Origin of the sequence: Candidatus Nitrosotenuis chungbukensis, assembly GCF_000685395.1 — an archaeon.
Classification (GTDB): domain Archaea; phylum Thermoproteota; class Nitrososphaeria; order Nitrososphaerales; family Nitrosopumilaceae; genus Nitrosotenuis; species Nitrosotenuis chungbukensis.
Genome location: NZ_AVSQ01000023.1, coordinates 1 through 46,991 on the forward strand (window position 1 = coordinate 1; position 46,991 = coordinate 46,991).

Annotated in this window: 62 protein-coding genes and 2 tRNA genes; 29 read left to right on the forward strand and 35 right to left on the reverse strand. The window is 45.6% G+C overall.

The window, feature by feature from the left end; all coding sequences use genetic code 11:
- Positions 1-306: 306 nt before the first annotated feature.
- Complete coding sequence (locus NKMY2_RS10420) at positions 307-1,782, forward strand: sensor histidine kinase (RefSeq protein WP_052347791.1); 1,476 nt, start codon at positions 307-309, stop codon at positions 1,780-1,782.
- A 152-nt stretch (positions 1,783-1,934) separates the two neighbouring features.
- On the forward strand, positions 1,935-3,077 hold the full coding sequence (locus NKMY2_RS09730) for a tRNA (guanine-N1)-methyltransferase (protein ID WP_042687851.1): 1,143 nt from the start codon (positions 1,935-1,937) through the stop codon (positions 3,075-3,077).
- Here the strand turns inward: NKMY2_RS09730 and NKMY2_RS09735 are convergent.
- The 3 genes from NKMY2_RS09735 to NKMY2_RS09745 form a co-directional block, all read right to left on the reverse strand.
- A complete protein-coding gene (locus NKMY2_RS09735; RefSeq protein ID WP_042687854.1) occupies positions 3,074-3,667 on the reverse strand; it encodes an RlmE family RNA methyltransferase in 594 nt (197 codons plus the stop codon). The genes NKMY2_RS09730 and NKMY2_RS09735 overlap by 4 nt on opposite strands.
- Positions 3,667-4,341, reverse strand: a complete 675-nt coding sequence (locus tag NKMY2_RS10975; RefSeq protein ID WP_238549826.1) for a transcriptional regulator — start codon at positions 4,339-4,341, stop codon at positions 3,667-3,669. Before NKMY2_RS10975 ends, NKMY2_RS09735 begins: the two co-directional genes overlap by 1 nt.
- A gap of 68 nt (positions 4,342-4,409) precedes the next feature.
- Positions 4,410-4,862, reverse strand: a complete 453-nt coding sequence (locus NKMY2_RS09745) for a hypothetical protein (protein ID WP_052347794.1) — start codon at positions 4,860-4,862, stop codon at positions 4,410-4,412.
- A gap of 164 nt (positions 4,863-5,026) precedes the next feature.
- On the opposite strand from NKMY2_RS09745, the gene NKMY2_RS09750 reads away from it, so the two are divergent.
- From NKMY2_RS09750 to NKMY2_RS09765, 4 genes are all read left to right on the forward strand, one after another.
- Positions 5,027-7,117 (forward strand): AAA family ATPase, encoded by a 2,091-nt coding sequence (locus NKMY2_RS09750; RefSeq protein ID WP_042687855.1) that lies wholly within the window; start codon positions 5,027-5,029, stop codon positions 7,115-7,117.
- An 88-nt stretch (positions 7,118-7,205) separates the two neighbouring features.
- Positions 7,206-9,335, forward strand: coding sequence for an alpha-2-macroglobulin family protein (locus NKMY2_RS09755; RefSeq protein ID WP_052347796.1), 2,130 nt, complete (start codon positions 7,206-7,208; stop codon positions 9,333-9,335).
- A 42-nt stretch (positions 9,336-9,377) separates the two neighbouring features.
- Positions 9,378-9,890 (forward strand): adenine phosphoribosyltransferase, encoded by a 513-nt coding sequence (locus NKMY2_RS09760; protein WP_042687858.1) that lies wholly within the window; start codon positions 9,378-9,380, stop codon positions 9,888-9,890.
- On the forward strand, positions 9,866-10,678 hold the full coding sequence (locus tag NKMY2_RS09765) for an S-methyl-5'-thioadenosine phosphorylase (protein ID WP_042687860.1): 813 nt from the start codon (positions 9,866-9,868) through the stop codon (positions 10,676-10,678). The genes NKMY2_RS09760 and NKMY2_RS09765 overlap by 25 nt, the downstream gene beginning before the upstream one ends.
- On the opposite strand, the gene NKMY2_RS09770 is transcribed toward NKMY2_RS09765, so the two are convergent.
- The 4 genes from NKMY2_RS09770 to NKMY2_RS09785 are packed head-to-tail and all read right to left on the reverse strand — an operon-like array spanning position 10,675 to position 11,994.
- A complete protein-coding gene (locus tag NKMY2_RS09770) occupies positions 10,675-10,959 on the reverse strand; it encodes a hypothetical protein (RefSeq protein ID WP_042687863.1) in 285 nt (94 codons plus the stop codon). The two genes, NKMY2_RS09765 and NKMY2_RS09770, sit on opposite strands and share 4 nt — an antisense overlap.
- Before the next feature lies 1 nt (position 10,960).
- The gene (locus tag NKMY2_RS09775; protein ID WP_042687865.1) at positions 10,961-11,359 is read right to left on the reverse strand and encodes a hypothetical protein; all 399 of its coding nucleotides are present in this window, start codon (positions 11,357-11,359) and stop codon (positions 10,961-10,963) included.
- A 22-nt stretch (positions 11,360-11,381) separates the two neighbouring features.
- Positions 11,382-11,741 (reverse strand): helix-turn-helix domain-containing protein, encoded by a 360-nt coding sequence (locus tag NKMY2_RS09780; RefSeq protein ID WP_042687866.1) that lies wholly within the window; start codon positions 11,739-11,741, stop codon positions 11,382-11,384.
- A gap of 31 nt (positions 11,742-11,772) precedes the next feature.
- Positions 11,773-11,994 (reverse strand): hypothetical protein, encoded by a 222-nt coding sequence (locus NKMY2_RS09785; protein WP_042687869.1) that lies wholly within the window; start codon positions 11,992-11,994, stop codon positions 11,773-11,775.
- Positions 11,995-12,096: 102 nt separating this feature from the next.
- Between NKMY2_RS09785 and NKMY2_RS09790 the strand changes: the two genes are divergently transcribed.
- The gene (locus NKMY2_RS09790; protein WP_042687870.1) at positions 12,097-12,567 is read left to right on the forward strand and encodes an Hsp20/alpha crystallin family protein; all 471 of its coding nucleotides are present in this window, start codon (positions 12,097-12,099) and stop codon (positions 12,565-12,567) included.
- Here the strand turns inward: NKMY2_RS09790 and NKMY2_RS09795 are convergent.
- From NKMY2_RS09795 to NKMY2_RS10980, 8 genes are all read right to left on the reverse strand, one after another.
- On the reverse strand, positions 12,554-13,606 hold the full coding sequence (locus NKMY2_RS09795; RefSeq protein ID WP_420887356.1) for a DNA topoisomerase IV subunit A: 1,053 nt from the start codon (positions 13,604-13,606) through the stop codon (positions 12,554-12,556). The two genes, NKMY2_RS09790 and NKMY2_RS09795, sit on opposite strands and share 14 nt — an antisense overlap.
- 31 nt (positions 13,607-13,637) lie before the next feature.
- Positions 13,638-15,476 (reverse strand): DNA topoisomerase VI subunit B, encoded by a 1,839-nt coding sequence (locus NKMY2_RS09800; protein WP_042687876.1) that lies wholly within the window; start codon positions 15,474-15,476, stop codon positions 13,638-13,640.
- Positions 15,469-16,038 (reverse strand): KH domain-containing protein, encoded by a 570-nt coding sequence (locus tag NKMY2_RS09805; protein WP_042687877.1) that lies wholly within the window; start codon positions 16,036-16,038, stop codon positions 15,469-15,471. The genes NKMY2_RS09800 and NKMY2_RS09805 overlap by 8 nt, the downstream gene beginning before the upstream one ends.
- Positions 16,035-16,862: a serine protein kinase RIO gene (locus NKMY2_RS09810; protein WP_081781916.1), complete on the reverse strand. Its 828-nt coding sequence runs from the start codon at positions 16,860-16,862 to the stop codon at positions 16,035-16,037. Before NKMY2_RS09810 ends, NKMY2_RS09805 begins: the two co-directional genes overlap by 4 nt.
- A gap of 28 nt (positions 16,863-16,890) precedes the next feature.
- Positions 16,891-17,202 carry a translation initiation factor eIF-1A gene (gene eif1A / locus NKMY2_RS09815; protein WP_042687880.1) on the reverse strand — a complete coding sequence of 104 codons (312 nt, stop codon included), beginning with the start codon at positions 17,200-17,202 and terminating at the stop codon, positions 16,891-16,893.
- A 42-nt stretch (positions 17,203-17,244) separates the two neighbouring features.
- On the reverse strand, positions 17,245-17,541 hold the full coding sequence (locus NKMY2_RS09820; protein ID WP_042687881.1) for a DUF424 domain-containing protein: 297 nt from the start codon (positions 17,539-17,541) through the stop codon (positions 17,245-17,247).
- Positions 17,542-17,964, reverse strand: a complete 423-nt coding sequence (locus tag NKMY2_RS09825; RefSeq protein WP_042687883.1) for a translation initiation factor IF-2 subunit beta — start codon at positions 17,962-17,964, stop codon at positions 17,542-17,544.
- 63 nt (positions 17,965-18,027) lie between these two features.
- Positions 18,028-18,174, reverse strand: a complete 147-nt coding sequence (locus NKMY2_RS10980; RefSeq protein WP_042687972.1) for a DUF5679 domain-containing protein — start codon at positions 18,172-18,174, stop codon at positions 18,028-18,030.
- Between the two features lie 233 nt (positions 18,175-18,407).
- Here NKMY2_RS10980 and NKMY2_RS09835 point away from each other — a divergent pair, with 233 nt between their 5' ends.
- From NKMY2_RS09835 to NKMY2_RS09850, 4 genes are all read left to right on the forward strand, one after another.
- The gene (locus NKMY2_RS09835; RefSeq protein ID WP_042687885.1) at positions 18,408-18,902 is read left to right on the forward strand and encodes a hypothetical protein; all 495 of its coding nucleotides are present in this window, start codon (positions 18,408-18,410) and stop codon (positions 18,900-18,902) included.
- Positions 18,903-18,980: 78 nt separating this feature from the next.
- Positions 18,981-20,135, forward strand: coding sequence for a DUF373 family protein (locus NKMY2_RS09840; RefSeq protein ID WP_042687887.1), 1,155 nt, complete (start codon positions 18,981-18,983; stop codon positions 20,133-20,135).
- Positions 20,136-20,204: 69 nt separating this feature from the next.
- Positions 20,205-20,996: a polyprenyl diphosphate synthase gene (gene uppS, locus NKMY2_RS09845; protein WP_177316550.1), complete on the forward strand. Its 792-nt coding sequence runs from the start codon at positions 20,205-20,207 to the stop codon at positions 20,994-20,996.
- A 4-nt stretch (positions 20,997-21,000) separates the two neighbouring features.
- The gene (locus tag NKMY2_RS09850; protein WP_042687889.1) at positions 21,001-21,411 is read left to right on the forward strand and encodes a bis(5'-nucleosyl)-tetraphosphatase; all 411 of its coding nucleotides are present in this window, start codon (positions 21,001-21,003) and stop codon (positions 21,409-21,411) included.
- Here the strand turns inward: NKMY2_RS09850 and NKMY2_RS09855 are convergent.
- From NKMY2_RS09855 to NKMY2_RS09865, 3 genes are read right to left on the reverse strand one after another with little or no spacing between them, the layout of a single operon-like run.
- Complete coding sequence (locus NKMY2_RS09855) at positions 21,400-22,137, reverse strand: orotidine 5'-phosphate decarboxylase (RefSeq protein ID WP_042687890.1); 738 nt, start codon at positions 22,135-22,137, stop codon at positions 21,400-21,402. The two genes, NKMY2_RS09850 and NKMY2_RS09855, sit on opposite strands and share 12 nt — an antisense overlap.
- A complete protein-coding gene (locus NKMY2_RS09860; protein WP_238549827.1) occupies positions 22,130-22,789 on the reverse strand; it encodes a hypothetical protein in 660 nt (219 codons plus the stop codon). Before NKMY2_RS09860 ends, NKMY2_RS09855 begins: the two co-directional genes overlap by 8 nt.
- Before the next feature lie 50 nt (positions 22,790-22,839).
- Positions 22,840-23,841: an adenylosuccinate synthetase gene (locus tag NKMY2_RS09865; protein WP_042687894.1), complete on the reverse strand. Its 1,002-nt coding sequence runs from the start codon at positions 23,839-23,841 to the stop codon at positions 22,840-22,842.
- 87 nt (positions 23,842-23,928) lie between these two features.
- On the opposite strand from NKMY2_RS09865, the gene NKMY2_RS09870 reads away from it, so the two are divergent.
- Complete coding sequence (locus tag NKMY2_RS09870) at positions 23,929-24,390, forward strand: hypothetical protein (RefSeq protein ID WP_177316551.1); 462 nt, start codon at positions 23,929-23,931, stop codon at positions 24,388-24,390.
- Here the strand turns inward: NKMY2_RS09870 and NKMY2_RS09875 are convergent.
- A complete protein-coding gene (locus NKMY2_RS09875) occupies positions 24,387-24,665 on the reverse strand; it encodes a Fe(2+)-trafficking protein (protein ID WP_042687899.1) in 279 nt (92 codons plus the stop codon). The genes NKMY2_RS09870 and NKMY2_RS09875 overlap by 4 nt on opposite strands.
- Positions 24,666-24,734: 69 nt before the next feature.
- On the opposite strand from NKMY2_RS09875, the gene NKMY2_RS09880 reads away from it, so the two are divergent.
- The 3 genes from NKMY2_RS09880 to NKMY2_RS09890 all read left to right on the forward strand — a co-directional run bounded on the left by NKMY2_RS09880 (position 24,735) and on the right by NKMY2_RS09890 (position 25,995).
- Entirely contained in the window at positions 24,735-24,944 is a 210-nt protein-coding gene (locus tag NKMY2_RS09880) for a hypothetical protein (protein WP_042687901.1), read from the forward strand.
- Between the two features lie 36 nt (positions 24,945-24,980).
- Positions 24,981-25,619, forward strand: coding sequence for a hypothetical protein (locus tag NKMY2_RS09885; RefSeq protein ID WP_042687904.1), 639 nt, complete (start codon positions 24,981-24,983; stop codon positions 25,617-25,619).
- A 70-nt stretch (positions 25,620-25,689) separates the two neighbouring features.
- Positions 25,690-25,995: a winged helix-turn-helix domain-containing protein gene (locus tag NKMY2_RS09890; RefSeq protein WP_420887355.1), complete on the forward strand. Its 306-nt coding sequence runs from the start codon at positions 25,690-25,692 to the stop codon at positions 25,993-25,995.
- Positions 25,996-26,149: 154 nt separating this feature from the next.
- On the opposite strand, the gene NKMY2_RS09895 is transcribed toward NKMY2_RS09890, so the two are convergent.
- On the reverse strand, positions 26,150-26,500 hold the full coding sequence (locus tag NKMY2_RS09895; protein ID WP_042687910.1) for a hypothetical protein: 351 nt from the start codon (positions 26,498-26,500) through the stop codon (positions 26,150-26,152).
- 314 nt (positions 26,501-26,814) lie between these two features.
- Here NKMY2_RS09895 and NKMY2_RS09900 point away from each other — a divergent pair, with 314 nt between their 5' ends.
- Positions 26,815-27,321, forward strand: a complete 507-nt coding sequence (locus NKMY2_RS09900; protein ID WP_320408968.1) for a THUMP domain-containing protein — start codon at positions 26,815-26,817, stop codon at positions 27,319-27,321.
- Here NKMY2_RS09900 and cgi121 read toward each other — a convergent pair.
- The 3 genes from cgi121 to NKMY2_RS09915 are packed head-to-tail and all read right to left on the reverse strand — an operon-like array spanning position 27,314 to position 29,239.
- Entirely contained in the window at positions 27,314-28,087 is a 774-nt protein-coding gene (gene cgi121, locus NKMY2_RS09905) for a KEOPS complex subunit Cgi121 (RefSeq protein WP_042687916.1), read from the reverse strand. The two genes, NKMY2_RS09900 and cgi121, sit on opposite strands and share 8 nt — an antisense overlap.
- A 28-nt stretch (positions 28,088-28,115) precedes the next feature.
- Entirely contained in the window at positions 28,116-28,433 is a 318-nt protein-coding gene (locus NKMY2_RS09910) for a hypothetical protein (protein ID WP_042687976.1), read from the reverse strand.
- A gap of 29 nt (positions 28,434-28,462) precedes the next feature.
- Positions 28,463-29,239, reverse strand: coding sequence for a TatD family hydrolase (locus tag NKMY2_RS09915; protein ID WP_238549828.1), 777 nt, complete (start codon positions 29,237-29,239; stop codon positions 28,463-28,465).
- Between the two features lie 80 nt (positions 29,240-29,319).
- On the opposite strand from NKMY2_RS09915, the gene NKMY2_RS09920 reads away from it, so the two are divergent.
- From NKMY2_RS09920 to NKMY2_RS09940, 5 genes are all read left to right on the forward strand, one after another.
- Complete coding sequence (locus NKMY2_RS09920; RefSeq protein WP_042687918.1) at positions 29,320-29,541, forward strand: histone family protein; 222 nt, start codon at positions 29,320-29,322, stop codon at positions 29,539-29,541.
- Between the two features lie 281 nt (positions 29,542-29,822).
- Positions 29,823-29,895, forward strand: a tRNA-Cys gene (locus tag NKMY2_RS09925).
- 147 nt (positions 29,896-30,042) lie between these two features.
- On the forward strand, positions 30,043-30,204 hold the full coding sequence (locus tag NKMY2_RS09930) for a type II toxin-antitoxin system HicB family antitoxin (RefSeq protein WP_102007778.1): 162 nt from the start codon (positions 30,043-30,045) through the stop codon (positions 30,202-30,204).
- 164 nt (positions 30,205-30,368) lie between these two features.
- Entirely contained in the window at positions 30,369-30,581 is a 213-nt protein-coding gene (locus tag NKMY2_RS09935) for a type II toxin-antitoxin system HicB family antitoxin (RefSeq protein WP_042687921.1), read from the forward strand.
- The gene (locus tag NKMY2_RS09940) at positions 30,578-30,793 is read left to right on the forward strand and encodes a type II toxin-antitoxin system HicA family toxin (RefSeq protein WP_042687924.1); all 216 of its coding nucleotides are present in this window, start codon (positions 30,578-30,580) and stop codon (positions 30,791-30,793) included. The genes NKMY2_RS09935 and NKMY2_RS09940 overlap by 4 nt, the downstream gene beginning before the upstream one ends.
- Positions 30,794-30,825: 32 nt before the next feature.
- Here NKMY2_RS09940 and NKMY2_RS09945 read toward each other — a convergent pair whose 3' ends face one another.
- Both NKMY2_RS09945 and NKMY2_RS09950 read right to left on the reverse strand, forming a co-directional pair.
- The gene (locus NKMY2_RS09945) at positions 30,826-31,233 is read right to left on the reverse strand and encodes a cupredoxin domain-containing protein (protein WP_042687927.1); all 408 of its coding nucleotides are present in this window, start codon (positions 31,231-31,233) and stop codon (positions 30,826-30,828) included.
- Between the two features lie 16 nt (positions 31,234-31,249).
- Complete coding sequence (locus NKMY2_RS09950; RefSeq protein ID WP_042687930.1) at positions 31,250-31,495, reverse strand: hypothetical protein; 246 nt, start codon at positions 31,493-31,495, stop codon at positions 31,250-31,252.
- Positions 31,496-31,589: 94 nt separating this feature from the next.
- Between NKMY2_RS09950 and NKMY2_RS09955 the strand changes: the two genes are divergently transcribed.
- A complete protein-coding gene (locus NKMY2_RS09955; protein WP_042687933.1) occupies positions 31,590-33,341 on the forward strand; it encodes an AIPR family protein in 1,752 nt (583 codons plus the stop codon).
- Between the two features lie 155 nt (positions 33,342-33,496).
- Complete coding sequence (locus NKMY2_RS10930) at positions 33,497-33,667, forward strand: hypothetical protein (protein WP_177316552.1); 171 nt, start codon at positions 33,497-33,499, stop codon at positions 33,665-33,667.
- On the opposite strand, the gene NKMY2_RS09960 is transcribed toward NKMY2_RS10930, so the two are convergent.
- Positions 33,668-34,234, reverse strand: a complete 567-nt coding sequence (locus NKMY2_RS09960) for a hypothetical protein (RefSeq protein WP_042687936.1) — start codon at positions 34,232-34,234, stop codon at positions 33,668-33,670.
- A gap of 167 nt (positions 34,235-34,401) precedes the next feature.
- Between NKMY2_RS09960 and NKMY2_RS09965 the strand changes: the two genes are divergently transcribed.
- On the forward strand, positions 34,402-34,662 hold the full coding sequence (locus tag NKMY2_RS09965) for a winged helix-turn-helix domain-containing protein (RefSeq protein ID WP_042687982.1): 261 nt from the start codon (positions 34,402-34,404) through the stop codon (positions 34,660-34,662).
- On the opposite strand, the gene NKMY2_RS10825 is transcribed toward NKMY2_RS09965, so the two are convergent.
- Complete coding sequence (locus tag NKMY2_RS10825; RefSeq protein ID WP_157832533.1) at positions 34,663-34,839, reverse strand: hypothetical protein; 177 nt, start codon at positions 34,837-34,839, stop codon at positions 34,663-34,665.
- Positions 34,840-34,889: 50 nt separating this feature from the next.
- On the opposite strand from NKMY2_RS10825, the gene NKMY2_RS10935 reads away from it, so the two are divergent.
- Positions 34,890-35,060: a hypothetical protein gene (locus NKMY2_RS10935; protein ID WP_177316553.1), complete on the forward strand. Its 171-nt coding sequence runs from the start codon at positions 34,890-34,892 to the stop codon at positions 35,058-35,060.
- A 218-nt stretch (positions 35,061-35,278) separates the two neighbouring features.
- Here NKMY2_RS10935 and NKMY2_RS09970 read toward each other — a convergent pair.
- Positions 35,279-35,352 (reverse strand) — tRNA-Thr (locus tag NKMY2_RS09970).
- 53 nt (positions 35,353-35,405) lie between these two features.
- Between NKMY2_RS09970 and NKMY2_RS09975 the strand changes: the two genes are divergently transcribed.
- The 3 genes from NKMY2_RS09975 (at position 35,406) to NKMY2_RS09985 (ending at position 38,181) form a co-directional block, all read left to right on the forward strand.
- Positions 35,406-36,683, forward strand: a complete 1,278-nt coding sequence (locus NKMY2_RS09975) for a phosphomannomutase (protein WP_042687985.1) — start codon at positions 35,406-35,408, stop codon at positions 36,681-36,683.
- On the forward strand, positions 36,667-37,599 hold the full coding sequence (gene thiL, locus NKMY2_RS09980) for a thiamine-phosphate kinase (protein ID WP_042687940.1): 933 nt from the start codon (positions 36,667-36,669) through the stop codon (positions 37,597-37,599). The genes NKMY2_RS09975 and thiL overlap by 17 nt, the downstream gene beginning before the upstream one ends.
- Before the next feature lie 183 nt (positions 37,600-37,782).
- Positions 37,783-38,181, forward strand: coding sequence for a 30S ribosomal protein S11 (locus tag NKMY2_RS09985; RefSeq protein WP_042687943.1), 399 nt, complete (start codon positions 37,783-37,785; stop codon positions 38,179-38,181).
- Here the strand turns inward: NKMY2_RS09985 and NKMY2_RS09990 are convergent.
- The 6 genes from NKMY2_RS09990 to NKMY2_RS10015 form a co-directional block, all read right to left on the reverse strand.
- On the reverse strand, positions 38,178-38,495 hold the full coding sequence (locus NKMY2_RS09990; RefSeq protein ID WP_052347805.1) for a hypothetical protein: 318 nt from the start codon (positions 38,493-38,495) through the stop codon (positions 38,178-38,180). The two genes, NKMY2_RS09985 and NKMY2_RS09990, sit on opposite strands and share 4 nt — an antisense overlap.
- Entirely contained in the window at positions 38,488-38,889 is a 402-nt protein-coding gene (locus NKMY2_RS09995) for a DNA-binding protein (RefSeq protein ID WP_042687946.1), read from the reverse strand. Before NKMY2_RS09995 ends, NKMY2_RS09990 begins: the two co-directional genes overlap by 8 nt.
- Positions 38,886-40,334, reverse strand: a complete 1,449-nt coding sequence (locus NKMY2_RS10000; protein WP_042687949.1) for an RtcB family protein — start codon at positions 40,332-40,334, stop codon at positions 38,886-38,888. Before NKMY2_RS10000 ends, NKMY2_RS09995 begins: the two co-directional genes overlap by 4 nt.
- Before the next feature lie 86 nt (positions 40,335-40,420).
- Positions 40,421-42,496 (reverse strand): CFI-box-CTERM domain-containing protein, encoded by a 2,076-nt coding sequence (locus NKMY2_RS11070; protein ID WP_177316554.1) that lies wholly within the window; start codon positions 42,494-42,496, stop codon positions 40,421-40,423.
- Positions 42,493-43,935, reverse strand: a complete 1,443-nt coding sequence (locus tag NKMY2_RS10010; protein ID WP_042687952.1) for a PsbP-related protein — start codon at positions 43,933-43,935, stop codon at positions 42,493-42,495. The genes NKMY2_RS11070 and NKMY2_RS10010 overlap by 4 nt, the downstream gene beginning before the upstream one ends.
- 93 nt (positions 43,936-44,028) lie before the next feature.
- On the reverse strand, positions 44,029-44,829 hold the full coding sequence (locus NKMY2_RS10015; protein WP_042687955.1) for a helix-turn-helix transcriptional regulator: 801 nt from the start codon (positions 44,827-44,829) through the stop codon (positions 44,029-44,031).
- Positions 44,830-44,916: 87 nt separating this feature from the next.
- On the opposite strand from NKMY2_RS10015, the gene purB reads away from it, so the two are divergent.
- Complete coding sequence (gene purB / locus NKMY2_RS10020; RefSeq protein ID WP_042687991.1) at positions 44,917-46,278, forward strand: adenylosuccinate lyase; 1,362 nt, start codon at positions 44,917-44,919, stop codon at positions 46,276-46,278.
- Here purB and NKMY2_RS10025 read toward each other — a convergent pair.
- Positions 46,271-46,981 (reverse strand): asparagine synthase C-terminal domain-containing protein, encoded by a 711-nt coding sequence (locus NKMY2_RS10025; RefSeq protein WP_052347813.1) that lies wholly within the window; start codon positions 46,979-46,981, stop codon positions 46,271-46,273. The two genes, purB and NKMY2_RS10025, sit on opposite strands and share 8 nt — an antisense overlap.
- Positions 46,982-46,991: the final 10 nt, after the last annotated feature.

The window sequence follows — 46,991 nt, forward strand, 5'->3', positions numbered from 1 at the left end:
GAATTGGAATTGGAATTGGAATTGGAATTGGAATTGGAATTGGAATTGGAATTGGAATTGGAATTGGAATTGGAATTCCCAGATGCGGCATATATTTCTGATTGGACGTTAAAACCAAATAGGGAAATCAGAGTTATGATAATTACAAGTCGGAGAGCTTTTTGCCCAATAGACACTCACGATTCAACACTTGATCGTATTTTAACATATATCAAAAATTTTATTATGTAGCAAAAATTTTACGTGTTATTACTTGCGTTATCAATTTAAACTATAATTTGTAATCAAGTAATCGAGTATCAATAAATGGAAATTAGAAAAAAAATCATTTTCGAGACAATCATCCTGTCGATAATTTTGGCATTGTTGTCTTTTGTGATCATAAATAACATACTGATTATTCAAAACAATTTTTCCTATTTAGACAACGAATTAATTCCATCCATGACGATCTTAAAAGACATAAGATCAATTGCATCAAACATCCTAGTATCAACGCTAGAATTTTCAATAGTTGAAGAAGAGATAACACCGTCAGGCAATGACGAGGCTTCAAAATCAAACCAAAAATTAACAGAGGTTATCACAGACATAGATCTATCAAAGAGCCAATTTGACGAAATGTCTTCATTATACAAAAAGCAAGCTGCCAGCATCAACATGTTATCAATTGAAAAAATTGAACAAAGGTGGCAAGAATTCGAATTACTTTCAGACAAGTTTATCGAATATAAAAAAAGGGGAATTTCAGGCGATGAACTGATTAAAATAAAAGACGAGTTCAGAGATTCAAAAGATTCTTTATTCAAAGAAATAGATTTGGCCATAATTTTCAATGAGGAAAAAATTCAAGAAAAAAGAAACGCAGTAGAAGAACTAGTAAGAAATACAACAATACTCATTTTTACCATTTTGATCATATGCATCTCAACTATTGTGATAATACGATACCACATTCTAAAATCAATACTAATTCCAATTTTGAAACTTCGTAAAACAGTTCAAGAGATTGCAAAAGGCGATTTTAGGGCAAGAATCGACGTTTCTCAAAATGATGAGATGGGAGAATTGCTGACAGACATCAACCAAATGGCGCAGGATCTTGAATCGGCCCAGAAGGAATTGCTAAAACATGAAAAGATATCCAACATAGGAATGCTAGCGGCAAGAATGGCGCACGATATACTAAATCCACTATCCAACATAAAGATAGGCGCCGAATACCTAAGAAGCAGGATAAAACGGGAAGAAAAGGAAATCAAAACGCTAGACATCATAGACAGGGCAGTAGACAGGATTTCATTTCAGGTTCAGGACGTACTCAATTTCGTTAAAACCGATTCGTTAGAGATTACAAAAGCGTCATTATTAGAATTGTTAAAGCAAGTAATTAAGAATCAAACGATTCCAGAGACCGTCAATTACACGCTGCCTGAAAACGACATCAAAGTCTTTTGTGACTATAAGAAAATCGAAGTGGTGTTCATAAACTTGCTAAGAAATTCAATCGATGCGATAAATGCACAGGGAACGATAAAAGTCAGGTTTATCGATTTGGGAGACAAGGTAAGGATCGAGTTTGAAGACTCAGGCAAAGGAGTTTCAGAAGAACACAAGACGAGAATCTTTGAGCCATTGTTTACAACAAAACAGAAAGGTACAGGGCTGGGACTGACCAGTGTGAAAACAATCATCGAGCAGCATGGTGGTAGCATTACATTCTCAAATAACCCCACTGTTTTTTCAATAATCTTACCAAAGAACCAACACGAAAAACAATAAAACAAAATTATTTTTTGTTCGTGCTCCTTAGGCGCGCTGCTTAAACAATACAACTCGTTGCATCAAGGCAGTTTTGAATAACAGTGTGCCATGTAAGAGACCCATCCAAACAATACTAGAACTTTATAGGAGTGAAAACCACAACCACTCAGTTGCAGCTAGACCAAGACATAACGACCATAACAGAGGGAAAGACGAAAATTCTCGTCCCAAAGGCAGCCATAGAAAGCAAGGTTCCGCCAATGGATGTTGCGTTCTTCAATCCTCGGGCAAAGCTAAGCCGCGACTTTTCAATCATAGCATATTCGGCGTTTATAAAAAAATTCCATGGGCCAAAAACTTTTCTTGACTCAATGTCAGGTGTGGGCGCTCGCGGCCTGCGCGTTGCAAACGAAATAAAGGAAATAGAGCACGTCTATGTCAACGACCTAAACCCAACCGCACTGGAGTTGGGCAAAAAGTCAGCAGAGATCAACAATTTACAAAACTATACCGCGTCAGAGGAGGAGACGTGCAGGTTTCTCAGCTCATTTTCAAGAAAGGGAATGCGTGCCGCGATTGTAGATATCGATCCGTTCGGATCCCCCACGAGGCATCTTGACTGCGGGATCAGGGCGACGGTTCATGGAGGCATACTTTCTGTCACCGCAACAGACCTGCAGGTGCTGCACGGATTGTTCAATGACGCGTGCAGGAAAAAGTACTATGGCACCCCAATCAAGACGCATTATGCAGATGAGATTGCCATAAGGCTGATACTTGGGTGCATCCATTTGATAGCGGCAAGACTCGACGTAGAGGCGACGCCTGTTTTTGTCGAGAACAACATGCACTACTACCGAGTCTATGTCAGGATCCTAAACAAGTCAGACACCCGCGACATGATGGGATTCATCTCTCACTGCAGGTCCTGCGGAAACAGGGAGATTGGAAAGGAGAGAAAAGAACTCTGCGATATATGCAGTGGAACGATGATAGCGGCAGGCCCTCTCTGGATTGGCAGCTTGTTTGAAAAAGAGTTTCTCAAAGACATGCTAGAAGACATACCAAATCACACAGTCGATAAAAAATGCGCAAAGACGATTCAGCGGTGCATCCTAGAGTCAGAAATGCCAGGATGCTACTACACGCTAGACGAGCTGGCAGAGATGAGAAAGAAATCCCCTGCGTCACTTGAAAAATCAATCACAATCCTGCAGAAAAACGGATACGCGTCCAGTCCCACCTCGTTTAATCCGACAGGATTCAGAACAGACTGCAAAATAAACAAGATACTGGAACTGTTTTCCAGCTAGATTCCGTATCCTAGGCAAATGTAATACATTTCGCTGCTAGGCTTTCTGCTTGCGTTTGGCTTTCTGAGCTGGACTTTGGCAAACTTTTTTTTCAGATAGTCACGAAACTCCAGCGAGTATTCCCCGTCAAAGACCTTGAACAGCGCGTTTCCCTTGTGGGTCAGGACCCTGTCCATTATTTTTGAGCATGAATAGTTTAGCGAGATTTGCTTGGCGTGATCCACAGACCAGTGTCCTGACACATGGGGCGCAATGTCACAGATCACGGCGTTTGCCTTTGAGCCAAGATATTCTAGCACTTCGTCTGCGACGGACTCGTCCTCAACTGAGCCTCGAATAAAATATGCTCCTGGCAGTTCTTCCATATAGTCCATGTCCACTCCGACCACCTTGCCCTTGTTTCCTGCAAGTTTTACTGCGACCTGAGACCAGCCCCCAGGTGCGCACCCAAGGTCCACAACGTAGAACCCAGGTCCGATTATTCGATAAGAATTATTCAGCTCAAGCAGCTTGTATGTAGCCCTGCTTCGGAATCCTTGCTCACGGGCTAGTTTTCTATAATGGTCTCGCTTTGCATCGATTGGTTTCATTATTCTTTCTTTTTCTTTGGTTTTGACAGTTCCGCAATTGTCCAGTCCTCAATCCAGCTGCAGGTTTTTGGGCTAACCTCGCCTTCCAAGCTGCATTTTTGCTCAACTGGGCACACGAGGCACGGGGCGTTCTCAATTGATTCGGTGCTGACTGGAGTCTTTTTTATCTTGAGCACATAGGTCCATCTTTTATTTTCAAGAATTTTTTCTCTTGTGATGATCCCCATTCTTTCCAGCTTTAGCGCAAGCCTTGATCCGTCCCTGCTTGTCAGTTTGAATTTTTTCCAAAGCTCGCTTTGGATTATACCGTTATCATAATTTGTTAAAAACAGGCAAACTCTGTTTGTCAACTTTTCCATGTCGACTTTTTCAATTTGGAAATTCTCAATCTCTTCGTCTGTGAGCTGCTCCTCTAGCTCTTCGTCAAGCGTTTTTTCTGACTCTTCTTCCTCTTCCTTTTTTGATTTCTTGTCTTTTTTCTTGTCTTCTTTTGGAACGGCCTTTTCGTCCTTGGATTTTTTCTCGTCTTTTTTCTTTTCCTCTTTTGTTGCAGTCTTTTTTGATTTCTTGTCTTCCTTTGCCGGGGATTTCTTGTCTTCCTTTTTCTTGTCCACCTTAGCTGGCAAGTTCTTGTCTTTTTTTGCAGGTTTGTCAGAGGGTTTTGTTTTTGCCATTTTTTATCACGAAACTATAATGAATATTAGTGATTTTCTTTCAAATATATAATATCGCTTCTAAAAATCTAATTCACAGTAATCTGCTTTTCGGCAGTTAGGAATTTGTTTCCGTCCGAGTCAAAGAGCTGCGCGACAAGCGAGTATTTCCCCGGTTTGTCGATTTTTTCTGAAAACTCTTCATTTAGAGGAAGTGTGCCGCTTGTTCCATAGCATTGATCAAAGAAGGCGTTTTGGCTTACCGCTTTTTTCTCAGATGATATGTCGTATATGGTCAGATACAGGTCGCCGCACTCGTACGCAGGATCAGTTACCGAGACCTGTGCAGATATGTTTTCAGATACGGCGTAATCGCCTTTGAGCCCGATTATGGATATAGAGCCAGCGTCGCTCGTACTTTGAGAAACCAATCCGGTTCCGGACTGGTCACTTAGTCCCAAGGATAGAACGCTCCCCCCGTAAACGAAAGAAAACACAATTGGAATTACAAATGCCGCAATTGCAGTACCTCGAAGTGCCAACGTTTTGTTGAAGGCACCTTTTGGCTTTATATCTATTTAGAAAATCAGACATTGGCAAACCAAGCCGCGTCACCTCCGCTGACAATGAAAAACAGTAACAACAACCAAAGAGACGACAGAGTCTGACGAATGAGTTAAATCGTTGCAAAGTCGATAGTCGCTAGATGAGGCTGCGAAAATTCAGAGTGCGCGCATACAGATGCATACACGATTCTGGAGAAATCAAAGTGGGAGACCTGGCGGCATTTGTCGGCAGAAACGAGAGCGGCAAGACTACAATTCTTCAAGCACTCACCTTACTGAACAAGGACGAGCGAGTGTCTGATCTTGACATGTGCGACGAGATGACAGAGGAGCTAAAGTCCGAGATGATCCTAGTCGAGGGCCACTTTAATCTCATACCGTCAGAGACAAAACTGATCAAAGAAAAGTTTCCGCACATACCAGACATTCTCACAATGAAAATTTTCAGGACAAACAAGCAGCCCAGAGTCCAGTACGACTTTGGAAGCGTCAAGCTAAGCGAGGAGCAAAACAGGGCGCTAAACTCGTGGGAAAATTATACTGAAAAAATTCTTGATTTCATATCTACAATTCCAAATCACATCAGAATCCAGTTTGACACAAAGTTCTTTGAGGGCCCGCCCCCAAGCAGCAAAGAAACGTATGTCCGGGAGATGACAGAGTTTAACAACAACTTGCAGATGCTTGCGTCAGACGAGCCTCAGATTTTATCAGAGTGGTCCAAGTTCTACCAGAATGCGGAAAAGACATACGACGACCTGCTTGTCGGCACCACCGAGAAGACAGCGCTTGAAAACTTCATACTGGAACACCTCCACCCAAGGTTTGTCTACTTTTCTGACTACAAGAAAATCTACGGCAACATAAACCTGGACGAGTACGTAAAGGAGATAAAAAGGCCAGAGGGGCTAGAATACGCCGAAGAGTTCGACAAGGCAGAGACGGTAAAGAACTTGTTTTACTTGGCAGAGCTTGACACTGAGAAACTCGAAGAATACAAGAACAGCCCTCCAAAGCTAATCAAGCTTCTAAACGCGGCAAGCAGGAGGCTCACAGACAGGCTCAACCCCGCATGGAAGGGCGACCCCATACACGTGGACCTGAGGTACAACCCAGGAAACGTCATGAGCGTAGTAATATCTGACGTTCACAAGGACGGAACCGTGACAAACACAGGCCTTCTCAGCAGGAGGGCAGAGGGATTCAAGTGGACATTTTCATTTATCGTAAATTTCGCAGCAGAGACGCAAAAGGCAGAGCTAAAAGAGGCAATACTTCTTTTGGACGAGCCTGCAAGGAACCTGCACCCTGCGCAGCAGATGGGAATATCAGATTTGCTAAAAAATCTGGCAGGATCAAACCAGGTCCTGTACGCGACGCACTCGCCGTTTATGATATTTGACTATACCCCCGGAAACCTCCTGGTAGTAGAACTAGACAAGAGAAGGCACCTAAGCAGAATCCACTACGACTACTGGAATGCAGACGACGCCACACTGATCCCAATTCTTTACGGACTATCGCGCGGACTGGTAGAGTCCATAGTGGACAGGGAAATTGGCACAAACTCAAGGCCAGTCATAATTGTGGAGACAATGTCAGACGCGATGTACCTTAACGCATTTGACAAGTTCCTAGAGGATCCAAACATCTCAATGAACCCGCTAAACGTGGTTGCGGCATTTAGCAAAAACTCAGTACTGCCGCTTGCGATATTTTACAGAAACCACGGGCACAACGTCTCTGTCATACTTGACAACACGATAGAGTCAAAAAAGATAGCAGAGTACCTCAAGGCAAACGAGTTTACGGATTTGCAGATAATCTACCTGGAGCACGGCGGAAAGCAGATAGAGTCGATGGAGGACCTCATAGTCCCAGAGGACTATTTGCATGCAGTAAACCAGACATACGAGATCAAGCTAAGAAAGGAAGGCTACAGGAACCTGACAAAAGAAGAGGTGGCATCAAAGAACAAGAAGGGAATAATCGAGGATCTGCAGGCAGTGTGGGCAGAACACCGGGACGACGGCTGGAACGAGTTTGATGTCGAGGAAATAGCCAGATACATTTGCGAAAAAATTGCCCTAAAGGAGGCAGATTTTCTCACAGACAAGACAAAGGACCAGTTCAGGGCACTCTTTAGACTAATTGCAGAGCGAATAAGACAGCAGCAGAACATCACTGCCCAAGTGGGGCTGACCAAGTTCCAAAAAAGCAAGCCAAAATAGTGCTTAAAGTATTTTACTCATGAATAATCCCAAACTAACAAAAGGGTAAGCAATTAATGTTAATAGAAAATAAAGTGATTGAGGGAGAATGAGCAGGATCAATTTTGTAATTTTTAGTATTGCAGTATCTATTTTATTTTCTGGAGTAGCCCTAAGCAGCGCGTTTGCAGACACACCTGCCAAGAGCACCAATTTTGAAAAGACGACCATAATCGAATTTGAAAACAACGGCAATACCCAGATCAAGACAGTAAAGATGTGGCTTGGCCAAGACAGCGGCGCATTCAAGTCATTCAAGACTGAAAGGGACTGGACAGGCACCAAGACTGCGCAGGGAATGCTCGTGTTTTCCACCGAAAAGCCGGTAAGCCAGGGCGAGTCAGTAAAGTTTGGAATAAAAACAGAAGTTGCAAGCCCCGGAATAAACTGGAAAACAATTGATGCAAGCGGGAACGACATTTCCATCGGAAAGGCAGCGCCAAACACAGAACAGGAGGTGACCACGCCGCCAGTCACGCCGCCTGTAACACCGCCAACTACAAAACCGTCATCCAATTTCGACGATGCAACATTTAGAATAATTCCTGAAAAGCCAAAGAACGGGGACAACATCAGAATAGTAGGAGACGGCTTTCCTCCAAACAGGCAGATTAACTTTTACATTGATAACGAGATCATAGACGACTTTATGACAGACGATTCAGGCCACCTGTTAGGAAAGGCCAAGATTCCAATAAACAAATTGGACAGAGTAGAGTTCTCCCTTGCAGATACAGACGGCAACAAAAAGACAATCAGCATCAGAATTGACTATGTGGAAAGCCAGCCGGTAAACCCCAAGGAAAAACACATCACAGTAAAAGAGTTCCCAGAAATAGTACAGCCAGGCCAGACAGTCCATGCATCCGGCACCGGAAGCCCGGGGAGCACACTGACAATCACGTCCAAGGATCCCACTGGCAACAAGATATCCGAAGTCGCAATTCCAGTTGACACTCAGGGAAACTGGTCCTATGACACAGTGATACCTCCAAACGTAGGAATCGGCTCAAGGACTGTTGAGATTAGCGACGGAACAGACACCATAACAAAAACAGTAAGCATAACAGATCTAAGTTCGGTGGACATCACGTCATCTACCACACAGTACTCCCCAGGGGACAAAATGTTGTTCAATGTAACCTCGACGGCGGGCAAACCATTAGAAGTAGTGATAAAAGATCCAATCGGAAAGGAAATATTTTTCGACATCATACCAGTTGGCGATTCGGGATTTGTCGAGTTTGAATTTGCAACGGACGCAACATCGACAAAGGGCACGTACGTGGTGCTTGCAACCCAAGGGTCAGACACAGATGTGATCCGCATAGGCCTTGGTGAGCCACCAGGGGAGAGCATTGTTGGGAAATTCGACAAGCTAAACTATTCCACAAGTGACAAGGCAAAGCTGACAATCCAGGGACCTGCAGACGCCAACGTCTCAATACTGATCTTGGATCCATCAGACAAGGTAAAGGTCACAGACACCGCAACGCTGGGACTCGACGGGCGCAAAGATTACGAGATTGACCTGGCAGCGTACAAGTCTGGAGTTTATTCTGTAGTGCTAAAATACCAAAAGTCCCAAGACCTAGCAATATTCACAGTCGGTCTGCAGCTAGGCGCCGCAGGCGAGATAAAGATGCAGACGACAAAGCAAGAGTACCAGCAGGGCAACGGCATACTTGTTTTGGGCTCAGCAAAACCAAACTCCCTGCTCAGCTTAAAGTTCAGCGACCCGACAGGCGCCACGGTAAGACAAAAGGATGTCTTTACTGACAAAAACGGCAAGTTTGCAGACTCGTCATTTAGGATTCCGGCAGACGGTGCGCAAGGAATATGGACTGTCAGGGCAGAGAGCGGGGCAAACTATGCTGACGTAAAGATAAACGTTGCAGGCACTGCAAGCAACGAGTTCACAGTCAGCGTCGACAAGACAGCATACAAGCCAAAAGACATGATCAAGATTTCCGGAGTCGGCGGAGGCAAGTCCCAGTCGGTGGTAGTTACAGTTTACAACTCGGCTAGCACAAAGATATTGGATCTTAACACGTTTACAACTAGCGAAGGCATATTCAAGCTTGACTGGATCATACCAATAGACACGCCGCTTGGTGACTACAAGTTATCAGCAAAGACTGGAAGCAAGGTTGCCGAAGTAACGGTTTCCATCCAGTAGATCAAGAAACGCTTTTTATTACTCTACGCAAGGGTAATCGATATGAATCTAAAAAACATAATTGATGAATACCCGAATTTTCCAAAAAAAGGAATATTGTTCCGTGACATTAGCCCGATTTTAAGAAACCCGGCAGCACTCTCGCATGTAGTTGACGAGTTTTCAAAACGATTCCACACAAACGATGTGGACGTCCTTGCAGGAATAGAGTCAAGGGGATTTCCCCTTGCGTGCGCGCTTAGCCTCAAGTACAACAAGGGCATGATGATGATAAGAAAGCAGGGAAAGCTTCCAGGTGCCACGGTCAAAAAGGCGTACGACATCGAGTACGGCAAGGCAATAATGGAAATCCAGAAAAACTCCATCAAAAAGGATCAGAGGGTGCTGATCTGCGACGACTTGCTTGCAACAGGCGGAACTGCGAGGGCGGCTGCAGAGCTTGTCGAAAAGATAGGAGGAAAGGTAACAGGGTTTGCGTTCATGGTAGAACTAACGGATCTTAACGGAATGAAGAAACTAACAAAGTACAGATGCGAGTCGCTGGTGAAATACTAGTGGAGCAAGCAGAGATAGGGATTTTCGGCGGGACAGGAATCTATGATTCTGGCCTCCTAAAGGAAGTAAAAGAAATCACAGTGGACACGCCGTACGGCAAGACGTCTGACTCCATTACAGTTGGCGTGTTTGAGGGGAGAAAAATTGCATTCATGCCAAGGCACGGCAGAAAGCACACCATCCCGCCGCACATGATAAACTATCGGGCAAACATCTGGGCCTTTAAGCAGATGGGGATAACCCGAATAATTGCGCCGTCTGCAGTTGGGAGCCTCAAGGAGGAACACGCGCCAGGCGACTTTGTCCTGCCAAACCAGTTCATCGACTTTACAAAATCGCGCAAGCTGTCGTTTTCAGAGGAGGGACGAGTCATACACATTTCCGTTGCAGACCCGTTCTGCCCTGAGCTCCAGTCGGCAATCCTAAGGGCAGCCGATGCGCAAAAAATTCCAGTCCACAGAGACTGCACATACGTGTGCATAGAGGGACCAAGATTCTCAACAAAGGCCGAGTCCAAGTTTTACCGCTCCATGAACGCAGACATCATTGGCATGACACTTGTCCCAGAGTGCCAGCTTGCACGGGAGGCACAGATTTGCTATGCGTCAATATCCACGGTGACAGACTATGACGTGTGGGCAGAAAAGCCAGTCACTGCAAAAGATGTCCTGGAGACCCTGTCAAAAAATGTCGCAAACACGAAAAAGATCCTCACATCAATTCCAAACGAGATACCCCACACAAGGGGTTGCTCCTGCGCAAAGGCGCTAGAAGAAGCAGAGTTCTAGTCGTCCACAAAGGACTCTTTGTCAAGCCCTTCGGGCAGTGTGAGGTTTCCCTGAATCAGGTTTTTTTGCAATTCATCAATTATCTCATCCACGTCAAGCCCCATGCTTTTGAGTTCTTTTTCCGTAGACTTTGTTATCTTTGCCCCGATGTTGTGGCCGCCGATCCTTCCAAATGCAATTGCTGTAAACGGGAATATTTTTTGAGAAACTGTAAACGTTCCGGTGATTTTTGCCGCCATCTGCGTTCCCTTGAGGCTTTTGATGGTAACTGAAAGATCCAACTTAGATCTCGATTGCTTTGTTGACGTGATCATCTATTAGAAAACTAGCATATTCTGGGTTGTCGACCTTGTAGTCCCTTACCGGCAGCTCCACCACCTTGTCGTCCGGGTTTTCCACCTTTATGGTGCCGTCCTTCTTTAGCCTGACAAGGTTCCACCTCTCCTTTCCTTTGAAGAGCTTTCGCACAAGGATTGCCCATTTCTCATCGGCTTCGATTTTCGGCATCCCCACATAGTCAGATATGGATTCTATTCCAAGCTGCTTTTCTTCGCAGAATTTCTTTTTGCAGATTGCGCATCGCCATGTATCCACTGAGCCGATTGTCCTTTCGTCTATGTTGATGTTTGTAACCCCAAAGTACACTATCTGGTGTTTGCAGGTTTCAGTGTCAACGCTCATTATTTCTCACCTTACAAAAGTCCTATTTAGTCCTAGTCCTCGCGTCGTCGTACGGCCTCTCAAGTGCGACGCCGATGTTGTCAACTATCAGATTTTTCTTAAACTCGATGTGTTCCCGGGAGCACATCTTTCTGTACATGTTTACCGCGGTGAATCTTGGGTGCATTGCCTCAAAGGTGGTCTTTGTCATCTCGATAAAGCCGCCAAGAATCACAAGGCTTTGCGCCACGGTGAGCGCGTCATCGTACGGGATTCCAAGCTCAGAGGCGATTTGCGATACGTCCATCTTCCCCTTTGTGGTGACAAGCAGGAACGCCTTTGCCTCTATCGGGTTTAGCTGGATCTCGTTGATCAGATCGCTTTCTATTTTGCTCAGGTCCATCAAGGAGTGATGGGCGATTTCTGTAATTAAACTAGACCTGCTTTGCCTTGAAGAGCTTTTTTGCCAGCTTTAGCGAAAATCCCATTCCGATAAAGTGCACCACGACTCCAATCACAAGTGCGACGTATTTTTCTCCAGTTACAAACCAGCTTATGAAAAAGGCAGCCAGAGACGGGACGGTGATTATCAGCCCAATTAGAGAGCCCTTGAGAAAAATTTCCCTTGTCGGTCGCGACGGGCCTTGTTTATCCAATGAATCGGTTGGATTTAGGCGATAATAAAAATCGACCTTAGATTGAGCGGCGTCTAAAAGCCAAAGATGCTTTATATTTTAGAAGATATGAATTCATGTGAATTGGCAAGCTATCGAAGAACCTACCCCAACGGGCAATCCCTGAATTTCATCATTCCAATCATGATCATCTTGTTTCTTGGCATAGTGTACATGATGTCGATGCGATATGGACAGGGCTCTGTCAGCTTCATCCTAGTCGGGATTGCAGCTGCAACCATGGTTTACTGGGGATGGGTGCTCAAAAAGATGACAAAGCAGGACAAGCCAAAGTACACTGCGCGCGACACCGAAAGCAAGAACTGGGTCTATGATTTGATCAAGGGCGAGTCCGAAATTGTCTTTGTCGCAGAGGTCCCGGGGCCGGACGACAAGATAACGGTAAGGTTTGTCGACGGCATACTGTACGTGAGGGGCGCAGGCGGTTTCTCAAAGGAAATACCAATAGACGGCGCAACTGACATGCAAATACAGGACTTCAAGTACAGAAACGGCGTCCTTACCTTGAGAATTAGAAAGGCTACAGACTCTTAGACAGTTCCAGCTTTTGCGGAAGATACTTGTCGGTGATGTTTGTCAGACCGTACTTTGAGAATGCTTCCAGCTCTGCCTTTCGTTTTATTTTGAGAAATATTTCAAGCTCAGTCTTCCAGATTCCCTCCTGGTATCTTGGGTCCTTTTGCAAATCGTAAATCCTCTTGATGTCAGACTCTGTCATAGGTATGGTCGGGAGCTTGAACTTGTCAATGTCAGATGCCCACACGCCCATCCACTTTGCGTCAGGCACTGTCAGCTCCCTTAGGTGCGCCGCGTTTGCAGAGCCGGATTTTATCACCATTGCAATGTGCTCCCCGTACACGTCCCCGTCAGTCAGTATAACAACTGGAAGTTTCATCTGCTCGTGCAGCCTCTTTAGGAGGTACCTTGTTGCCCGCGGCGCCTGACCTGCAGTGTCGACTATAATGGCCTTGAATTTCTTGTCGACCTTTTCCTCGATGAACCTTGTGAAAAGTCCACCTTTCTCTATTGCAATTACCAGCTCAGCGCTTGTGTCGACCAGCTCCGCGCTGCTAAGGCTTGGCCCAATCAGGTATCCGTCTGGATGGTTAGAAAGGTTGGTTCTCTTTCCCTCGTATCCTGGAACCGTATACTCTATTGTGAGATCCCCAAAGATGCTGCTTCGCTCCTCTGGAAATATGTGAAAGTCCTCGCGCGGCCTTGCAAGCACTGCCTCAAGGTCAACTATGATATTGTCAGACTCAGGCTGGTCCTCAAACTCGACCTCGAATGCCTGCGATGAATAGTAAACGTCTCGAAGCGTTGATGATTTTTTTTCGTGTACCAGCCTGTTTGCAAAAAACGCAAGCCACATCAGCTGTGTAAAGGAGCGAAGCTGCGACATGTTGCGCGAGCTGCGGAGGCTTGCTGCGTTTCCAAGGATGTACTGCCGTAGTTTTTTGTCATACACGATGTTGCTAACCGATCTGCTCGGGACTGAGAATTGTGGGAACTTGCCCTTGTCCAGATCATTATACACCTGGGCGCCCTGGAGCTTGAGCAAGTCCAGTAGCATGTCTCTCTTTTCGGTTGCCACCTTGGCTGCTTTATTGCTCTTCGACTTGGACATTGTTTAGATCCTTTATGACTTTCTTGTAGTCTGGCTCTTTATTCTTACCTGCCAGCTCTGTTGAAAATTGTGCAATTAATGGAAGATATTTCAGGTAGAGGTTCGCCCTCTTTTTCTCTATTTCCGCAAGGCCGCGCTTTGACATGTATGCTGCAAGCTTCCTTGACAGATACTGGAGTGCAAGTCTGATTTCTTTTTCTATTTCCTCCCTGTCTGCCACGTTTTCTTTTCCGACTGTCTTGTACGGTATTCTAGTCGAGCAGATGTGGCTTACTATGACAACTGGGGACTCGTTTTTCACCTTGTACCTGTTCCAGTCAGTTTCGTTTACCACCTTTAGGACGACGTCGCTTCCCTCGTCATACAGTAGAGGAATTCTGTTTGCAAATCGGTACACGGTCATCTTTCCAGGCGGGATGTTTCCCCCGTACGCTATTCCCATTTCCACCACAAACGGGAATCCGGAATACGCAGACGCGCTTCGCTGGTACACCTCCAAAAAGTCAGGCTTGAAGAACTGGCTCATTCCCTTTCGGAGCGGCTCCTCGCCTAACGGCGCCAGACAGCTTGGGTCCGGCGTCAAAAAGTCCTCGTACTTTTGCAGCGAGTCGCTGAGCTGGACTAGCTCCTCGTTTGTAAAAGAGCCGATTCTTTTTTCCGCCTTGAGGTTTGCAAATTCTGAAAACTTGATTGCAGTTGCCTGCCCGATTCTCTGGAACCTTTTTGTAAGAAATGTTACCAGGCTGTCGCCTTGCACGGTGTTTGCCAGCTGCTTGTAGTAGCTGCTTGACTTTGGCATGTCCACCGTCACCAGCTTAGAGTCGCCAAAGTCATAGTACGTGAGGCGCTTGTGCACAAGGTCGATGTCCTCCAGTCTTATTTTCATTATCTTGTCAAAGTCCATGTTCAGAAACGACATCACGGACACTATCACCCTGACAGGTCTTGAGAGGGACGACCATTTTTTTTCCGCCCTTGCCATTATCCCCTCAAAGTTGAGGCTCTTTTTCGACAGTCCCAGCTCCTTCTTGACTTTGTCAATCATCGCATTGTCAAGGACAGGCACCTGGTAGTGCGTGTCTGCAATCATTCGGCGTATGGTTTCAACGTCCACCCCGTGCGGGTGGGGCCTGATGATGGTGGGGGCAGGGGGCATGGTGTCCACTATTCTCTTGTACTGGAATTTCTCGCCCTTTGGATCGTCAAACGTTATTGTAGCATACGGGGTGATAAGCGAGGTCTGGTAAACATAATCGCGTATTTTTGATCCTGCCTTGGAATAGTCCCCGTCAAGTGTGATGCTGACGTTTAGCCCTTTCTTGTTGGTCTCCTCCTTTGTGTGCTTCATTATGACTGGCTTGTTTTTTTGTATGTCAAGCATCATCTCGTATTTGTGAAGTGTTTTTCCGTCAACTGAGCTTGACACTGTCACCGGCTTGTTTGTCGTAATCTGCCCGTACAGGATAGCCATGGTGGCGCCAAGGCCGAACATCCCCCTTGCCTGCTTTAGCCCGAATTTAGAGCCATAAAGAACTGTTCCAAATGCAAGCGGTATCTGGTTAGAGTCCATTCCAGGCCCGTTGTCCTTTACTGTCAGGACGTACGGCTTTGGGTCTGGCTTTTCAGGGTCGACAGCCTTGATGTAAAGATGAATGTCAGGCAGTATTCCCTGCTGGTCGCATGCATCAAGCCCGTTTTCCACAAACTCCCTTACCGCAGTGTACAGCGACCTAGTCGGGTTGCTAAATCCTGCCAGGTCCCTGTTCCTGTAAAAAAATTCGCTTGGCGAAATCTGATTGAATACTTCTTTAGACATCTTCTTTTTTTTCCCACAACTGCATTCGATCCATCTTTTGCCGTCTACGGTCCGCCTCCAGCTTTCCATACACCACACCGTGTCTGCTTCCGTTTGATATCGACGTGACGGCAGCTATTGCCATTTTGATCTGGTGCGGCTCTCCAATTATTGAAACGGTTTTTCCATAAACTGAGATATTTGTGTTAGTAAGATTTTCCATGTTTGTCCTTGCTCTACCTCCCTCTCCAATTATTCTTCCTTTTATCCTTTCAATTTGCTGCGGAGACTTGCCGGCAAAGTCCCTAAGATCTATCACATGCAACAAGTAATCGCCAGTCATCAGCTTCATCGCGTTTTGCGGCGAGAACCCGCGGCCTATTGCAGAAATTACCTCCATTGCCTTAAACGGCTGCATGTCCTCCACGTTTCCCTCCGTCATGATTTCAATTTCTCCTGACTCGCCGTCTATGTTTAATTTGACAGAACAGCTTTTTTCAATCTCCTGTTTTACTTTTCCAGACTTGCCAATCAGAGCGCCTACGCGGTCCACTGGAATTCTAACTATTTTCTCAAAGCTCATGATGTTATTTCAGATAAAACGTCTGCTGGGTTTTTCACTGTCAATCCTCGCTTTGCAAAGAAATAAGTCATATTTTTAATGTCTCTTTCGAGAAAGTTTAGGGCGTTGGGGTGATGTATGTCGACTGCCGATCCGAGATCAAACAAAACGAGGCCAGAATCGGTCTTTAGGACGTTGTACTCTGAAAAGTCGCCGTGCACAAGCCTTGCGTCCCGGTACAGCTTGGTCATGATGTCAATTGCCTGGGTGTAGTCAGACTCGGTTATCTCGGTTTCGTGCAGCGTCGGTGCGGGGACTCCGTTTTTTCCCACAAACTCCATCGCGAGCACGTTCTTTGAGACGTGGATTGTCCTTGGCACAGGTATGTTGTGCTTTGCGCACTGGCGGAGGTTTCTGTATTCCTTTTTTGCCCACAAGTACACCATGTTCCTAGTCCCGCTCTTTAGGCGCGTAAATCTCGGATCCCCAACTATGTACATTGCGCGCTTTTTGAAGCTAACAGTCGACACCAAGTACACCTTGAGTGCCACGTCCGTGCCGTCTGGCGCCACTGCCCAGAACAGGACAGACTCCTTTCCTGCCTTTACTATCCCGTTTACGTACGAGATGATTTTTGCGTTTATCATTTCATAGAGGGTAAACATCGTAGTCTTGTCAAGCACCTGGTTTTCGACTTTGTTGCGGTCAAACCCGTCATCGAGCACCTTGCGCTTTTTTGCAAAAATCTTTTCAAACTTTGCCAGACTGTCGTCCGTACTTTCAAACTTGTCTAGCTCGGGATCGGTGTTATCAAAATCGTCAATGTCAATATCGTCAGAAGACATGATAAGTTATGTTATGATGTGGAATCGACTAGAAATCTTTTGGAAGATGATCATTGTTCTTTAACCATTCGACTTGAGACAAGGTAAATCTCCACGTGATGTCCCCCCTGTCGTCCTGCTTGAAATCCCAAGGAGCGATAATTACAACGTCGTTGTCACGAATCCAAATTCTTCGTTTGAGTTTTCCCCTGATTCTTCCGCGTCTTGTTTTTCCGTCGGTGCATTTTACCAAAACCTGATCACTTCCCAGAAGCTTTATGACTCTGCCCAAAAGTTCACCCTGCTGCGGCAGCTGAATATCTTTAAGCTCACTTTCGTTGAGTACTTTTCTCTTTCCCAATACTAAGGGAGATGAATTTTTGTATATAATTGTGGTGTTTGTTTACATTTTGAAAACAATCAGAAACGGAACGCCGTCAATTTCTTTCACACCTTGTCTTGTTCCAATCTTCAGATTTATCGACAGATCAATTGTTTTCTGTCCTGCCATGTTTAGTATCGAGCACTTTCTCATCAGGTCCTCTGCCTCGCTTCTCCCAATCGTCCTCTGGCCAAAGTAGCTTTTGCTGATGTTCATTACAAAGTCGTCCTTCTTCAGAGTCCTGCCGACCAAGTCCTCGTCGCAGATGTTGAGCATCATGTTGCTCTGGTAGTTTGTAGTGCGAATTGAAAATTGCATTTATGCGTATTTGCCTTTGAGTGAGGACTTTGCGCCGCATGCCTCGCAGACCAAAAACGATATCCTGTTTTCCTTTTCTATTCTGGTGTCCGGGCTCTTGCAGGTAGGGCATTCAAGGTAATCCTTTACGTAAATTTGAAACAAGTTTACAAAGTCATGCGGGTCGCGCCTTCCGACAAAGATTGCCTTTTCCCCGCTTCGCTCTGACGGCGTTGCAAACTCTTTTGACAGATACTGGAGAAACTTGTCAGGGTCGCGTCGCAGAATTTTCGGAAAGTCCAAAAAGTTTCTCAGGATGGTTCTTTGTCCCTCCCACACAACGTCTGGTGCCGGAAGCTCAAATCGCTCGACGCTGTCGGTTTTCTTTTCAGAAATCTTGTCCTGAATTCTCTTTAGTAGCTTTTCGTAATCGGTTTTTGCCAATGCATCAATACGGCATGATACCTATATGAGTTTAAGTTAAAAAGAAGGATGTGGTCTGGCGTTTTATTCCATCTTTCCGATTCGGAAAACGTTAGTTCCACATTTTGGACAAGTGCCTTTTACAGCCGGTCGTCCGTTCTTGAGCTTTGTTTCTTTTGGATTTTTGATGTCCCTTTTTGCTCTACATTTGACACAGTAAGCTTGAACCATTGTGAGCAAACTAGGTTGTGCGTGTATTTAGGAGGAGGCTGTAAAAATTATTTAACTATACGATTAGACGAGACTGAATTTATTTCCGCAAAACTTTCACTCATTATATAGTAGTGGAGCATTTTGGGCAAAATACGGGATCAGGATCGTAAAAATAACACCCGGAGCCAAAAACAGAGCGTTTTTGAGAAATTCCACTTGCATTATAAACAACAATTTCCAACAAAATCAAGTTGAAACAAAAAAGGGGCATAATCATTACCGGGATAATACTTGCCGCAATTACGGCAGGCAGTTTTACAATTTGGATGATGCCGCAGGCAACCCAGACAAAATTCGTAGTGACAGATGCCGCCGAAAACTTGGACGGAATAATAGAGCAGCAAAAGACGATTTCGGACACCATGTCAGAGGAATACTCCAGGATGCTAGAGGGGCAGATAACGCCGGAGAACTACATCGCAATAGCTCAGATTTCGTCATCGCAGGTGAACTCTTTCATAATCAGCATAGTCCAAAGCGACGTCCCGGAGCAGTGGAAGGAAAGCTATTCGGCATACATGGATTCTTTGAGGGAGTACAACGCGTACTTGCAGGAGACAATAGTCATAGCAAACAAGCTAAAGGAGAACTCGGCAGCTGACATCACAGAAGACAAGGCAAGGGCAGAGTCAATCCTAGGCGATGCGTCTGCAAGCATAGATGCGTCGTACAAGGCAAGGCCATAGCCCACGGCTGGATTCCTATTTTTAATAATTTCAAAGGTTGGAAATGGTTAATAGGTAATTTCGTACCACATACAAGCATTGTCCCTAAAAGATAGCAAGCTGGAAAAGAATCTTGAAAACCTTGCGACAAGCAGGCTGCTAGTAATCTGCGTCGACAGGGACAACGACGTCGGAGAAAAGGCAGGAGTCGCAACCCCGGTAGTAGGACGAAACGCGTGCATAGAGGCTGCGCAAAAGCTTGCACTTGAGGATCCGGAAGACGCAGATGCAAACTCTATCTTCTATGCAATCAAGACATACGAGGACCTGGCAAGAAAGGGATACCAGGTGGAGGTAATCGTAGTGGCAGGGGTGGGTGACAGGGGCGTACAGGCAGACGAAAAAATTGTCCGCGAGGTAAAGTCAGTCCTAGAGAAATTTTCTGCAAACGGCGCAGTTATTGTGTCTGACGGCGAGGACGACGAGTCGGTAATTCCAATCATACAAAACGTAATTCCAATTGTTTCGGTGCAGCGCGTAGTTATGAAAGTCAGCAGGAGCGTCGAGTACTCTTACGCAGTCTTTGGAAAATACCTAAAGATGATTGCATATGATTCAAAATATTCAAAGTTCTTTTTGGGGGTGCCAGGAATTCTTTTGCTGATCGGCGGAATCGGGACAATATTTGGATACACCCAGCAGATCTTTGCAGTCCTGATCAGCATTTTGGGAGGAGCATTTTTGATAAGAGCGTTTGACATAGACAGGGCATGGGCCATGTGGGCAAAGCCTACGCCGGCAGGACTGATCAGGGCATTTACAGTTGTCACAGGCGCAATAATCATTTTGGCATCCGTGCTGTCGGGATTTTCTACAATCCACACAAACATACTTGATCCAAAGATCCTAGACTCCAACATTCCAAACATAATTGCAGACAGGCAGACACTTGGCCAGTTCATTTCAGGCGTGCTGCCGTTTTTGTGGATGGGAATCGGCTCAATATTTGGAGGGATACTCCTAAGCAACTGGCTCAAGGGAAGCCTCAGAAAAATAACAGACGTCCTAAGGCTAATCGTGCTGGCATCACTTTATCCTACGATATACCAGTTCACAAATATTCTGATATACGACGAGAGCTCATTTACCCTCATTCCGCCGTTCTTTGCAGGACTGGCAATAACGCTCGTGTCTGCAACGGTCCTGTTCCGCAAGTACAGGAAAAAGCGCGGCGGCGAAGTCCTGACAGAGTAATCCGGAAAAGCACTCGCTTTTTTTCAAACGACCTAAATATCGCCTGAATTACCTTCGTTTGATCTAGGGATGAACGGAATAAAAGAAACGACACTTTACCTTTCAGGATTTTACAAGTTATACGCGCGGAAACTGGAAAGAGAAATCAAAAAAGACGTAATTCCAAACCACATCGCAGTCATTTTAGACGGGAACAGGAGGTGGGCAAAAAGGGCACTTGCCGCATCCGAGAAGGGCCACACCAGGGGAGCAGACGCAGTCGAGAATCTCTTGGACTGGTGTGAGGAACTTGACATCAAGATAATCACGCTCTATGTCCTGTCAACTGAGAACCTGGAGAGAAAGGACGACGAGATAGAATACCTGTTCCAGCTAATACACCAAAGGCTCGAGAAACTGTACAACGATCCCCGAATCCACAAAAACAAGATGCGAGTAAAGGCAATAGGCAGAACCGAGCTCCTGCCAGAATTTATCAAAGACGTCCTAAAGAGACTAGACGAGGCGACAAAAAACTACGACGAGCATTACCTGAACATAGCTATCGCGTACGGCGGGCAGAACGAGCTAGTCGACGCAATAAGAAAGATTGGCACGCAGATCAAGGAAGGAAGCCTGCAGGTCAAAGACATTGACAAAAAGGTAATCGAGTCAAACCTGTACACTGCGCACCTTCCCCAGTCGGCGCCTGACCTGATACTTAGGACGTCAGGCGAGCAGAGGCTTAGCGGGTTTTTGCTCTGGCAGAGCGCATACAGCGAGCTGATATTTTTGGACATACTGTGGCCGGAGTTTAGAAAAATTGATCTGATGAGGGCAATTAGAATTTTTCAAAAGAGAAATAGGAGAGTCGGGAGATAAAGCCATGTTTGACGAAAGGTCAGCCGGAATAGTGCTTTTCAGGGAGGATTCAGGCAAAAAGCACTTTTTGCTTCTCCACTACCCTTCAGGCCACTGGGACTTCATAAAGGGGAGAATAGAAAAAGACGAGACCCCAAAACAGGCGGCAATCAGGGAGGCCAGAGAAGAGACTGGAATCACCGACATAGAGTTCATCGACGGGTTTGAGGAAAAGATACAGTACAGCTACCAGTACGGCGGAAAGGCGGTAAGAAAGGAGGTAGTGTTCTTTTTGGCAAGCACTCGCACAAAGGACGTAGAGATTTCGCACGAGCACCTAGACCACATCTGGCTGGAGTTTGAGGACGCCATGAAAAAAACAACATACCAGAACGCAAAGAGCCTTTTGGAAAAATCAAAAGTCCTATTTAGCTAGATCAAACAAAGACCTGGCAGTCTCTTTTGGGTTTTTTGAATTAAGGATGGTTCGCCCAACTATCAGATAGTCAGATCCTGACTGGATTGTCTTTTGTATGTCACCCCCCTGGGTGCCTATCCCCGGAGAATAGATGCCCAGCTTGCCCCTGCTTTTCTTCTTGCAAAAAGACACGATATCAGGAAATGTCGCGCCAACTATTATTCCGTCTGCACCAAGCGATGTAGCCCACTCCAAAAACAGGTGATACAGAATTGTCTTTTTTGACTTTAGCTGCACTGGCAGCTCGTATGTCATCTGCGCCTCAGGTGAGCTCATGTGGCACAGCGAGATGACGCCGTTGCCGTTTTTGTGCGCATGCAAGATTAGTTTTTCCAGATTTCCAGGGCCCATTATCGGGTTTGCTATGACAGAGTCAAAGCCCATGCCCCACAGGGTCTCTGCGGTGACGCTGTTTGTGTTTCCAATGTCGTTTAGCTTGATGTCAGCTATTGTCTGCAGGTGGTGGTCGTGCGCAATCTTGTTGATTTTGGCAATTTGCCTTTGGCCAAGCGGAAGCAGAAAGTGAAAGTTGAACTTTATTGCGCACAGGTACGGGCTGAGCGTCTTTATGTTTCGGATCGTCCTTGATTCCATATCAGAGACGCCGCTTTCGTAGTCGTTTGCAAGAATAAGGGGGCTTTTGTCAGAAGAGAGTTTTTTGATCCGAGACTTGAAGCTAGCCATAGTTGATTATCGGGTGTGTCTCTTGGAGCTTTATTATCTTGATATACGAATAGCCGTGTTCGTTTAGGTTATCGGTAAACACAGGCATGTTGCCGTTGTGCATTGCATACTTTAGGAAGGGCTGCTTTGGCTCAGAGTCTAGGGCAAAGTGGCAGAAATACGAAGGCCCGTCCTCGTTGAAATTCATGAACACGCCGATTAGCCACTTGGAATTGTGCGGGAACGCAAAGAGCGGAAACGGCGCCTCCTCGTAGCCGTAACTCAGCTTTGCCAGGCTCGCAAGGTCGTCTAGTTCGAGCAACTCGTACTTGTCAGGCTGGACCTCAGACGCAGGCCTAAGCGACGCAGGCAGGGACTTTATCTTTACGATAGGCGAGTAAATTTTTGTAGATTCTGATATGGAATCAACTACGCCTGCCTCCTCCTTTCCGTTTTTGAAGCCGTACGAAAGATAGTGGCCGAGCCTGTCTGCGGGGATGTAGTAGATGACTGGGCGCTCCTTTAGTAGGTCCATTTGTATTGCAAGTATTTTTGTGCCGTTGTAGTCGTGAAGAAACGATATGCGTGGCGTTCTCTCTAGCGCGCAAACGAGGCGTGAAAAGTCAAGCTGTGATGCGAGCTGAACATAGTTTGGAGATTTCGGCTGTTCCACAAGTCCAATAAAATTATTGGCAAATTAAAGCTTGGCAAAAATTTTTCGAGCTACGTGCGCAAGTCAATGATGTCGCCAACACCTGCGCCGGTTCCAATTAGCAGCACAGGCACGTTTAGCTCGTCCTCGATTTTTGTCACGAACGATTTTGCAGCCTCGCTCAGTTTCTCAAATGACTGCACGTGCGCGCACTCTGGAAACAAGACGTCAAGCTTTGTCAGGGCAATCTGCGTTGCGCTGTTTAGTAGTATTGCTCTTTTTGCGAGGCTGAAATTAAATTCGGCTGCGCGCCTCTGCCTACCTGTGACCGTGCCTACTTCGGACCATCCCCTTGAGGCCGTTTCCTGCGCAGAGATCTCGTTCTCAAGCACGCCCTCGCCCACGCGCGTCACGTACGACTTGAAGACAACCATGACATCGTCTACGTTTTTTGGCCCAAGGCCAATGTCTGCGCATATTCCTGATGCAGTAACGTCCTTTGACGTTACAAAAGGATAGCCTCCGTGCCACAGAGAAAGAAATGTTCCCTGCGTTCCCTCGACTAGGACCGTCTTGTCATTTTCAAGCGCAGTGTTGATTTCGCCTGGAACGTCGATTAGATATTTTTTTAGCGAGTCAATCTCTTTTGCCATCTTTAGCGTCCTCATTGCACGGTCTGCGTTTGCAGGGCCGGTCCCCGAACCCGTGCTTCCAATTTTTTCCTTCAGCCTTCCCGCAGAGTCTGCCTCCAGGTGACTTGCTTCTATAATTCCACAGTTAAAATCAACAAACGTTCTGCTTGAGCAGTCAAACTCTGAAATCTCCTTGTGCAATACGTCCGGGTTTACAACCACCCCGGGCCCCACCATGAGCCTTGCCTTTTTGTTTAGAAATCCGCTTGGGAGCATTCTGACCTTGTATTTTTTGTCCCCGTCCTCTATGGTGTGTCCCGCGTTTGGACCTGCCCCACCCCTTACCACGATTTCGGGGTTGTCCTTTTGCGCAAGATATGAAATGATCTTTCCCTTACCCTCATCTCCGAAAAATCCACCAACCACAACTGTCGAAGGCATGTTTGGCTTCAGCGTTTTGAGTTATTTAAGCTAAATCACGGAAAATCGTCTAATACAATTTTAATGTCCCAAGTGGCACCACATTGCGTGTCAGAGCCAAACTATGCAGGAAACATCATAGTAAACCTGGCAAGCCTTCCTGACTTTCTCAGAAAGCCGATCCTCAAAAAAAGAATGGAAGAGTTCTTCACAATGAGTCTGCCCGAGCGGCAGGTGATCATAAACAACGCCCTTGAGGCAGGCCCGACCATCCCGTTCCCGAACTTTTCAAAACTCTTTGCCACGTGGCTTGACATACTTGCCACCATATCGGAGGAGAAGAGAAACATGATGTTCTCAACGTACATTTCGGAAATTACAAAAAACCCGCAAAAACTAGTGTCATTTAATCTGGACGGAATCCTTGAGATATTCCTGTCATTAGAAAAATCAAAGCAGGACGCAATATCAGGCACCATCCGAAGTATAGTACTGTCACTGCCAGAGGAGGACAAAAAGAGGCTGTTTTTGGTAATGCCCCAGAGCGCAAAGGCGCGCCTTGGAATCTAGGCCTGCGGCTTGTCTGGCTTGCGGTTGTCCTCGTTTGCAAAGTCGATGACGTCGCCCTGCGGGGACAGCACGCCTGCAAATATCTTCTCGTTCTTTTTTAGCAGTTTTCTGTGATCTGGAAGAGACATGTCCAACCTCAACTCGTTCATCACCATTATTCGGTATTCCTTCCACTCCTTCCAGCACTTGGCGCAGCACGGATAGGTTGCCGCCGTCGGCTCAAGTTCCTCAGAATCTGGAATTTCGGATTTGCATTTAGTGCATGTTCTTACCATGCCTAGACTCCAGATTATGTCAATTTATTCTTTGACAATAGATAATAACAGAAAACGCCAATTCAGATCGTGAAAATAAAGTGCCCCAAGTGCAAGGACGTAGCGGAGCTTTCGCCGGACTTTGCATTTGTCAGATGCGAGCACTGCAGCTTGGACATCTCATATGGAGAATACGTAAAGTTCGTAGCTCACAACGACGTCACGTATTCTGACATACTTGGAGACTACATACCAAGTACCGAGGGACAGACACACGGAACGCTAGACGAGTGGGATTAACTTTTAAAATCAAGTGCATGAAATAGCTGGTGTAGCTTGGAAATTTTTCTTGAAAACATATTGAATTTAGTCGGATTCATCGTAGGGATGGTAATCGGAATCATATCATACATCGGATTTAGAAACACCGGCAGCCCGACACTGTTCAGGCTGACACTTGCGTTTTTTTCAATAGGTGCTGGATTTTTCATAATGTGGTTCGGGCAGACACTTGACATTGTCGTATACCAGACAGGGCATGTCGAGAGGTGGGTGCAGACACTTGGAATCGCAGTCCAGACCGTCGGGTATTTTTTCATCGCGTTCTCGCATACGATAAAATCATTTTTCCCAAAGTCAAACTATCTCAGATCAGTCGGAATGGTGCCGCTGTTTTTGATTTCGTTCATATCAATTGAGAACATCATCAGATCAATTTCGTTTATCCTTCTTGCATACGGGGCAATTGAGACACTCATGTCGTATTTTGCAAGCAGGAGAAAGACTGCAATACTAGTTGCGTGCGGCCTGTGGGCACTTGCGTTTGGCGAATTTCTAGGATGGTACTATTTCGTGTTTCCGCAATCAATCCTAAACGTGGTCTCAATTTCAATGAAGATATCGGGCCTGATTATGCTCTTTGTACCGGTGACAAAGGTCCCGCTGACCAAGATAAAGTTTGACGAGAACATCTAGGCTCGGAATCTAGGCAATAATATAATTTTGTCAACTATTTTTAGCCCTCCAATATATTGAAGGATCGCGTGTGAGTAACTCACACAACATGTCATCATACAGGACGCACATGCAGATAATTGGCGATATTTTGCTGACAACCCGAGACAACACTCCAGACGAGCAGGGGGCAAGCATCACATACCTGATTCGAAAGGCAAACATTTCTCACGGAAGAATTTCCAAAATTCTAAACAACCTGGTGGCACAGGGGCTGCTTGAGCAGTCAAACTCTAGCGGCGCATGCAAATACAAAATAAGCCACGTAGGACGGGAATTTCTGCAGGCATACAACACGTTTAACAAATTTGCAGACGGCTACGGCCTTACCATCTAGTCAAAGTCTTCGTCCTCGATTTCCTCTTCTTCTGCATCCTCAAAGTCATCCTCAAAGTCGTTGTCCAGATCAGGTTTTGTGCTCAACTATTTGATAATAGTCCTGATCAGTTATTTAGTTTTTAAAAAATCCGCAAGGCATCAGAGACAGGCTGTTACTCGTTCCATATTGGCTGCTTTTTCAACCATGACACCAGGTCCCGATAGAGATAGCTTTTTTGTATGTTTATGATGTTGATCTCCACGTTGTTTGACAGCTTTGCAGTCTTGGTGTACTTTTCATATTTTGTAAACATGATTCTGTCCAGGTATGTCTCACCCTGAAGCTCTTTTTTTGCAAGCTCCTCTGATTCGTTCATTGCAAAGATTACAAAGAGCACCCCGTCGACCCAGTACACGTTTCCAAATTCAAGTGTAGACACCATGTTGACCAGATCATCGAGGCTTGTTTTTATCAGATCTCTGACATGGATGGTCTTGTACGGCTCGTGAACAAAATCAGTCATTTGACTTTCTTACCAGTCTAGGTTTATCAGTTTTTGTAGTATGCGATCATTCTCTTGCCAATTTGCCGCATTTTAGGAGTCTCCTAATTTCTTGAATCCATCGTGATTATTTTGTGGCACATGCAGGTGCAGCCGACATGAGGCATGTCGTGAGCATTCCTAAACGCGCATTGCTTGGTGTGCTCCATACGAGCCATCCAGAACATACTTGGAATTAAGAATTTTTAAAGAATTAATCAGGCCCCAAATCAAGCTAGAAACTTTCAAACAGTATAATACTGAACAAGGGAAATCCCAGATCACAATTGGACCTGATGGTTACATGTGCAAGGCATTTTGAGGGAGAGACGAGGGCTGAGATAGGTTCCATACTAGAAGAGATGGGCGACTCTGATCCTCAGATAACAATCACAGAAATGTCAGGAATCCTGACTGTAAAGACCAAAATCAGCCCAAAGGACATTGTAAAAAAAATTCACGAAAAAATCGAAGACGAGCCGTGGGCCATGCGGTACACGCTCAGGGTGATTCCGATTTTTGCCACCACAAATACGGACGTAGAGTCAATTGCGGGCACCGTGATGGAGCAGGCTGGCAAGCTAAAGCCGGATGACACTTACAGGATCACAGTAGAAAAGAGGCACTCTGAGATTCCGTCAAGTGAGATAATCACCAAGATTGCAAATCAGATAAAAAACAAGGTATCACTTGAGAAATACGACTGGATAATCCTAGTCCAGGTGCTAGGCAAGATATCAGGCGTTTCCATCCTCAAAGACGAAGACATACTGTCTGTCGAAAAAGAAAAGCGCATCATCTGATCAGGACTGCCGCCTTTTCTGCAAGAATATCCTCAAGCGGGGCCTTAGAGTCAACGGAATCAAGATGTTTTTTTGTGATTTTGAACTGTTTTTGGATCACACCAGAATTATTTTCAAACGAAACCCTAGTCAGAAACGGCTCCAGGAATTTGTACAGCCCGTCAAGGCTTGGTTTTTTTCCTATTGCAATTATGGCAAACACATCAGAATTTGCAATGCCGACTGTCTGAACTGCGTCAGATATCTGGGTGGTCACCCCAAAGCGCAGCAAGATGTCAGTCTCTAGCTTTTTTGACAGAAGCGAGTTGTGTTTTTGCGCAAAAAGCGAAAGCCCGACTATCTTTTTTGCGTGCGGTATCCCAAGGATGTGCCTTGATGATATGCCCTCAAGTACCAAGTCTGGAAAGTTTTTTCTTGCAGAATTTAAAAAGTCATAATTTTTTCCAGGCACTTTAACGCAGAACAGCTCTGCTGACTTGGCGCAGACCCGAAATCTGCTCCTTGCATGGGCGCCCCCGTGGATTATTGGAATTATTGTTATCACGTCGTTTTTGTGAAGGACGGTGTCATACCCATCCAGTGCTGACGAGTCCACGCCGTTTACTGCGACAAGGATGTTTTTTGTATCAAGTGTCAGAGTGTCCTTTGGCTTTATCGACAGGAGGTGCTCGAGCAGGGTCTTGATTGGAATATCATCGAGGTCAACTTGCAGAAGGTCCGTTCCGAATGATTTTTTGGCACCGCCGAGCAGTTTGATTGAAAGCAACTTGTTTGGTTTAGATGAATTGGCTAGATTAACTTGATTCTTTGATTGGCTCTTCGACTATCTCGATTTCGTCTGGAGTCTCTGCCATTTCTTCTGCTATGGATTCCTCGGCCTCGTCTACTAGCTCCTCTGACTCTACCTCGACATCTTCCTCAGTTGGCAGTTCTTTTGAGGATTTTTCGCGTTTGATAAATTTCGTAATGTAACCTGCGATTTCATTTTTCAGGCCCTTTGAGCGTATGATAGAAATTTGTTCCAGGATTTTTTTGTTCTCGCTAAAGTCGCTTGTGAATTTGGCACCATATCTGTCTATGGCTTGCATTGAAAGTCGCTTTATTCTATCCACGCTCAAGTTGCTTTGGGGGGTTTTTTATACTATGCTTCGAGGTAGCGCGTGGAATTTTCCTCAAGCATCGATACAGAGTCGTCGTAGCTTTGTCCCAGTATTTTCGATAGGCAAAATATCACACTTGGAATGAAGCTGATTTGAGCTGATTTCATGCCAAAGCAGTGTGAGAATCTCACAGGACCGTCTGTCTCAACTAGGATCTTGTCGCGGCGCGTGTTGGAAAGCAGCACCTGCTTGTCCTGAGAATACACCATTACAGGCCCGTATGACACAAAGCACCCAAGATCCATTGCCCTGCTTAGCTGCTTTTTGCTCCCGTCAAACCAGTGCAGCAAAAACCCAGAGATGCGGTACGACGGAATTATCTCAAGTATTTCGTCTAGCGTCTTTCTCGAATGGACAGACACTGGCTTTTTGAGACTCTCTGCAAGTCCCAAGAGTTTCGTAAAGACGTCTTTTTGCCTTTTGAAATCGCCATCAGTCCTGGTGTATGTCTTGTCAAGGCCTATTTCTCCTATACCGGATATCACATCAGAGTTTGCCTCAATTAGGTGGACCATCGAATCCAGATTGTCTGCAAACTTTTCCGGGTGCATTCCTACAAACGGCAGCACGAGGTTGCTTTTTGCCGCAAGCTCAAGTGTTGTCCTTGATGAATCGTTATCCATCGATACTGCGCATGCGCGGATGCCGAGCCGTTTCATGGAGGCAAGGATTGTTTCCATGTCTGCCTGGTACTCGGGATCGGAGAGGTGAATGTGCGCATCAAGCATGGCCATGTTTTTGATGAAACGTGCTGGCATACTTAAGTTTGCGAAAATCCATTACTGTGTGGAACTTTTTAGCTATAGTCTTTTATCAGAAGGACCCTTGAGATCCGATTATGAAGTCATCAGAATTGGGATTATCTGCAATGTATAGAATTCTAAAAAAGGCAGGAGCCGAAAGGGTGAGCGACGAGTCTGCAGACGAGCTAAGGCGCGTGCTGGAGGACATCGCGACCACGATTGCGGCAAGCGCAGTTGACATGTCAAACCACGCCGGAAGAAAAACAATACGCGGCGAAGATGTCAAGCTTGCATCAAAGGCTTTTGTGAAATCATAAGCTGGATTCGATCCATTTTATGGAACGGTATTTTCAGGCTTAAATATTACAAAACATATTGCTATGGAATGAATCAAGACGATGAAAAATTCGTAGAGGAGTTTATGAAAAAATACGAGGCATTGTTTGACGCTCTAGGTAATGAGAAAAAAGATGATCTATACCAAGACGAAAAAACAAGCTAGTCTTTTCCCAATTTAGAAATATTATAAAAGCAAACACATGATTGATTTATCCGCATCTAAAGAGTTTAATTCTCGTTGAATCGACTGGTTCACTGCGGTGAGGTGGCAGAGCGGTTATGCGTTCGCCTGCAAAGCGAATTTTATAGGGGTTCGAATCCCTTCCTCACCTCTTATTTTCGCTAGATGTCTGTTAATGGAATATTGTAATTGAAAAAACTCATAATCAAATAACTGGATGAGATTTTCTAGTGAATTTGTTTATCACTCAATATGACTCAATAGAGATTAAATAATAAAACGAGGCAATAAGACCCAGATGAAATACAGAATAACACTGCAAAAGGACGAAGACGGAATATACGTTGCAAGATGTCCATCACTTTCAGGCTGTATTTCTCAGGGAAAAACGAGAAACGAGGCACTGGACAACATCAAAGATGCAATAGTTGGACATATTCAAAGTCTGAAAAAACAGTGAACCAATTCCAGCACCAATCGATGAGGAATTGGTGGAAATCAATGTCTAAACTTTTAGAAACATCATAACAAACCAAATTGGATATAGTAAAAATTTACTTGGTTCTTCTTTTTCCAGATTTTGTATTGTCTAATTTTATATAGCAAGTAAGCTAAATTACATTCATGGGAGAAGAACGAAAATTCACAGTTCGAGCTACGAAAGACCCAACTGGCGGATATTCAGGAAGATGTCTTGAGCTTCCCGCAGCAATAAGTGAAGGAGAAACACTAGATGAGTTATTAGAAAACATGAAAGAGGTAATCCAACTTGTTTTGGAGTCAATCGAAAAAGATTGCCCACCCAATGAAAAAATAACAGTAACAATCCCAGCATGAGTTTAAGGAATCACAACTGGCGCGAGGTTCTAAAAGTTTTAACAAGATTTGGTTATGTTTTAGATAGACAGCGCGGAAGTCACATGATTCTAAAAAATTCTTCTGGAAATAGAGTTCCAGTTCCAAGGCATGATCCAATAAAACCTACAACTTTGAAATCAATATTAGACCAAGCTGGAATCTCATTAGAACAGTTTTTGAAAGAAGTTTGATTAACCGAACAAAATTTGAATATCATTACACCTTATTTCACAGTGACTGTTCCTGCCATCCAAGGATGCAGTGTGCAGTAGTATGGAAAATCGCCCAGATTCTCAAACGTGTAGGAGAATGTCTTCCCGGGATCAATGTGCCCGCTGTCAAACATTCCATCAGGATTATCGTAATGCCCGCTGGTTACCGTGTGAAACCCGCTATCCTCGTTTAGCCAGGTTATGGTTCCGCCGACACCAGTGGTAATCTCAGACGGCAAATAGCACCAGTCTTTTTCCTCGCATCCGGGCCGCGATGCAGATGTCGGGATCACCACGTCTGGCTTTTCCATCGGAATGACGGCAGTCTCAGTAGTACCAGCCTGAGTGCTGCCAAGAAATGCAGCCGCTGCCAGGACCAATGCTGCAGATATGCACACTGCGACAAGTTTTGCTTTCATCTTTCAAATGGTGAGATTATGAGCCGTCTTTTTTATTTTTGGCAGCCCAGTCATTGTACATTGCAAGCAAGTTCTCAACGTCGTCTCCTTGCTCAGAATACGTCACTATTACGCCAAACTTGCCCTTCTTGTCGTGCCCCTTTGCAAAATATCCCCAAAAGTTGTCAGGGAGTTTCTGAAAGTTAGACGGATTCCCTGCCACGCCCAAGAGATTTTCTGCAACTGTCTGCAGCACCTTGACTGCGTCGTCTTTTTCTATCATGTTCTGGTGTCTGCTATTTCCTTTATTTCAACGTCGTTAGGGTATAATGTAATAACCAGCTTTTCTAAATACAGTACTCCCAGAGCAAGCCGTGATGGAAAAAAATCCTGGACTGCTAGAGTACATCCCAGGATCACAGTCGCTCCTGCTCCAAAAGAAAAACGAGCAGCCCCTTGAAGGATTTGCAGAAAACATCAAAGACAGCCTCATCGAGTACACGGAGGCTGGCAAAAGCGACGTTGAAAAAGGGCACAACTTTCTCCAGTGGGTCCTGACGCGGGTCTACGAGGCGACAGAGGACGACGCGGCAGATGCGATAATAGACGGCGCAAACGATCTTGGCATAGACGCGTACCTCCCAGTTGATTTTTCAGATAACAAGATTAGATTATTCCAGTCAAAGTACGGAACGTCGCACTCTAACGAGGCAATAGCCAAGTTCAAAGACGATGTCAAAAGGCTCCTGAACCGGGACGTGACAAAGATGCGGCCAGAGCTTGCAAATCTGGTGACAAAGATTCAGGAGAAAAACCTCAAGGTAGAGTGCTGCTACGTGACAAACCAAAAGGTGGACTACCAAAGCGACGAGTCAGTTGAGATACTTGACATGGACAAGATAGTGCAGAACCTGTGGGACCGCATCAAAAAGCCAGCGGCAGGCAAAAAGTCCCGCATAAAATTAGAAAAAATGATCCACTACAAGAACACGGTTCTTGGAGTTTTGAAATTGCGCGAGCTGACAGACTTTGTCGCAAAGAATCGCGATTATGTCTTTGAGTCAAACATCAGGCAGTGGATGCAGTTTAAGACAAACGTAAACAAGGGAATCAGGGAGACGCTTCAGAGCTCACCTGACAAGTTCTTTTATTACAACAACGGAATCACCATAGTAGTAAACGATTTTGAGGAGCTAGAAGAAAACAACATGATGCTGCACGCCCCGCAGATAGTCAACGGTGCACAGACATCAAACTCGATTTTGGATCACGCAAAGAGGACAAACAATTTGGACGGAAGCATCACTGTTACAATCATAAAAGCAGACGACGAGCTAGACCAGAACAACATAACAAAGTACAGAAACTCGCAGAATTCAGTCAGGGGCAAGGACCTGGTATCCCTCATGGACTTTCACAAGTCCATCAAGTCGCAGCTTGAAAACTATGGATACTTTTATGAAATTCAAGCAGGCTCGTTTGACAGCAAGACAAAATCCCAGCAGACAGAGTTCAACGGCGATACCATATACAACAGGTACCTGCCTGACAATCACAAAAAAGTAATCGTTGCCAAAGACGCAATCCAGGTCTTGGTTGCAGGAATAGAGCAGAGGCCGACAGAGTCGTACAGCTCGCCTGCGCAGTTTTTGCCGCGGGGAAGCAAGTACGACGACGTGTTCAACGAAAATCTAAAGGACGACTACAGGCTGTTGCTCTACCCGTATCTCGTAAAAGAGTACGCAAAGAAGACTTTAGGGTACGGCAAGCGGGGAGGACACAAGACGAAAAGGTACGCTACTTTGTTTTTTGTCGGCGCATACTTTAGAATACTGCACCGAAGCGTGCTTGGGACAAAATCTGACTTTAAGGAAGACGTCATGAAGCTAGAGCCAATATTCAAAAGCTACAAGCTAAACGAGCGAATCATGAAGCTGACAGATGTCGTGGTGACAAAATTCCTAGAGGACACAGTAGTTGACGACGAAATGGAGATAGCAAACACAAAGCACAACTTTTTCTCGCATCACGTGTGGAACGAGGCGATGCTCAGGGTAATTGACAAGAAGATAAGGCAGGAAGAGGACGAAATAGAGAGCATCAAAAAGCTTGTCAACAGCCTGCTGTGATTCAAAGGTACGATAGAAGTCTAACCACGTAAAAATTGCAGGAGATTTACAATGGCCAGACGCTCTATCGTGATTTTTCTGCAAACTACTGATATTTAACAAATATTTTTGGACCGGATGAATAGGGTTTTTATATAGAAATCAAAGATGCGACCATGTTGAAAGCCGTCGAAAAATGCTCCGTGTGCAAGGGTCCTATTGTGCAAAAATACATGCCAATGAAATCATGGAACGTAGACGGCATATTGTGCAGCGCGTGCTATTCCAAAAAGCTCGGAGAGTACTATCCAGGCGAGCATGTCAGGGTAAACACCGACAAGGAATAATCATTCAGAATTTTTGTACTTGTTGACATAGATGCAGTTCCACGCAAGTGAGTCGTCCTTGACGTCCTTTTCTTCCAGAAACTTGATGTTTGTCACTGTTTTTTTCTTTTTTAGCAGGTTCACCACAAAGGACTCGAATTTTTGGCACTCGCATGCCTCCACCAGACATGTGTCCTCGTGATCGTCTTTTCTGTGGCCGCAGTTGCATACTGTCTCATCCTTTGCGTTTGACTCGTTTTTTTCAGCATACACTGCAAACCTGATGTAGGCCTCGCCTGCGTGCCCCTTTTTGAACCGCTCATAGTTTTCCGACTTTTGCAAGACCTTGAAGAACCCCCTGTTTTTGTCAGGTCTTTTGGAGTCTGAGCCCATTATGAACCAGTACTGGTCGCCGTTTTCGACAAACCGAATCTTGATGTCGTGATCGTTCCACCAGTGAACCACGTTGTTCCACAGATCGTTTGCTGTTTTCCGCTCAGAAAACAAAGGAACGACGTTCATCCTAAGGTCATAGTACCTGTACGCAACCCCAAGAAAATCATCATACCATGGAACGGGACTGGACAAGCTTACCGGAAAAACACAGGATTCATTATTAATATGATCGGCGCATACAGAAATCATCGATCAGCCCCAAGGACGCTCAAATCGTGAGTGAAATGATCGTGAGAAACATTAATACCCTTATATCTCAGTAAACCCGACTATCAGTCATGACCACATACAGAACCAGTATGCAAATCGTAGCGGATCTGCTAGTTGCTACTGACCAGTGTGGACAAGAAGGCATCAAGGTAACATCCCTTCTAACAAAGGCAAATCTGTCACATTCGAGACTGTCCAAGTTTGTCGAAAACCTGACCGGTGCTGGCCTGATTAACAAAATTGACTTTGACGGCAAGAACACCTTTGTCATAACAACAAAGGGAAAGCAATACCTCGAGTCATACAGACGATTCCATGATTTAGCAGAATCGTTTGGTCTAGACATGTAATTATCGTCGTTTTGCTCTTGGCTGAGTTCGTCTTCTTTTGATTGTAGTGTATACGATTATGACCAGCGCACCTGCCAGCTGGGCGTAGAACAGCACCAGGTTTGGCGGGTCCCTCATTATCGCAAATACCATTCCCATGGCAAGCATTACCATGATAATAATGAGGTACTTGCTCATGCAAAGTCTAGATAAAAAAACAATATATCTTTTCAACATTGAGACAACCCATGAGCAAGACTCTGGAACTCATCGGCTTTGCACTGATCGGCGGGACGGCGTATTCGTTTTTGTTCATGACGGATAATCCTCTGCGATGGCCAGTGTTCTGGGGCTGTGCCGGCGGCGCACTTGCCATCATACTGTATAGAAGATCAAAACAGAAAAAAGCGCAGACATGAGATCAGAAATTGTTTTTGTGGATCAGAAATAGAATTTGCACAAATCAAGATAATGCGATTTATCAACCGACAGATCTATAAAGGAGGATTTTACGGTATTATTGGGGAGTATGACGGAACAGACTAGTAAATGGTGGCAAGGACTTGCAAAAGAACTTGAGATGGACATAGAATCCCCAGAAGAACAATAAACGATCTTTTTTAAAATTAAATTTTACAGCCTCGAGCGGGATTTGATCCCGCGACCTAACGCTTACGAGGCGTTCGCTCTACCAGGCTGAGCTATCGAGGCATGTTTCGCAGAGTTATCAGAGTTTATAAAAAGCCTTTCTGACTTTGGAGCAATTGAAAAAATCCATTTCTGGAATACGGGGGATTTTTGGAGACGACCTCACACTAAAAGACATATTGAAATTTTGCGGCAACTTTGCGCCGCTAATAAAATCAAAAAAATGCGCAGTCGGAAACGACACCAGGCCGTCAGGGGACATGGTTCGGGAGACCGCAATTGCGGCACTGATGGGGCGGGGAATAGACGTGTACAACTTGGGAATGGTGCCAACGCCAGTTGTATTTAGGGAGGCCCGTAGGTACGGCGCAGGACTAGTCATCACGTCATCGCACAACCCGCTTGAGTGGAACGGCCTCAAGTTTGTCATAGACGGCCGCGGTCCAAACGAAAAAGAATTTGAAAAAATTCTGCAGGAAAAGAAACATTCCTCTGGAAAAATCGGCACGGAACATAAAATTTCATCAAAATACGTGCAGGAGGCATCAAGGATAATCGGAAAGGCAAGAAAGGTCAAAGTCACAGTAGATGTGGGCGGGGGCGCGGCGCTAGATGTTGCACCTTCCCTGCTCAGAAAAATTGGATGCATTGTCCAGGTGATCAACCCAAAGAGAGGTCCAGACCCGACTGCAGACCCGCTGACGCAGCTAGTTGGAATTAGCAAAAAGGCAGACATCGGGTTTGCGTTTGACCTGGACGGTGACAGGTTGGTAGTGGTAAAGGATGGTAAAAAACAGTCGCCAGACACAACGCTTGCACTTGGAGTATCAAAGGCACTTGACCTTGGCTACAAGAGATTCTGCCTTAGCATAGACACCAGCATCGCAGTTGAGAGATACATCACAGATAACGGCGGAGTGGTGGTTCGCTCAAAGGTCGGCGAGGCAAATGTCATAGATACGATGCTAAAGAAAAAGTGTCAGGCAGGTGGGGAGGGAAGCAGTGGCGGATTCATACTGCCAGAGTTCAACATGTGCCGCGACGGAATACTGACCAGCGGACTGATTGCGGCAATGGATGGAAACAAAGTTGATCAGATAATACAGTTTGTAGACAGGTATTCCCAGCTCAGGACAAAAATCGCAATAGAGTCAAAGATTCACGACAAAGTATTAGAAAAATTCCAGAAAAACGTAAAGGGAAAATTCGGCAAAATCATAACGATTGACGGAGTAAAGGTAATTGTCGATGAGGACACGTGGGCCCTTGTTCGCAAGTCAAACACGGAGGACATCATTAGGATTTCCGTAGAGTCAAACGACTTGCAGAAGGCAAAGAGAATTCAAAAAGATATAACCGCGCTAGTAAAACAAAGCCATGACCAAGTTAGATGAAAAGGAAATAATCAAAATATTTCAGAAGGGGTTTGGCAGGCAGGTCTCTGAGGATGTCGAGACGTTTCCACTTGGCAAAAAATTATGCGTGATCAAGACTGACACGCTTGTTGAGAGCACGGATATTCCCCCAAAGATGACACTGCACGATGCTGCAAGAAAAAGCATTGTGGCGTGCGTTTCTGATTTTGCATCAAAGGGTGTGCGACCGTCATACTGCATCATATCTGTCGCAATACCAAGAAAATATTCTGCAAAAAAAATAAAAGAAATTGCAGACGGTTTCAGAGACGCATCGAAAGAATTCGGATTTAAGATTCTCGGAGGAGACACAAACGAAGGCGAGGAACTTGTGCTGTCAGTGTCATTTTTTGGAATTGCAGACGACATAGTGCACAGAAAAGGCGCAAGAACAGGCGATTCCATAATAGTTACAGGTCCGTTTGGGAACGCATCTGCGGGACTAAAGCATGTGATGAGCGGGAAAAAGGCAGAGCCGAAATTTGCCAGGAAGATAAAGGATACGGTGTACCACCCCATGCCAAGGCTAGGCTTTGGGGTGTCTGCAGCCAAGTACCTCTCGTCTGCAATGGACTCTAGCGACGGGCTTTCCACCACGCTAGTTGAGATGTCAGCCCAGAGCAAGAAGAAGTTTGTGATCAGCAGCCTGCCAATGGATCCTGATCTGGAACGATTTGCCAGGCAGAACAGGCTGGATGTGATTGATCTTGTGTTCAACGGAGGCGAGGAATACGAAATTGTCGCAACTGTTCCGCAAAAAAATCTAAAAAAAGTAAAACAGATTGCAAAATCGCGCAAAATTTCCCTAATTGAGATAGGGATGGTCGAAAAAGGCAGTGGCGTGTTTCTCGCAGACAAGAAAATAAAGGCTGGCGGCTGGCTGCACTTTAGATAGCCGCGACATACGTTTTTCTATATTCAGCATACCACATGAATTGCCTAGCAATGAGGAGAAATAGAGCATGATAGAAAGATGATCACTGTTTCACGATCCGAGCTAGGTAACTCTGATTTTAGATTCAAATCCCGCAGAAGCCCTCTAAAACGTATTTTAAACCCCCCAATGTTTCGATAAGCAATGTCAGAAGACAAGGTCGAAAAGTGGGGTATTGCTCACATCTACAGCAGCTACAACAATACCATAGTACACATGACAGATCTGACAGGCGGAGAAACCATCGCAATCAGCTCAGGTGGACGACATGTGAGCGCAGACAGATACGAGTCATCCCCATTTGCCGCAATGAAGTCATCTAACGCAGTAGTAGAGGCAGCAAAGATCAAAGGATTCACAGCGTTTCACATTCGAGTCAGGGCAGTCGGCGGAGTAGGCTCCAGAGTGCCAGGACCGGGCGCACAGGCAGCAATTAGAGCTTTGGCAAGAGGCGGATTTAGAATAGGAAGAATCGACGACGTTACACCAATTCCTCACGACACCACACGAAAGAAGGGTGGAAAGAGAGGAAGAAGAGTCTAGACCTCAACTAGTTTTACTTTAACCTTACATCCCTTTGATTGGAAATAGTCAGTTAGAAAATTTGTAAATTTTTCTTCGTGCTTGCTTCCTTTTGATTTTTTGATCATGTCGGCAAGTCTTTGCTCGATTTGCATCTGAAAGTTTGGCTTTATCCAGACCTTGAAAAATGTCCAGCCAAATCGCGATGTCGGCTGTCCAAAATCAAACTCGTTTTGCAGCCCGCACTTTGCTGCCAGTTCGGAGAGCGCGTTGTTGATTATCAGTTTGTCATCAAGATAATTGATTGAGCTTATTTCGTAGACAGCGTTAATCATTTGAATCATCTTTGGTTGTCAGTTTGTCAGAGAGTGAGACGAACTTGCCGTCCTGCTCTACGCTGATCTTAGTTGCCATCCTCACGCTGATTCCAACTGATCTAAACAGTGCAAGCAGTTTTCCACCGTCAAGCTCCTCGTTTATCTCGCCAGCCTGGATTAATTCCCCAAGCTTGTCAACTATCATCTTGGTTTCATTTGGGAACTGGCGCTCTGCATTTTGCAGCACCTCCATCCCCCGGTATCCAAGTTTTGAAATCAAAGTGTCGCGGAACGGCACGGTTTTTTTCTGCTCTGCTGCGGGCTGCGGCTTTGACTGGGACGTGATGTTTTTTTGCATTTCTGCCAGGCGCTTTGCCTTTAGCATTTCAAGCTCGTGGTCTTCGTCGCTCATCCCTTTATCACGCCGATGGGGATGAGCTTTGCTACCTTTGTTGCAATTCCAAGCTCGTGCGATACGTTTACCACTGCGTCCACATCCTTGTATGCCTCCGGAGTCTCCTCTACCACCCCGTCCCTTGTTAATGACTTGATGAAAATTCCTTTATCACTGAGTGATTTTTTGACCTGGTCCTCCGTGAAGTCGCGCCTTGCCTTGGAACGCGACATCATCCTGCCTGCGCCGTGCGCAGTAGAGCCAAAGCTTAGGCTCATCGAGTTTGGCTTGCCCAGCAGGATCCAGCTTCCGGTTCCCATGGAGCCTGGAATCAAAACCGGCTGTCCCAAGTCACGGTACTTTAGTGGAATCTCTTCTCTGTTTGCAGGAAACGCCCTAGTTGCTCCTTTTCTGTGCACCACCACTGATCTCTCGCGTCCGTCAACTTTGTGCTTTTCAACTTTAGCAATGTTGTGCGCCACGTCATAGACTAGTCCCATGTCAAGGTCAGATTCGGACTGCTTGAACACTCGCTCAAATGATTTTCTTGTCCAGTGGGTGATCATCTGGCGGTTGCTCCACGCAAAGTTCAAAGCTGCAAACATTGCTTTTCGGTATGATTCTCCTTCCTCAGACGAGTTTGGAACGCATGCAAGTTCCCTGTCAGGCAGATGAATGTCGTATTTTTGCAGTGCTTGTTCTGATACCCTAAGATAATCGCTGCATATCTGGTGCCCAAATCCGCGAGAGCCGCAGTGAATCAGGACAGTTACGTTTCCCTCCTGTATGCCCATCCTCTTTGCTGCCTCCTCGTCGTAAATTTTTTCAACCTTTTGAACTTCTAAAAAGTGATTGCCAGAGCCCAGGCTGCCTAATTGTGGTGCGCCCCTTTTTCGAGCAGTGTCAGAGACCTTGTTTGGGTCGGCGTTTCTTATCTGCCCGTTTTCCTCGCAGACGTCTGCGTCATTTGTCGTGCCGTATCCGTGCTCGATTGCCCAGTTGACGCCCCTCACCAGCACCTCGTCTAGTTCAGAATAGTTTAGCTTGACAGCCCCCTTGGAGCCGACACCTGATGGAATCGAATTAAAAAGATCAGTTACAATTTCTTTAAGCTTTGGCCTAACGTCTTTTTCTGTCAGGTTGGTGCGAAGCAGTCTTACTCCGCAGTTAATGTCATACCCGACACCACCTGGACTAATCATGCCCTCTTCTGCATCCATTGCGGCCACTCCCCCGACTGGAAATCCGTATCCTTCGTGCCCGTCAGGCAGAACGACTGCGTGTCCCAAGATTCCCGGAATTGTGGAGACGTTTGTTGCCTGCAGTATGGTCCTGTCTGTCATCATTTTTTGCATTAGCGACTCGTCTGCGTATATGGTGACTGGAACCTTCATGCCCTTGCTGGAATCAGCTTCGATTCGATACTGCATGTTTCCAATTTTTTTTGGAGTAATTGACGACATTACTGGTATGGCGACTGCAAAGACAATTTAAATGATAAGCGAAATTTGCCAGTTGAATTTGAATCCGAAGGGATTGTCAGTGGGCACTAGATTTGGTTCTTTTTGGATCTATCTTTGAGTTTTAGAATCACAAGTGCAGGCAAAACAAAGTACATTCCAATGTTTAGCAGCATGATTCCAATCCCATATGCCAACAGATCTTGTTCTGAATCGATGTCTACATAGTTCAGGATTGACAGAGTTGACAGCATTGGCGTTATTGTCATCTTTACAATTTCTTTGAATGCAGGGTTCTGTCGTTCCCAGTCTGCAATTGTGGGGCTAAACAGGTAATAGAACTGATTAAAGCCAGTCATGAAACTTGTTCCAGAATTTGTACTGAGAAGCACGTTATCTCTCATCTCCCTGAGCAGCTGAACCTGCGGCGCTAGCTCAGAGCCAAATGCGGCAGTGGCAATCAGGCATCCACCGCTTTTAGGTGTTGTGGTCGGCGGTTCTGCTTTGACAGTTGTGTCCCACCATTTGTCAGTTGATGCGACATCCAGTTTTGTCTTTTCAATTTTGTCGGCAGATACCAGGATAGAGTCCCCGGCACTTATTGTCATTATCGAGTCAATGGCATCATAAGGCACGACATATACTTCGCCTTCCAACACATTCAGTTTTGTTGCTCCATCTTGTACGGTGACGGTAAATTCCGTTCCATGTGGGACCAGTGCTGCATCAGGAGTGAAAATTATGTTATTCTGCTCTTCCTCGGAAACACGGGTGTCATAGTCATAATACAATGAACCTACAATCATAAGATAGCCTGTCGCAATCAGGGCCGCTGATGTTCCGCCTGACGGAATCAACCCAATCAGACCTCCAGCGAAAAAGCTTGAAGCCAGCAAGTATGTTTTTTCATCACTCAGTCCTGTTTTTTCTAAAACTGGACGTATCTGTTCATAGACTTGTTCTGTCCTAGATTTTTGTTTGAGATCATCTACGGTGTCAAAAAGGAAGCTCAGATCCTGATCAACGCCCGTGTTTTGAGCAGAGTCCTGCTTTAGCTTGTCAACTGTGTCAAAAAGGAAGCTCAGATCAGAATCATCTTGTATGACTATTCCAGCAGTATCAATCTTGGTGTTTTCCCGCATAGATATAACTCCAGCACCGTTTTCAAGTGCGATTTTTACATTGGTATCAGCGTTTTCTCCAGTCTGTATCATGTCGCCTATTTTTAGATCATTAGAGTCCACAATGGTTCCATCATCTGTTGTTATGGTTGCACTCCCTTCATGTACCTGAAGGTTTCCAATTTTACGATCCTGTAAAATTTGTTTGATGTCTTCGCCGACAGACGATTCCCCTGTTTCAGTCCAATCTTGTGACTCAGATTCGTTTTCTACATCGTTGAGGTCATCAGATTCGGCAGGGTCTTCTTCGGCCCAATCTTGCGACTCGGATTCGTTTTCTACATCGTTGAGGTCATCAGATTCGGCAGGGTCTTCCTCGGCAAACTCATCTGCCTGATCATCCTCAGGACAGCCATCTTCTATTCCAACCGAGTCCTCAGGATCATTTGGGCATGCATCATCAGAGTCCGGAAATGTGTCGCCATCGCCATCGGGTTCTTCTGGCATTTGGCAGATTCCATTTGTTTCCTCCTCTCCCGCAGGACACTGGCACTGATCACCTACTAGTTCCTGGTCTGCCCTGCACTGGGGAGCAGGCTCGTCTTGCTGGTACGCTGGAGGCGAAAAGCCGGTTGGAGACAACTGGGTGGTACCATGACCCCAGTCAGCTGCAAAGTCTAGCTTGATTCCAGAGCTTGCATACCAGCCGGAAAAATTTATGCCGCTATGATCAAAAAGCGTTACTCTTGACCCGTCAATTGTTCCATCTACAACCAGATCCCACGGCTCATACGAGCAGGTGTCATCTGTCGTACTTGTCGGAACAAAGGAAAACTCGCCATGCAGATCATTTCCATCTTGCTCAAAAAAGCCGTTTACTTTGCCTGAAACTGCGCAGGTGGTACCATCGTATGAGACCTGTGCAAACCCCGACCACTCCCCTGTCAGATCGGCAACAGGGGTCAGCGCATAGGCATTTCCAGTCAGAGTGAACGGGGAAAGCAGGATGAATAGGAAAAACGGGAATGAAAAAGTATGCCTCATGTCTTCACTTTTCCTGTCCCAAGGCTTTTTTGATCTTTTGCAAATGCCTCCCACTTGATTTCGGCATTCTTGCTATCAACTTTTAATTTGGCTTGAATTGCGTCAGACGGATGCAGCGGCGAGGATGTCGTTTGATACATGACAGAGTCAGGACCAAGGCGCTTGTGCGTCCAGTCGTTTATTTTTATGAAATTTGTTATCTTGCCGTTTGCAGATGTTAATTTAATGCCATAAACATCGCCTGATGAATCCTTTGAATTTTTAATTACAAGGCTCACCAAATTGTCTTTCTGGCTGGCCTTGACATCAAGCTGGAACTGTTTTTGTTTTAGCGGCGGCTCTTGGGTTTTTGCAGTAGCAGATGGTTTTGTGCTGCCCTCGTTTACTTGAAACGAAACAGAACCAATGCTCTCTGAGCCATATGTGGCAGATATTGTATAAATCCCATAAGGCCAGCTGCTGTCAAGTTTTAGGGGAAACCTGAAATTCCCGTCCTTTGTTACCACTGCGTTTTGTTGTGTGGTTCCCTTGTCCGGCTTTGCAATGTTTAGTGTAAGAAGAACTCCCTTTTGGTAATGGATGATTTTTCCGGACACTATCACTTCAGCTGGCGAGTACTTTGAAGAAGTAAATTGGTCCGAGTTTATCTGCAGTTCGCCTGTGCTTGATTTGACATATGGTGCTGAGGATTCAGGCGATGTTTGTTCTCCCTTGTAGTTAAAAATTGAAAACGAATCAGACATGTCGGAGAAGACAAGCGAGTTCTGTTCATTGTCTACAACGGAAAGATTGCTAGCCAGCAGCATCCAGCTGTTATTGCCGTCAGGAATCACAGCTATGCCCACAGGGGCAATCTGAGCTGTAGCTTGTGCAGACGACATCTGGGCTACAACTCCCAGTACGCGTCCCTTGTAGCCGTTTTTACTGGTATAGACATCTTCAAAAACATCCACCAGGCAAGTGGCTCCGGCAGGCGCTTGCGAGCAGAATGCAGGCTTGAATTCGCTTTTGATTTGATTGTCAGTTTCATCTAAAATTTTTCGGGAGGTTCCTTTGTCGTTTTGTATCAACTCTATCTCAAGTGCCGCGTCCTTGGAAGGATTTTCAAATCGCACCAGGTTTATCATGTTTGAAAAAGTGCCGTCTTTCTTTAGCAGTTCGATTTTTGCCCAAGTTGACGGGTATTTTATTGAAAATCCGTACTGCTTGTTTTGATATGAGAGATATTTTACAGTTGGAGGGGTTGTTTGCGTTGTGGAGCTATCCTGATCAAGGGCGTATTGGGCACCGCTTTTTGGCAAATTTGCGTCAAACGTGATATCAGCACTCACCACACCAGATCGTACGAGGGTATACGGATCTGCATCGCTTGCCGGCAGAGATCCAACCATACATGACAACAATATCGTTAGCGCAAATATTGCGCCAATGCTTACCAAGTGAGAATTTTATTTAGTACAAATAGATAAAGCCTCTCATGAAATCCAAGCGATTCCAGATTCTTTGGATCTGCGATTTTCTGACGGAATAGTTTACTCTTTGATTTTGCTTTCGTGAAAAACATCAGAGCCGTACCAGCAGTACCTAAAGTAGTCAAGGCACCACTCGTGAAACATCGGATCATCAGAATAGAAAAGCTCCGTGATGTCTGACTCCCCGTCGATGTTTGGAAATGCGACAGATGCCTCCTTTTCGTTTAGCACTACTACCACCTGGACTGTCTTTGCCATCTTTCGCTCGACTAGCCCGTCGTCGATCAGCCCGTCAAACTCCAATTCCTTGAGCAGTTTTTTTCTCCCCTTTGGAATTACTGCAGATTCAGACAGGACGTAATGGTACTTGGTTCCCTTTTTGACGCGCTGGACTAGCGGCTCGATTTTGTCCAGCGGAATCTCTGACACTGTCTCGTAGATGTACTGATTTGCGTTTTTGTAAATTGACTTCCACTGTTCCAAAGTGTATGATATTCCCTTGAGGTGCTTGCCTGCAGATAGCTGCCCTATCCTCATGATAAACTTGGTTGGAATGTCGCCAAAGTCGTGATCCTCAAAGTACTTGCGATTCTGGGAGAGAAACACGATAGACGGCACCTGGGAGCAGATGGTCATGCCGTATGTAGTAAGCGAGTAAAACCCGTCCTTGTCCTTTGTGATGAACCCTCCGTCTTCCAGTCTTGTGAAATTTCGATGGACCTCCTGGTTTGTGGAACCGAGCTCCTTTGCCATTACTGCAACCTTTGACTTTCTCTCAAGAAGCTTGAATATTATTTGCAGCCTCTGGTGGCTTGATAATTCCAAAAAGTTGTTTGCCGATTCCTCGTAATGGTCTATCACGGAATGGTTTAGGAATCGAGTCAATTTAGGGTTTTTTGATAAAATGCGGCAAGTAGATTTATTTTCGATGCGGTTTTGGATAAAATTGTGCCAATACTACCAATAGACAGCGGCAGGTACGGAACAAAGGAAATGCTGGCAGTGTTTGACGATCAAAAAAAGATTGACTACCAATTACAGATAGAGGGCGCAACTGCGCTTGCGCAAAGCGAGATAGGCATGATACCCAAGTCTGCAGGGGCGAACATTTTCAGGACTGCAAACTCTGGCAAGATAACTGCGAAAAGAATCAAGCAGCTCGAGGCAAAGTCAGACCACGACACGGCGGCACTGGTTGAGGCGCTAAGCGAAAAATGCCAGGTATCTGCAAGGCCGTGGGTGCACTATGGCCTTACCAGCAACGACTTGGTAGACACAAGCAACTCACTTCAGATTAAAGACGTATTATCCATAATAGAGCCAAAGGTCGCGCGCCTTGGACTGATTCTGGCAAAAAAAGCCACGCAGTACGGCGACGTTCCGGCAGTCGGCAGGACTCACGGCCAGCATGCAAGCATCATATCGTTTGGGCTGAAATTTGCAAACTGGGCAGCGGAGATGGCAGCCCACATAGAAAGACTAGAGGAGGTCAAAAAGAGAATACTGATTTGCAAGACACTTGGAGTGGTCGGCACAGGCTCCCTGATGGGCGCAAAGGCAGTAGAGATTCAAAAAAGAGTTGCAAAAAGACTAGCGCTGTACCCGGCAGAGGTTGCAACGCAGGTAATCCCAAGGGAGAGGTACGCAGAATACATTTTCCATCTTGCGCTTTTGGGCTCTACATTAGAAAAAATCGCAATCGAGATTCGAAATTTGCAGAGGACTGAAATCGGCGAGGTGGCAGAGCACTTTAAGGCAGGTCAGATGGGAAGCAGTGCGGTTCCGGTAAAGCGAAACCCGATCAAGAGCGAGCGCATATCATCGCTGTCAAAGCTGCTGCGAAGCCAGATGAGCACCGCGTTTGAAAACATCCCGCTGTGGCACGAGCGTGACTTGTCAAATTCCGCAAACGAGCGATTCACCATCCCAATGTGTTCCATTTTGCTTGACGAGATGCTTGAAACAATGATCAGGATAATTGACAATCTGAAGATCAACGTTGAAAAGATAACTAGCAACCTACAGGTGACAAACGGGCAGATTTTTGCAGAGTTTGTGCTGGAAGCACTTATCAAAAAGGGAGTGCCAAGGTTTGTCGCATACAGGGACGTGCAGCGAGTGGCGTTTTCTGCACATGACCAGGGGATGGACTATGTCGATGCCGTAAAAAATGACCAGGCCATATCATCAAAATTATCCGAGGAGGAAATCGAGAAAATATTTTCACCAGAGAGCCACCTTGGAGCATCACCAGAGATAATTGCAAACGTGAACAGTTTGGTGCAGAAAGCCTGCAAGAAATTCATCTAGACTTTATCAGGGCTTTGTGAATCAGAGAGCCGTACTGTAAGGCTTTTTTTCTCTTGCTTGCCGAAATTTCCGGAACCCCTACTTGTGATGCAAGTTTTCTAATGATGTGCTTTCGCTGCAAGTCATCAGAGTCCAGTATCTTTTCTGAAACAGGCACGATTTTTGCGTAATTTATGAAATTTTCCGACAGGAGGGGCTGCAGTATCTCCACTGAAAACTCGGATGATACCAGGTTTGCTGCCTTCATCATCTTTAGCTCGTTTTCAAGCTTCGAATTCATGAGTTCCATTATTTTTGATTCGCCTTCCTTGAACGCATCGCGGTACCCGTTGTACCCGCAGAACAGCTCGTCAATCCCGTTTGCAGTCACTACGGTATCCAGTCCAAGACTGCGCGCCAGTTTTGCAACGTGGTAAAACGCAATGCAGTTTTCGTTCCATGACAGATTGTCAGTCGATATGGTATCGCGGATTTTCTTTGAAATTGCTCCAAACTCGTCCGGGTCTATCTCCAGGATGTGGTGGGGCAGTTTCAGAATTGCGTTTACCTCCCTCGAGAACAGGATGTCGTGCGAGCCTGCAAAGCCGATCGTAAGCAGCGTGACATCATACCCCAAATCGGAGCAGACCTTTGCAACCAGCGTACTGTCGACTCCACCTGAGAACGCCACTCCTATTTTTTGCGTGAGGACCGTGTGGAGCACTGCCTTTTTG

What these genes read in the sequence shown, in the direction of transcription:
- NKMY2_RS09850 (WP_042687889.1), top strand. Translation starts at nt 21,001, where the DNA reads ATGTTTGACGAAAGGTCAGCCGGAATAGTGCTTTTCAGGGAGGATTCA.
- NKMY2_RS09985 (WP_042687943.1), top strand. Translation starts at nt 37,783, where the DNA reads ATGTCAGAAGACAAGGTCGAAAAGTGGGGTATTGCTCACATCTACAGC.
- NKMY2_RS10000 (WP_042687949.1), bottom strand. Translation starts at nt 40,334, where the DNA reads ATGTCGTCAATTACTCCAAAAAAAATTGGAAACATGCAGTATCGAATC.
- NKMY2_RS09780 (WP_042687866.1), bottom strand. Translation starts at nt 11,741, where the DNA reads ATGGACCTGAGCAAAATAGAAAGCGATCTGATCAACGAGATCCAGCTA.
- NKMY2_RS11070 (WP_177316554.1), bottom strand. Translation starts at nt 42,496, where the DNA reads ATGAGGCATACTTTTTCATTCCCGTTTTTCCTATTCATCCTGCTTTCC.
- NKMY2_RS09875 (WP_042687899.1), bottom strand. Translation starts at nt 24,665, where the DNA reads ATGGTAAGAACATGCACTAAATGCAAATCCGAAATTCCAGATTCTGAG.
- NKMY2_RS10930 (WP_177316552.1), top strand. Translation starts at nt 33,497, where the DNA reads ATGTTGAAAGCCGTCGAAAAATGCTCCGTGTGCAAGGGTCCTATTGTG.
- NKMY2_RS09750 (WP_042687855.1), top strand. Translation starts at nt 5,027, where the DNA reads ATGAGGCTGCGAAAATTCAGAGTGCGCGCATACAGATGCATACACGAT.
- NKMY2_RS09775 (WP_042687865.1), bottom strand. Translation starts at nt 11,359, where the DNA reads ATGAGCGTTGACACTGAAACCTGCAAACACCAGATAGTGTACTTTGGG.
- NKMY2_RS09795 (WP_420887356.1), bottom strand. Translation starts at nt 13,606, where the DNA reads ATGCTACTGGACTTGCTCAAGCTCCAGGGCGCCCAGGTGTATAATGAT.
- NKMY2_RS09940 (WP_042687924.1), top strand. Translation starts at nt 30,578, where the DNA reads ATGAGTTTAAGGAATCACAACTGGCGCGAGGTTCTAAAAGTTTTAACA.
- NKMY2_RS09760 (WP_042687858.1), top strand. Translation starts at nt 9,378, where the DNA reads ATGAATCTAAAAAACATAATTGATGAATACCCGAATTTTCCAAAAAAA.
- NKMY2_RS09935 (WP_042687921.1), top strand. Translation starts at nt 30,369, where the DNA reads ATGGGAGAAGAACGAAAATTCACAGTTCGAGCTACGAAAGACCCAACT.
- NKMY2_RS09955 (WP_042687933.1), top strand. Translation starts at nt 31,590, where the DNA reads ATGGAAAAAAATCCTGGACTGCTAGAGTACATCCCAGGATCACAGTCG.
- NKMY2_RS09765 (WP_042687860.1), top strand. Translation starts at nt 9,866, where the DNA reads ATGCGAGTCGCTGGTGAAATACTAGTGGAGCAAGCAGAGATAGGGATT.
- NKMY2_RS09950 (WP_042687930.1), bottom strand. Translation starts at nt 31,495, where the DNA reads ATGATAGAAAAAGACGACGCAGTCAAGGTGCTGCAGACAGTTGCAGAA.
- NKMY2_RS10980 (WP_042687972.1), bottom strand. Translation starts at nt 18,174, where the DNA reads ATGGTTCAAGCTTACTGTGTCAAATGTAGAGCAAAAAGGGACATCAAA.
- NKMY2_RS09810 (WP_081781916.1), bottom strand. Translation starts at nt 16,862, where the DNA reads ATGTCTTCTGACGATATTGACATTGACGATTTTGATAACACCGATCCC.
- NKMY2_RS09920 (WP_042687918.1), top strand. Translation starts at nt 29,320, where the DNA reads ATGAAGTCATCAGAATTGGGATTATCTGCAATGTATAGAATTCTAAAA.
- NKMY2_RS10935 (WP_177316553.1), top strand. Translation starts at nt 34,890, where the DNA reads ATGAGCAAGACTCTGGAACTCATCGGCTTTGCACTGATCGGCGGGACG.
- NKMY2_RS10825 (WP_157832533.1), bottom strand. Translation starts at nt 34,839, where the DNA reads ATGAGCAAGTACCTCATTATTATCATGGTAATGCTTGCCATGGGAATG.
- NKMY2_RS09865 (WP_042687894.1), bottom strand. Translation starts at nt 23,841, where the DNA reads ATGCCTTCGACAGTTGTGGTTGGTGGATTTTTCGGAGATGAGGGTAAG.
- NKMY2_RS09895 (WP_042687910.1), bottom strand. Translation starts at nt 26,500, where the DNA reads ATGACTGATTTTGTTCACGAGCCGTACAAGACCATCCATGTCAGAGAT.
- NKMY2_RS09855 (WP_042687890.1), bottom strand. Translation starts at nt 22,137, where the DNA reads ATGGCTAGCTTCAAGTCTCGGATCAAAAAACTCTCTTCTGACAAAAGC.
- NKMY2_RS09990 (WP_052347805.1), bottom strand. Translation starts at nt 38,495, where the DNA reads ATGATTAACGCTGTCTACGAAATAAGCTCAATCAATTATCTTGATGAC.
- NKMY2_RS09945 (WP_042687927.1), bottom strand. Translation starts at nt 31,233, where the DNA reads ATGAAAGCAAAACTTGTCGCAGTGTGCATATCTGCAGCATTGGTCCTG.
- NKMY2_RS09805 (WP_042687877.1), bottom strand. Translation starts at nt 16,038, where the DNA reads ATGAGCTTTGAGAAAATAGTTAGAATTCCAGTGGACCGCGTAGGCGCT.
- uppS (WP_177316550.1), top strand. Translation starts at nt 20,205, where the DNA reads ATGAACGGAATAAAAGAAACGACACTTTACCTTTCAGGATTTTACAAG.
- thiL (WP_042687940.1), top strand. Translation starts at nt 36,667, where the DNA reads ATGACCAAGTTAGATGAAAAGGAAATAATCAAAATATTTCAGAAGGGG.
- NKMY2_RS09995 (WP_042687946.1), bottom strand. Translation starts at nt 38,889, where the DNA reads ATGAGCGACGAAGACCACGAGCTTGAAATGCTAAAGGCAAAGCGCCTG.
- NKMY2_RS09800 (WP_042687876.1), bottom strand. Translation starts at nt 15,476, where the DNA reads ATGTCTAAAGAAGTATTCAATCAGATTTCGCCAAGCGAATTTTTTTAC.
- NKMY2_RS10420 (WP_052347791.1), top strand. Translation starts at nt 307, where the DNA reads ATGGAAATTAGAAAAAAAATCATTTTCGAGACAATCATCCTGTCGATA.
- NKMY2_RS09755 (WP_052347796.1), top strand. Translation starts at nt 7,206, where the DNA reads ATGAGCAGGATCAATTTTGTAATTTTTAGTATTGCAGTATCTATTTTA.
- NKMY2_RS09900 (WP_320408968.1), top strand. Translation starts at nt 26,815, where the DNA reads ATGGTTACATGTGCAAGGCATTTTGAGGGAGAGACGAGGGCTGAGATA.
- NKMY2_RS09820 (WP_042687881.1), bottom strand. Translation starts at nt 17,541, where the DNA reads ATGCAATTTTCAATTCGCACTACAAACTACCAGAGCAACATGATGCTC.
- NKMY2_RS10975 (WP_238549826.1), bottom strand. Translation starts at nt 4,341, where the DNA reads ATGGCAAAAACAAAACCCTCTGACAAACCTGCAAAAAAAGACAAGAAC.
- NKMY2_RS09965 (WP_042687982.1), top strand. Translation starts at nt 34,402, where the DNA reads ATGCAAATCGTAGCGGATCTGCTAGTTGCTACTGACCAGTGTGGACAA.
- NKMY2_RS09915 (WP_238549828.1), bottom strand. Translation starts at nt 29,239, where the DNA reads ATGCCAGCACGTTTCATCAAAAACATGGCCATGCTTGATGCGCACATT.
- NKMY2_RS09735 (WP_042687854.1), bottom strand. Translation starts at nt 3,667, where the DNA reads ATGAAACCAATCGATGCAAAGCGAGACCATTATAGAAAACTAGCCCGT.
- NKMY2_RS09930 (WP_102007778.1), top strand. Translation starts at nt 30,043, where the DNA reads ATGAAATACAGAATAACACTGCAAAAGGACGAAGACGGAATATACGTT.